Annotated in this window: 57 protein-coding genes, 3 tRNA genes and 3 pseudogenes (2 of these 63 only partly in view); 31 read left to right on the forward strand and 32 right to left on the reverse strand. The window is 37.3% G+C overall.

Annotated elements, in window-relative coordinates; translation table 11 throughout:
* The 3 genes in view from panC to tilS are tightly spaced (at most 2 nt apart) and all read left to right on the forward strand, a layout consistent with a single transcriptional unit that may run on beyond the window.
* Positions 1 to 463 carry the 3' portion of a pantoate--beta-alanine ligase gene (panC, locus tag CVT13_RS01165; protein ID WP_107811316.1) on the forward strand. The gene continues 359 nt to the left of window position 1, outside the view, so the window shows 463 of its 822 coding nt (coding positions 360–822); its start codon lies beyond the left edge, outside the window; the stop codon is at positions 461 to 463.
* 2 nt (positions 464 to 465) lie between these two features.
* Positions 466 to 1,776 carry a 30S ribosomal protein S12 methylthiotransferase RimO gene (rimO, locus tag CVT13_RS01170; protein WP_107811317.1) on the forward strand — a complete coding sequence of 437 codons (1,311 nt, stop codon included), beginning with the start codon at positions 466 to 468 and terminating at the stop codon, positions 1,774 to 1,776.
* The gene (tilS, locus tag CVT13_RS01175) at positions 1,773 to 2,753 is read left to right on the forward strand and encodes a tRNA lysidine(34) synthetase TilS (RefSeq protein ID WP_107811318.1); all 981 of its coding nucleotides are present in this window, start codon (positions 1,773 to 1,775) and stop codon (positions 2,751 to 2,753) included. The genes rimO and tilS overlap by 4 nt, the downstream gene beginning before the upstream one ends.
* A 76-nt stretch (positions 2,754 to 2,829) precedes the next feature.
* Here tilS and CVT13_RS01180 read toward each other — a convergent pair whose 3' ends face one another.
* Complete coding sequence (locus CVT13_RS01180; protein WP_021090753.1) at positions 2,830 to 3,756, reverse strand: ribose-phosphate pyrophosphokinase; 927 nt, start codon at positions 3,754 to 3,756, stop codon at positions 2,830 to 2,832.
* A 226-nt stretch (positions 3,757 to 3,982) separates the two neighbouring features.
* On the opposite strand from CVT13_RS01180, the gene CVT13_RS01185 reads away from it, so the two are divergent.
* Positions 3,983 to 4,342, forward strand: coding sequence for a DUF488 domain-containing protein (locus tag CVT13_RS01185; protein WP_107811319.1), 360 nt, complete (start codon positions 3,983 to 3,985; stop codon positions 4,340 to 4,342).
* 9 nt (positions 4,343 to 4,351) lie between these two features.
* Here the strand turns inward: CVT13_RS01185 and CVT13_RS01190 are convergent, their stop codons facing one another.
* The 16 genes from CVT13_RS01190 to gmhB all read right to left on the reverse strand — a co-directional run bounded on the left by CVT13_RS01190 (position 4,352) and on the right by gmhB (position 18,386).
* Positions 4,352 to 5,176 (reverse strand): pyridoxamine kinase, encoded by an 825-nt coding sequence (locus CVT13_RS01190; protein WP_107811320.1) that lies wholly within the window; start codon positions 5,174 to 5,176, stop codon positions 4,352 to 4,354.
* Positions 5,177 to 6,043 carry a radical SAM protein gene (locus CVT13_RS01195; protein ID WP_107811459.1) on the reverse strand — a complete coding sequence of 289 codons (867 nt, stop codon included), beginning with the start codon at positions 6,041 to 6,043 and terminating at the stop codon, positions 5,177 to 5,179. It abuts the gene before it with no gap.
* 46 nt (positions 6,044 to 6,089) lie between these two features.
* Positions 6,090 to 7,112: a uroporphyrinogen decarboxylase gene (hemE, locus tag CVT13_RS01200; RefSeq protein ID WP_107811321.1), complete on the reverse strand. Its 1,023-nt coding sequence runs from the start codon at positions 7,110 to 7,112 to the stop codon at positions 6,090 to 6,092.
* A gap of 92 nt (positions 7,113 to 7,204) precedes the next feature.
* Entirely contained in the window at positions 7,205 to 7,711 is a 507-nt protein-coding gene (locus tag CVT13_RS01205; RefSeq protein WP_107811322.1) for a YqhA family protein, read from the reverse strand.
* 16 nt (positions 7,712 to 7,727) lie between these two features.
* Positions 7,728 to 8,753 carry an aspartate-semialdehyde dehydrogenase gene (locus tag CVT13_RS01210; protein WP_107811323.1) on the reverse strand — a complete coding sequence of 342 codons (1,026 nt, stop codon included), beginning with the start codon at positions 8,751 to 8,753 and terminating at the stop codon, positions 7,728 to 7,730.
* A 12-nt stretch (positions 8,754 to 8,765) separates the two neighbouring features.
* The gene (locus tag CVT13_RS01215) at positions 8,766 to 9,257 is read right to left on the reverse strand and encodes a hypothetical protein (RefSeq protein ID WP_107811324.1); all 492 of its coding nucleotides are present in this window, start codon (positions 9,255 to 9,257) and stop codon (positions 8,766 to 8,768) included.
* On the reverse strand, positions 9,258 to 9,668 hold the full coding sequence (locus CVT13_RS01220; RefSeq protein WP_107811325.1) for a hypothetical protein: 411 nt from the start codon (positions 9,666 to 9,668) through the stop codon (positions 9,258 to 9,260).
* Positions 9,669 to 9,731: 63 nt separating this feature from the next.
* The gene (locus CVT13_RS01225; protein WP_107811326.1) at positions 9,732 to 10,886 is read right to left on the reverse strand and encodes a sigma-54-dependent transcriptional regulator; all 1,155 of its coding nucleotides are present in this window, start codon (positions 10,884 to 10,886) and stop codon (positions 9,732 to 9,734) included.
* Positions 10,887 to 10,898: 12 nt separating this feature from the next.
* Entirely contained in the window at positions 10,899 to 11,291 is a 393-nt protein-coding gene (locus CVT13_RS01230; RefSeq protein ID WP_107811327.1) for a hypothetical protein, read from the reverse strand.
* Positions 11,267 to 11,767, reverse strand: coding sequence for an LPP20 family lipoprotein (locus CVT13_RS01235; RefSeq protein ID WP_107811328.1), 501 nt, complete (start codon positions 11,765 to 11,767; stop codon positions 11,267 to 11,269). Before CVT13_RS01235 ends, CVT13_RS01230 begins: the two co-directional genes overlap by 25 nt.
* A 45-nt stretch (positions 11,768 to 11,812) precedes the next feature.
* Complete coding sequence (gyrA, locus tag CVT13_RS01240) at positions 11,813 to 14,434, reverse strand: DNA gyrase subunit A (RefSeq protein WP_107811329.1); 2,622 nt, start codon at positions 14,432 to 14,434, stop codon at positions 11,813 to 11,815.
* 98 nt (positions 14,435 to 14,532) lie between these two features.
* Positions 14,533 to 14,928 carry an SseB family protein gene (locus CVT13_RS01245; RefSeq protein ID WP_107811330.1) on the reverse strand — a complete coding sequence of 132 codons (396 nt, stop codon included), beginning with the start codon at positions 14,926 to 14,928 and terminating at the stop codon, positions 14,533 to 14,535.
* A gap of 1 nt (position 14,929) precedes the next feature.
* Positions 14,930 to 15,499, reverse strand: a complete 570-nt coding sequence (gene gmhA, locus CVT13_RS01250; RefSeq protein WP_107811331.1) for a D-sedoheptulose 7-phosphate isomerase — start codon at positions 15,497 to 15,499, stop codon at positions 14,930 to 14,932.
* A complete protein-coding gene (gene rfaE1, locus CVT13_RS01255) occupies positions 15,474 to 16,892 on the reverse strand; it encodes a D-glycero-beta-D-manno-heptose-7-phosphate kinase (protein ID WP_107811332.1) in 1,419 nt (472 codons plus the stop codon). Before rfaE1 ends, gmhA begins: the two co-directional genes overlap by 26 nt.
* Positions 16,885 to 17,874, reverse strand: coding sequence for an ADP-glyceromanno-heptose 6-epimerase (gene rfaD, locus CVT13_RS01260; RefSeq protein WP_107811333.1), 990 nt, complete (start codon positions 17,872 to 17,874; stop codon positions 16,885 to 16,887). The genes rfaE1 and rfaD overlap by 8 nt, the downstream gene beginning before the upstream one ends.
* On the reverse strand, positions 17,871 to 18,386 hold the full coding sequence (gene gmhB / locus CVT13_RS01265; RefSeq protein WP_107811334.1) for a D-glycero-beta-D-manno-heptose 1,7-bisphosphate 7-phosphatase: 516 nt from the start codon (positions 18,384 to 18,386) through the stop codon (positions 17,871 to 17,873). The genes rfaD and gmhB overlap by 4 nt, the downstream gene beginning before the upstream one ends.
* 91 nt (positions 18,387 to 18,477) lie before the next feature.
* On the opposite strand from gmhB, the gene CVT13_RS01270 reads away from it, so the two are divergent.
* The 4 genes from CVT13_RS01270 (at position 18,478) to CVT13_RS01285 (ending at position 20,056) form a co-directional block, all read left to right on the forward strand.
* Positions 18,478 to 18,780, forward strand: a complete 303-nt coding sequence (locus tag CVT13_RS01270; RefSeq protein WP_087578724.1) for a c-type cytochrome — start codon at positions 18,478 to 18,480, stop codon at positions 18,778 to 18,780.
* 255 nt (positions 18,781 to 19,035) lie between these two features.
* Positions 19,036 to 19,359 (forward strand): tyrosine-type recombinase/integrase, encoded by a 324-nt coding sequence (locus CVT13_RS01275; protein WP_141083431.1) that lies wholly within the window; start codon positions 19,036 to 19,038, stop codon positions 19,357 to 19,359.
* A gap of 128 nt (positions 19,360 to 19,487) precedes the next feature.
* The gene (locus CVT13_RS01280; RefSeq protein ID WP_107811335.1) at positions 19,488 to 19,781 is read left to right on the forward strand and encodes a type II toxin-antitoxin system RelE/ParE family toxin; all 294 of its coding nucleotides are present in this window, start codon (positions 19,488 to 19,490) and stop codon (positions 19,779 to 19,781) included.
* Positions 19,778 to 20,056 carry an addiction module antidote protein gene (locus CVT13_RS01285; protein ID WP_103583533.1) on the forward strand — a complete coding sequence of 93 codons (279 nt, stop codon included), beginning with the start codon at positions 19,778 to 19,780 and terminating at the stop codon, positions 20,054 to 20,056. The genes CVT13_RS01280 and CVT13_RS01285 overlap by 4 nt, the downstream gene beginning before the upstream one ends.
* A gap of 17 nt (positions 20,057 to 20,073) precedes the next feature.
* Here CVT13_RS01285 and CVT13_RS01290 read toward each other — a convergent pair whose 3' ends face one another.
* Both CVT13_RS01290 and CVT13_RS01295 read right to left on the reverse strand, forming a co-directional pair.
* Positions 20,074 to 20,541: a transcriptional regulator gene (locus CVT13_RS01290; RefSeq protein ID WP_107811336.1), complete on the reverse strand. Its 468-nt coding sequence runs from the start codon at positions 20,539 to 20,541 to the stop codon at positions 20,074 to 20,076.
* Positions 20,538 to 20,789, reverse strand: a complete 252-nt coding sequence (locus tag CVT13_RS01295) for a DUF1828 domain-containing protein (protein WP_085657447.1) — start codon at positions 20,787 to 20,789, stop codon at positions 20,538 to 20,540. Before CVT13_RS01295 ends, CVT13_RS01290 begins: the two co-directional genes overlap by 4 nt.
* A gap of 228 nt (positions 20,790 to 21,017) precedes the next feature.
* Between CVT13_RS01295 and CVT13_RS01300 the strand changes: the two genes are divergently transcribed.
* The 8 genes from CVT13_RS01300 (at position 21,018) to CVT13_RS01335 (ending at position 28,744) form a co-directional block, all read left to right on the forward strand.
* Positions 21,018 to 21,395, forward strand: a complete 378-nt coding sequence (locus CVT13_RS01300) for a hypothetical protein (RefSeq protein WP_103577280.1) — start codon at positions 21,018 to 21,020, stop codon at positions 21,393 to 21,395.
* A gap of 97 nt (positions 21,396 to 21,492) precedes the next feature.
* Positions 21,493 to 21,714, forward strand: coding sequence for a hypothetical protein (locus CVT13_RS01305; RefSeq protein ID WP_107811337.1), 222 nt, complete (start codon positions 21,493 to 21,495; stop codon positions 21,712 to 21,714).
* A gap of 522 nt (positions 21,715 to 22,236) precedes the next feature.
* Entirely contained in the window at positions 22,237 to 23,643 is a 1,407-nt protein-coding gene (locus tag CVT13_RS10160; RefSeq protein ID WP_159071093.1) for a hypothetical protein, read from the forward strand.
* A gap of 3 nt (positions 23,644 to 23,646) precedes the next feature.
* On the forward strand, positions 23,647 to 24,063 hold the full coding sequence (locus CVT13_RS01315; protein WP_180998551.1) for a hypothetical protein: 417 nt from the start codon (positions 23,647 to 23,649) through the stop codon (positions 24,061 to 24,063).
* A gap of 2 nt (positions 24,064 to 24,065) precedes the next feature.
* A complete protein-coding gene (locus CVT13_RS01320; RefSeq protein ID WP_107811338.1) occupies positions 24,066 to 25,205 on the forward strand; it encodes a zonular occludens toxin domain-containing protein in 1,140 nt (379 codons plus the stop codon).
* On the forward strand, positions 25,156 to 26,298 hold the full coding sequence (locus tag CVT13_RS01325) for a type II secretion system protein GspD (RefSeq protein ID WP_103583529.1): 1,143 nt from the start codon (positions 25,156 to 25,158) through the stop codon (positions 26,296 to 26,298). Before CVT13_RS01320 ends, CVT13_RS01325 begins: the two co-directional genes overlap by 50 nt.
* 230 nt (positions 26,299 to 26,528) lie before the next feature.
* Complete coding sequence (locus CVT13_RS01330) at positions 26,529 to 27,869, forward strand: replication protein (protein ID WP_107811339.1); 1,341 nt, start codon at positions 26,529 to 26,531, stop codon at positions 27,867 to 27,869.
* Positions 27,870 to 27,871: 2 nt separating this feature from the next.
* Positions 27,872 to 28,744 carry a tyrosine-type recombinase/integrase gene (locus CVT13_RS01335; RefSeq protein ID WP_084108119.1) on the forward strand — a complete coding sequence of 291 codons (873 nt, stop codon included), beginning with the start codon at positions 27,872 to 27,874 and terminating at the stop codon, positions 28,742 to 28,744.
* Between the two features lie 46 nt (positions 28,745 to 28,790).
* Here the strand turns inward: CVT13_RS01335 and CVT13_RS01340 are convergent.
* From CVT13_RS01340 to CVT13_RS01355, 5 genes and pseudogenes are all read right to left on the reverse strand, one after another.
* Positions 28,791 to 28,865, reverse strand: a tRNA-Met gene (locus tag CVT13_RS01340).
* 26 nt (positions 28,866 to 28,891) lie between these two features.
* Positions 28,892 to 28,966: transfer RNA gene (locus tag CVT13_RS01345), tRNA-Gln, on the reverse strand.
* Between the two features lie 107 nt (positions 28,967 to 29,073).
* Positions 29,074 to 30,534 (reverse strand): annotated as a pseudogene (locus tag CVT13_RS01350) (DNA translocase FtsK); the annotation flags it as partial.
* A 261-nt stretch (positions 30,535 to 30,795) separates the two neighbouring features.
* Positions 30,796 to 31,254: pseudogene (locus tag CVT13_RS10620) on the reverse strand (DNA translocase FtsK 4TM domain-containing protein); the annotation flags it as partial.
* Positions 31,255 to 31,295: 41 nt separating this feature from the next.
* The gene (locus tag CVT13_RS01355; protein WP_107811341.1) at positions 31,296 to 33,611 is read right to left on the reverse strand and encodes a flagellin; all 2,316 of its coding nucleotides are present in this window, start codon (positions 33,609 to 33,611) and stop codon (positions 31,296 to 31,298) included.
* A 139-nt stretch (positions 33,612 to 33,750) separates the two neighbouring features.
* Between CVT13_RS01355 and CVT13_RS01360 the strand changes: the two genes are divergently transcribed.
* The 11 genes from CVT13_RS01360 to CVT13_RS01410 all read left to right on the forward strand — a co-directional run bounded on the left by CVT13_RS01360 (position 33,751) and on the right by CVT13_RS01410 (position 43,584).
* On the forward strand, positions 33,751 to 34,497 hold the full coding sequence (locus CVT13_RS01360; RefSeq protein ID WP_107811342.1) for a YaaA family protein: 747 nt from the start codon (positions 33,751 to 33,753) through the stop codon (positions 34,495 to 34,497).
* A 124-nt stretch (positions 34,498 to 34,621) separates the two neighbouring features.
* The gene (locus tag CVT13_RS01365) at positions 34,622 to 34,924 is read left to right on the forward strand and encodes an HU family DNA-binding protein (RefSeq protein ID WP_012001719.1); all 303 of its coding nucleotides are present in this window, start codon (positions 34,622 to 34,624) and stop codon (positions 34,922 to 34,924) included.
* Between the two features lie 69 nt (positions 34,925 to 34,993).
* Positions 34,994 to 35,080, forward strand: a tRNA-Leu gene (locus CVT13_RS01370).
* A 67-nt stretch (positions 35,081 to 35,147) separates the two neighbouring features.
* Entirely contained in the window at positions 35,148 to 36,917 is a 1,770-nt protein-coding gene (locus CVT13_RS01375) for a response regulator (protein WP_107811343.1), read from the forward strand.
* A 98-nt stretch (positions 36,918 to 37,015) separates the two neighbouring features.
* Positions 37,016 to 37,921: an AEC family transporter gene (locus CVT13_RS01380; RefSeq protein WP_107811344.1), complete on the forward strand. Its 906-nt coding sequence runs from the start codon at positions 37,016 to 37,018 to the stop codon at positions 37,919 to 37,921.
* Between the two features lie 62 nt (positions 37,922 to 37,983).
* On the forward strand, positions 37,984 to 38,238 hold the full coding sequence (locus tag CVT13_RS01385; protein ID WP_054196512.1) for a pyruvate kinase: 255 nt from the start codon (positions 37,984 to 37,986) through the stop codon (positions 38,236 to 38,238).
* A gap of 9 nt (positions 38,239 to 38,247) precedes the next feature.
* Positions 38,248 to 38,910 carry a response regulator transcription factor gene (locus CVT13_RS01390; protein ID WP_084041439.1) on the forward strand — a complete coding sequence of 221 codons (663 nt, stop codon included), beginning with the start codon at positions 38,248 to 38,250 and terminating at the stop codon, positions 38,908 to 38,910.
* Positions 38,903 to 40,066, forward strand: coding sequence for a sensor histidine kinase (locus tag CVT13_RS01395; RefSeq protein WP_107811345.1), 1,164 nt, complete (start codon positions 38,903 to 38,905; stop codon positions 40,064 to 40,066). The genes CVT13_RS01390 and CVT13_RS01395 overlap by 8 nt, the downstream gene beginning before the upstream one ends.
* Positions 40,067 to 40,199: 133 nt before the next feature.
* Positions 40,200 to 41,675 carry an aldehyde dehydrogenase family protein gene (locus tag CVT13_RS01400; protein ID WP_107811346.1) on the forward strand — a complete coding sequence of 492 codons (1,476 nt, stop codon included), beginning with the start codon at positions 40,200 to 40,202 and terminating at the stop codon, positions 41,673 to 41,675.
* A gap of 178 nt (positions 41,676 to 41,853) precedes the next feature.
* Positions 41,854 to 42,555, forward strand: a complete 702-nt coding sequence (locus CVT13_RS01405) for a metallophosphoesterase (protein WP_107811347.1) — start codon at positions 41,854 to 41,856, stop codon at positions 42,553 to 42,555.
* Positions 42,556 to 42,558: 3 nt separating this feature from the next.
* Positions 42,559 to 43,584, forward strand: coding sequence for a hypothetical protein (locus tag CVT13_RS01410; protein ID WP_107811348.1), 1,026 nt, complete (start codon positions 42,559 to 42,561; stop codon positions 43,582 to 43,584).
* An 84-nt stretch (positions 43,585 to 43,668) separates the two neighbouring features.
* Here the strand turns inward: CVT13_RS01410 and CVT13_RS01415 are convergent, their stop codons facing one another.
* Together CVT13_RS01415 and CVT13_RS01420 are read right to left on the reverse strand one after the other, a co-directional pair.
* A complete protein-coding gene (locus CVT13_RS01415) occupies positions 43,669 to 44,496 on the reverse strand; it encodes a YihY family inner membrane protein (RefSeq protein WP_107811349.1) in 828 nt (275 codons plus the stop codon).
* A gap of 3 nt (positions 44,497 to 44,499) precedes the next feature.
* The gene (locus CVT13_RS01420; RefSeq protein WP_021090557.1) at positions 44,500 to 45,222 is read right to left on the reverse strand and encodes a plasminogen-binding N-terminal domain-containing protein; all 723 of its coding nucleotides are present in this window, start codon (positions 45,220 to 45,222) and stop codon (positions 44,500 to 44,502) included.
* A gap of 113 nt (positions 45,223 to 45,335) precedes the next feature.
* Between CVT13_RS01420 and CVT13_RS01425 the strand changes: the two genes are divergently transcribed.
* From CVT13_RS01425 to CVT13_RS01440, 4 genes and pseudogenes are all read left to right on the forward strand, one after another.
* On the forward strand, positions 45,336 to 46,505 hold the full coding sequence (locus tag CVT13_RS01425) for a peptidoglycan DD-metalloendopeptidase family protein (protein WP_054196505.1): 1,170 nt from the start codon (positions 45,336 to 45,338) through the stop codon (positions 46,503 to 46,505).
* A gap of 9 nt (positions 46,506 to 46,514) precedes the next feature.
* On the forward strand, positions 46,515 to 47,882 hold the full coding sequence (gene mgtE / locus CVT13_RS01430) for a magnesium transporter (RefSeq protein ID WP_107811350.1): 1,368 nt from the start codon (positions 46,515 to 46,517) through the stop codon (positions 47,880 to 47,882).
* On the forward strand, positions 47,867 to 48,451 hold the full coding sequence (locus CVT13_RS01435) for an NUDIX domain-containing protein (RefSeq protein ID WP_107811351.1): 585 nt from the start codon (positions 47,867 to 47,869) through the stop codon (positions 48,449 to 48,451). Before mgtE ends, CVT13_RS01435 begins: the two co-directional genes overlap by 16 nt.
* A 178-nt stretch (positions 48,452 to 48,629) precedes the next feature.
* Positions 48,630 to 50,735, forward strand: a pseudogene (locus CVT13_RS01440) (RNA degradosome polyphosphate kinase); the annotation flags it as partial.
* A gap of 144 nt (positions 50,736 to 50,879) precedes the next feature.
* Here CVT13_RS01440 and CVT13_RS01445 read toward each other — a convergent pair.
* The 6 genes from CVT13_RS01445 to hemA all read right to left on the reverse strand — a co-directional run.
* On the reverse strand, positions 50,880 to 52,688 hold the full coding sequence (locus tag CVT13_RS01445) for a menaquinone biosynthesis decarboxylase (RefSeq protein ID WP_107811353.1): 1,809 nt from the start codon (positions 52,686 to 52,688) through the stop codon (positions 50,880 to 50,882).
* A gap of 331 nt (positions 52,689 to 53,019) precedes the next feature.
* On the reverse strand, positions 53,020 to 53,385 hold the full coding sequence (locus tag CVT13_RS01450; protein ID WP_107811354.1) for an Imm10 family immunity protein: 366 nt from the start codon (positions 53,383 to 53,385) through the stop codon (positions 53,020 to 53,022).
* 3 nt (positions 53,386 to 53,388) lie between these two features.
* On the reverse strand, positions 53,389 to 54,318 hold the full coding sequence (gene hemC, locus CVT13_RS01455) for a hydroxymethylbilane synthase (RefSeq protein WP_107811355.1): 930 nt from the start codon (positions 54,316 to 54,318) through the stop codon (positions 53,389 to 53,391).
* Positions 54,319 to 54,326: 8 nt separating this feature from the next.
* On the reverse strand, positions 54,327 to 54,758 hold the full coding sequence (locus tag CVT13_RS01460) for an FxsA family protein (RefSeq protein ID WP_107811356.1): 432 nt from the start codon (positions 54,756 to 54,758) through the stop codon (positions 54,327 to 54,329).
* Entirely contained in the window at positions 54,755 to 56,455 is a 1,701-nt protein-coding gene (locus CVT13_RS01465; RefSeq protein ID WP_107811357.1) for a proline--tRNA ligase, read from the reverse strand. Before CVT13_RS01465 ends, CVT13_RS01460 begins: the two co-directional genes overlap by 4 nt.
* A protein-coding gene (hemA, locus tag CVT13_RS01470) for a glutamyl-tRNA reductase (protein WP_107811358.1) crosses the window boundary here: on the reverse strand, positions 56,445 to 57,671 show its 3' portion. It continues 57 nt past the right edge of the window; only the last 1,227 of its 1,284 coding nucleotides appear in the window; its start codon lies off the right edge, out of view — the gene reads right to left on this strand; the stop codon is at positions 56,445 to 56,447. Before hemA ends, CVT13_RS01465 begins: the two co-directional genes overlap by 11 nt.

Here is a 57,671-nt window from a genome sequence, read left to right on the forward strand (position 1 = left end):
ACACTTTGACGGCGTCTTAAGGGTGCTAAACAAGCTATTTCGCCTAACTCGTGCAAATAGCGTTTACATGGGCAAAAAAGATACACAACAATTAATCATCGTGCAAAACATGATAAAGACATTTTTTCTAAATGTCAGCCTAGTGGCTTGCGATATCGTTAGAGAGCCAGACGGCTTAGCGCTTTCAAGTAGAAACGTCTATATCTGCGACGAAGATAAATGTAATGCTCTAAGGCTTTCAAGATCACTAAATAAAGCACAAAATTTGATCCAAAACGGCGAGGAAGACACAAGTGAGATCAAAACAAAGATGCTTGAAGTGTTAGAGCCATTAAAGGTTGATTATGTCGCCATTACGGATAGAAATTTAAATGAAATTTCCAAAATAGAAAAAAATAATACCATCATTTTAGTAGCAGCTTATGTCGGCAAAACTAGACTAATAGATAACATCTGGATATAAAAATGCCAAAACTTCACTTAATTTCACTTGGCTGTAACAAAAATTTAGTTGATTCTGAGATCATGCTTGGTAGACTGCAAAACTACGATATCACAGACGATATCAGCGATGCCGACGTTATCATCGTAAATACCTGTGGCTTTATAAAATCTGCTAAAGAAGAGAGCATACAAACCATACTTGAGATGCACGAAGCTCGTAAAAATGGCTCTTTGCTGGTAGTAACTGGCTGTCTTATGCAGCGCTACAAAGACGAGCTTATGAAAGAGCTGCCTGAAGTTGATTTATTTACCGGTGTGGCTGACTATGACAAGATCGATGAGATCATCTTGAAAAAACAAAATTTATTTAGCCCGCAAACTTATCTGCAAGCAAATGAAGAGCGTGTGATAACTGGTTCAAACTACCACGCCTACATCAAAATTTCAGAGGGCTGTAACCAAAAATGCAGTTTTTGTGCCATTCCAACTTTTAAAGGCAAGCTAAAATCGCGCTCACTTGAAAACATCGTAAATGAGGTTAAAAATCTGGTCAAAAAAGGCTACTACGACTTTAGCTTTTTATCACAAGACTCAAGCTCATATATGCGCGATCACAGCGTTAGCGACGGGCTTATAAATTTAATAGACGAGATAGAAAAGATAAAGGGCGTAAGGAGTGCCAGGATACTTTATCTCTATCCAAGCACAACTAGCAAGGAGCTAATTGAGCGTATCATCGCCTCGCCTGTCTTTCACAACTACTTTGACATGCCGATCCAACACATCAGCGAAGACATACTAAAGATAATGAAGCGTGGAAGTGGCGCTAAAAAGATAAAAGAGCTTTTAAATTTAATGAGAAATGCCGAGAATTCATTCTTACGAACTGGTGTCATCGTGGGACACCCGGGCGAGAGCGAGGAGGATTTTGAGGAGCTTTGCGAATTTTTAGAAGAGTTTAAATTTGATAGAATTTCAGCCTTTGCCTACTCAAAAGAAGAAGATACGGCATCTTTTGAAATGGAGCAAATCCCAGCCAAGATCATCTCAAAAAGACTAAATAAGATAGAAAAAATCACTAAAAAATCGATAAATGAGAGCTTGCAAAAAGAGATTGGCAAGCAAATTTATGCTTCTCTTGAGGGCGAAAGTAGTGAGGGGGAGATGTTTTACGCAGCCAAAAAAGATATCTGGGATAAAGATATAGATGGCGAAATTTTAATAAACGAAAGCGATGTAAAAGAGCTTGAGATCGGCTCACTCTATCTTTGTGAGGTCTCTGACGTGGTCGATCAAAAACTAATCGCTAAAATCATCAAAAAAGCAAAATGATAAGCCAAAATGTGCGAGAAAAGCTAAACTCAGGTGCAAACCTACTAGCCTTCTCGCACGGTATAGACAGCACCGCACTTTTTTACATTTTAGAAGAGGCTGGGATCAAATTTGATCTAGCGATGGTTGATTACAATGTTCGAGAGCAAAGTAAAAGCGAGATAAAAAGTGCAAAAGAACTCGCAGATAAATTTGGTAAAAAAATTTATACCAAAAGCGTTTTTTTAGATAATTCAAATTTTGAAAAAAATGCGCGCGAGGTAAGATATGAGTTTTTTGGAGAAATTTGCCAAAAATTTGACTATGAAAATTTGGTCCTAGCGCATCAGTTTGACGATAAATTTGAGTGGTTTTTGATGCAGCTTAGTAAGGGTGCTGGGCTAAAAGAGCTCTTTGGCATGAGCGAGCTTGAAAAGAGAAAGCACTTTTGGCTAGTTAGGCCGCTTTTAAATTTACGCAAAAAAGAGCTTCAAAACTATCTTGATGAGAGAAATTTACGCTATTTTATCGATGAGACAAATTTAAAAGGTGAGTTTAAAAGAAGCTTCATGAGGCTAAATTTTAGTGAGCCATTTTTGGATAGATATTTTATTGGCGTACAAAAGAGCTTTGAGTTTTTAGAAGCCGATAGACAAATTTTAATGCCAAATATCACAAAAATAAGTGATGAAATTTTTATCATAAAAAATGATAGTAATGCGATACGAGGCGTTGATATGGCGGCAAAAGAGCTAAACGTGCTTCTAAGCAAAGCTCAAAAAGATGAGCTAAGCACAAATTTAGCAAAGCAAATAAGCGTGGTGCTAAGCGGCAAGATAGCTGTCGGATACGCAGACACTTACCTTTTAGTAACTCCATTTTGTAAAACCATAATGCCAAAAATTTTTAAAGAGAAGGCTAGAATTTTAAAAATTCCAGCTATAAATAGAGGCTATCTTTTTGCTATAAATTTTGATTTATCAGAGTTAAAATTTTAATCAAGTAGTTCTAAAAATAATAGATAAAGAAGATTTGGCTTTTGCCTGAAACGCTAAAAACAAAAGCCAAAATCAATTAAAATAAGCTATTTACGCTTTCATTGTGATATACACGGCGTATCACTTCGCCAAATAAAGAAGCAGCACTTAGCACTTTTATACAAGGAAGCTCCTCAGCTAGAGGTATCGTATCTGTTACCACCAACTCATCTAAAAAGCCCAGTTTTAACCTATCGTAAGCTGGTCCACTAAGGACTGGATGCGTACAAAATGCCATAACGCTAGTTGCGCCACGCTCTTTAAAAATTTCAGCTGCTTTTACGATCGTACCAGCTGTATCGATCATATCATCAACCAAAATCACATCTTTGCCATTTACGTCGCCAATTATATTCATCACTTCGCTCTCGTTTGCTTTTTCGCGGCGTTTATCAACAATAACCATGTCAAGATTTAGATTTTTAGCCAAGGCTCTAGCACGAGCCACACCGCCTACATCAGGGCTTGCAACGATTGGATTTGGTAAATTTTTAGCTCTTACGTAGTCATTAAAAATGATGCTTCCATAAAGGTTATCAACCGGAATATCAAAAAATCCTTGAATTTGTCCTGCATGAAGATCCATAGTGACGACTCTATCGATACCTGCTGTTTGCATCATGTTTGCCACTAGTTTTGCAGTGATCGGCACTCTAGGAGCTGCTTTTCTGTCTTGTCTAGCGTAGCCAAAATACGGCACAATCGCTGTTATAGAGCTTGCACTACTGCGTCTTAAAGCGTCAGTTAAAATAAGTAGCTCCATTAAATTTGTATTTGTCGGTGCACATGTTGGCTGAATGACAAAAACATCTTTTCCGCGAACGCTCTCGCCGATTTGCACGCTGATCTCTCCATCGCTAAATCTTTTTATACTTGCCTCGCTAAGAGGAAGTGAAAGATATTGCGAAATTTTCTTTGAAAGCTCAATATTAGCCGTTCCTGAGAAAATTTTATAGCCTCTCATAATGATAACCTTTTTAGTGATTTTTATATTGGGATTTTATCGAAACGAGCTTTAATTTAAATTTATTCTTTTTAGGACCATTTCTAGCCCTAGTTTAATTCTTATCGCCGCAATCAAAAATTTGAGCTTTAATTTTACAAACCTTAAAATTTAAACAAGTATAAAAAATATAAGATAACTAAGAATATTTTTTTATTTATAAACATTATAGGATTACAATCACAACATGTTTAAAGCTTATAGAATTTATGATTTTATCAAAGATGATAGTTTGGATATGAAGGCGGCTTTTGTTGATAGACTCTATCCAAGAGGCATAAGAAAAGAGATATTTTCAAATTTCCTTTGGCTAAAGGATATCACACCAAGCACTGCTTTAAGAGAGTGGTTTCATGAAGATAGAGAAGCTAGATTTGATGAGTTTTGTGAGAAATTTGAGCTCGAGCTTAATAATGAAAAAGCGCAATCTTGCTTTAAAATACTAAAAAAACTAGAAAAAGAGCATGGCGATATAGCACTTCTAACAGCTAGCAAAGATATAAATCTTTGCCATATCGTTGTGTTATTAAAAATTTTAAATAAGTAGTTTGCCCGCCTATTTTGCAAGAGTGCCAAGCATCTTTTCAAACTGCACACCATACCATGTGCGGCTCTTATCTTTTAGCGTGATTTTAATGCTACTAAGCACAAAATTTGCTGCCTTTTTGATAGAATTTTGCATGCTTTCGCCATTTATGAGTGAACCAAAAAGCACAGAAGCAAATATATCTCCAGTCCCACTCGTGTGAAATGGTAAAAATTCATGGAAATACTCTACCTTCTCTTTTGTCTTTGCGTCGTAAGCTATGATGCCGCATTCATTTTGCTTGTATCTAATGCCCTTTAACACAATCTTTCTAACTCCAAAGCTAGCCAAGCTTTCAAGCAACTCTAAAATATAATCTTGCGTATAGTCACTGCCTAAAAACGGCATCCCGCACATAAAGCTTGCTTCAGTTATATTTGGCGTGATGACGTGAGCCTTTGTACAAAGTTCACGCATTTTCATAACAAATTTTTCATCAAATCCGTGATAGAGCTTGCCATTGTCGCCCATGCAAGGATCTATAAGTATTAGTGGAGCAGAGTCATTAAACTCATTAAAAATTTTCTCTATCAGCTCAAGCTGGCTAAAACTACCCAAAAATCCAGTATAAATTCCATCAAATGCGATATTTTCTTTGTGCCATACTTGTGTTATCGCGTCAAATTCATCAGTCAGATCACAAAATGTGAAATTTTTAAAGCCAGTATGAGTCGAAAGTAGCGCAGTAGGCAATATACATGCTTCGATGCCTTGAGCGCTAATTATTGGAAGTGCAACGGTAAGGGAACATTTACCAACGCACGAGATATCTTGTATTGTAAGGATTCTTTTCATTTATGCTCTTAGTTTATAAAATTTTACTCCAGCAACATCGGCTAGATAAACCACATCTTGTTGCAAGAGTTTGTTTAAAATTTGCTTTGAGTATTCTGAGAAATTCTCTTCAACATTTGCAATAGTTTGCGGACGACGCCTTAGCATTTCTAAAATTTCATCTTCACTAAAGTTATACTTTTGCTCTATTTTGTGAGCCTTAGCTATATTAACCGGTACGCCACTTATCTGCTTGGCTAGCTCCTCTAGTTTTTTGGCATCTACACTCTTTACATTATAGGCTGGTGGACGATCTATCGTGCCAATATCCACTCGGTGCGGAGCTATCTCATTTATCGCCACATTAAGTGCTTCAAACTCACTTTTTTTGTCGTTAAATCCAGCCACGACTAAAATTTCAAGCACAAGCTCGCCAGTAAATTCCTTGCGAAATTTAGCCATTGCTTTTATAAGTTCATTTACTTCTATACCACTTTTATTGCGGTCTATCTTTTTAAAAGTGCTTTGCACCGCGCTATCAAGGCTAAATTTCACTATATCAAGCCCTTGCAAGGCTTCACAAATTTTTGGATCACACACGCCTGAGCCATTGCTTAGAATGAGTGTTTTTGCGCTACCTTTTAGCTCATTTACTTTTGCTATCAGCTCTTTTAAGTACGGGTAAAGAGTTGGTTCGCCATTTGCTGTAAGCGTGATGACGTCGATGTTTTGATAAGTTTTTAAAGCTTCTTTTAAATCGCTTATGATCTCATCAACGCTTGGCGGATTTTCTATTGTTTCAACAGTCTTTGCACCACTTAGCTCGCAATAAACACAGTCAAAATTACATGATTTTTGCTTTGGGCTTAGATCTATGCCAAGGCTCATGCCAAAACGGCGAGAATTTATCGGTCCAAAGACGATGCAAGGCTTGTTACCTTGCACTTTTTGTCTGTACCTGTTTTATAAAATATTTTGCATTCTCAACTGGCACATCAGGCAAAATTCCATGACCAAGATTGAAAATATGAGGCACGCCTTCCATCGTGCTTAAAATTTTATCTACGCCCTCATCTATCGCCTTTTTGCTATAAAGTCTAGTTGGCTCCATATTGCCCTGAAGGACATATCTTGGGCTAAGTTTTTCTTTTGCTAGTTCGATCGGTGTACTCCAATCAACGCCAAAAACATCAAATTTGCCTGAAATTTTATCCAGATAGCCACTTATGCCTTTTGGGAAAACTATGAGCGGGATCTCTGGAAATTCAGCCTTGACGCTATCAACTATTTTGTTTATGTAGTTAAACCCAAACTCAAAATACGCCTGCTCTTCAAGCGCAGCCGCCCAGCTGTCAAAAATTTGCACCGCATTTACGCCTGCTCTTATCTGCTCTTTGACGTAAAGGATGAGAGCTTGCGTCACTTTTTCTAAAATTTGATGTAAAAATTCTGGATCTTGATAGAGCATTTTTTTGCAGATCGCATAAGTTTTACTGCCACCACCCTCGATCATATATGTAGCTATCGTCCAAGGTGCGCCGCAAAAGCCAATGAGCGCCTTATCTTTGGCTAAATTTTCTCTTGTGAGCTTTATCGTGTCATAGACGTATGCTAAATTTTTAGTCGATTTTTCGATACTAAGTGCATCAAGTGCGGCCTTATCACGCAAAGGCTCACTAAAAACTGGCCCTTCGCCTTTTTCAAAACGTAGATCCATGCCCATTTCAAGAGGCACAACAAGGATGTCGCTAAATAAAATCGCCGCATCAACGCCAAGAATTTCAACTGGTTGAAGCGTAACTTCGCTAGCCTTTTTGTAGTCTTTGCAAAGAGATAAAAAATCCCCTGCTTGCGCGCGTACTCGCATATACTCTGGCAAATATCTACCGGCTTGGCGCATCATCCAAACAGGCGTATAAGGGGTAGGTTTTTTAAGACAAGCGTCTATAAAAATCATTAAATTTCCTTTAAATTTTTAAATGGATATTACCTAAAAATAGCTAAAGAAAAGATGTAGAAGAAATTTTAAGCGTAAAAACGCTTAAAATTTTAGTGATCTCCCTTGTGAAGGAAGTAAAGTCCAAGGCAAAGTGCTAGGATAGATGCCGCAAGGTATGCCATCTCAAGCGGAGTTGTGAAGTTTGCGTGAAGCACCCTTTGGAAGAAATTTACGATTAAGACCATGACGATCACTTTGCCAAGCTTATCTTTTAACTCATCAAGTGAATGCACTTCAAGCACCTTGCTCTGCTTTGACTGCTTTAGCTGAGTGATCTCCGAGATGAAAAGCTCGTAAATTCCGAAGCTAAATATATAAAGAACAAGTGCCATCAAGTATAGATCGATCGCTCCAACTATCTCGCCAACGACTTCTGAGTGAAAATTTTCAACGTGAAAATCTGCGGCGAAGAAATATCTATAAACCTCTAAAAGCACCTTGCCGACATCATAACTTGCGATAACAAAAAGCACGATCGCACCTAAAAGTCCAAAAACTACTGGAAAAAGTGTAAAGCTGTTGCTTGCAAGCAAAATTTTTTCAAATATCTTACGCAATAAAAATCCTTTTTATTTACTCTTGCATCGCGATCCACTTTTGCGCGATCCTCACGGCATTTGTCGCAGCCCCTACGCGGATCTGATCGGCACTACACCAAAGATGAAGCACATTAGGTCTGTAATTATCAACTCTGATCCTACCGACATAAGTCTCATTTGTATCACTTGAAATGATAGGCATCGGATACTCTTTATTTGCTGGATTATCGACTACAACGACGCTTGGAGCTTTGCTTAAAATTTCTCTTGCTGCATCCGCACTTACATCTTTATCAAAGTGGATAGTGATCGCCTCAGAGTGGCTTCTAAGCACTGGCACACGCACACAGGTAGCGCTAACTTCTATATCTTTGTGAAGAATTTTTTGCGTTTCATTGACCATTTTCATCTCTTCTTTTGTGTAGTCGTTATCCAAAAAAACATCGATGTGAGGGATCACATTTAGCGCTAGGCGGTGTGCAAATACCTTTGGCTCGCACTCATCAAGCTTAAACTCAAAGAATTTTTGCATCTGAACGACAAGCTCTTCCATGCCCTCTTTGCCAGCACCGCTTGCTGCTTGGTATGTAGAAACATCGACTCTATTGATACTAAAAGCGTCGTTTAGTGGTTTTAAAATTTGCACCATTTGGATAGTCGAGCAGTTTGGATTTGCGATAATGCCGCGGTTTTTCCACTGTGCTATATCACTTGGATTACACTCTGGCACAACAAGAGGGATGTCTTTATCCATCCTAAAATGGCTAGTGTTATCGATGACTACTGCGCCACTATCAGCTGCAAATTTGGCAAATTTTTCTGAAACTGAGCCACCAGCGCTAAAAAATGCGATATCTATCTCGTGCTCGCTAAAAACCTTTTCGGTTAGCTCTTTTACTTTGTAATATTTGCCATTAAATTCGATCTCACTACCAGCACTTTTTGCGCTAGCAAGCGGCAAAAGCTCTCCAACTGGAAACTCAACCTCTTCCATCACTCTAAAAAGCTCTTCGCCAACAGCTCCAGTAGCACCAACGACCGCTATGTTAAATTTTCTCATCTACTCTCCTTATCATAATTTTAATCTTGAAATATCCATCAAAGCTAGTCTAATGTTTTCTCTAATGGCTCCGTTTATAGCCGAGCGCAATCTATCAGCTGCCATAAGACCAGATCTTGTCTGCTGTGAGCTAGTAATTATAGAGTGTCTATAAACAACAGTGTCACCCTTTTTTACTATCCACGCTATCTCCATTTTAGCATCAAAGCTAAGCCCCATAAACGGATATGTGGCATTTACGATAAAAGCACTTATGTGGATATCTGCCATATCTTTTGTTACTGTTCTAAACATTCCGGTTTTTTGTATTGCATCAACAAGCGCTTTTTCAAACTCGTTATAAAAATTCTCTTCAACAACGGTTATACCAGTAGTATATAAGCTAACACTTTTATCGTATCTATTCACAGGAATAAAATTTGGAGAAAGCTCTGTATAGGTTGTATTTTTAAGCCCACAACCTGTCATAAAAAATAAAATAAAAACGACTAATAAGTTTCTCATCTAATATCCTTGTTTTTGCTTTATCATCATAGCATCGACCACCTCTTGCACCATCAGCTCAAGAAGCGGTAACGTCTGCGATCCATTCCTGATCTCGTTGCCTATTACCATAGGAAATCTATCTTTGGAATCTCTAAAAATAATATACAAGATACCATAGTCTAAATGTGCTATCTCGTATGTGACAATAACATCAGCAACTTTTTCGCTACTTTTTATTTCATAGCCCTGTCTTGAAATAGAACGCTCTATCATATTATTTATGCCGCGATTATCCGAAAGATTTTGACTGACAAAAAAGCTTTTAACGTTGCTCTTTTTGCTATCTGGTACGACAAGTATCTCTTGACGCATAGATCCAGCACATCCGCAAAAAAGTAAAGCCATCAAAATAAGTAAAATTTTTCTCAACACACCCTCCTTGTTTTTTTTAAATTTCTGATAATTTTACTAACCAAAAACTTAAATTTAAAATTATTTTTTACTTCTAGATTGCAAAAAAAGATCTTTTGGCAAAATTTCATCACCTTCGCTTAGTATTGCCGCTCTTTGCACAACCGAGATGAGTTCTCTAATGTTACCTGGATAGTCGTAGCTCAAAAGCTCTTCTTTTGCTGCTTTTGAGAAATTTTTAGCCTCAAAGCCATACTCTTTGCAACATTTTTCCAAAGTATCCTGCGCGATAGGTAAAATTTCGTCTTTTCGCTCACGAAGTGGGGGGATGAAAAGCGGGATCGTATTTAGGCGGTAGAAAAGATCCTCTCTAAACCTGCCCTCCCTCATCGCAAGCTCTAAATTTGCGTTTGTGGCGCAGATGATGCGAACGTCTATCTTTTCGCTCTTTGTAGCGCCAAGTCTTGTTATCTCGCGCTCCTGCAAGGTACGAAGCAGTTTTGGTTGTAAATTTATGGGCATCTCGCCGATCTCATCTAAAAATAGCGTTCCGCTATTTGCTAGCTCAAACTGCCCTTTTTTAGTAGTTGCAGCGTCAGTAAAAGCGCCTTTTTCAAAGCCAAAAAGCTCACTTTCTATCAAATTTTCAGGTATCGCAGCCATGTTTAAAGCGATAAATGCCGCATCTTTTCTTGGTGAGTTTGCGTGGATAAATTTAGCAAAGACCTCCTTGCCAACGCCGCTTTCGCCACTAAGCATTATTGAAGCGTCTGTTCTTGCAGCTTTTAGCGCGATATTTAGCGTCGCTTCAAGCGCTTTTGAAGTGGCTAAAAAGCCGTTATTTTCGCTTTTAGTTTCAACTTTTTTTATGCTTTTTGGGGTTTTTTGTTTTAGCGCCTCTACCCTTTTTATCGCTTCATATAGCGTCGAGACGTCAAATGGCTTGGTTAAAAAGTCCTTCACGCCGAGCCTAACGCTCTCGATCGCCTTGTTAAGTGTGGCGTTTCCAGTCATTATGATGACGTCAAATTTGCCGTTTAGCTCCTTAATGAACTCAAGTCCGTCCATCTTTGGCATGTTTATGTCGGTGATTATTAGATCAGTGTCGTCGCTTAGCTTTTTTAGAGCCTCAACTGCGCTCTTGTAGCTTTTGATGTGTAGCTCTTCATACTCGCCAAGTGCGATCTCAAGCGACTTTCGCATATTGATGTCATCTTCTACTATGACGATATTCATTTGATCTCTTTTTTATTGAAGTGTGCCGATGATAGCGGATTTTGGCTTAAATTCCACCATAAATCTAACTGGCAAAATTTTCAAATTTGAAGCGTTTGAGATCTGTGCATTTTTGACATTTAGCTCATTTTTTATCATCACTTTTTTTAAGGCAAAGCAGTCAAAAATTTCATCTTTGTGTAAATTTAAAAAGCCAAGAGTTGTGGTGTTTTCATCTTTAAAAGCATCTATCTGGCAAAGAAATTTTGGTTTTGGATTTAGTGTTAAAGTCATCGCTTTTGAAAATGAAATTTCTTCAAAGGCAACTATTTGATTTTTCGTATCGACCTTCGCCCAGAAGATAAACTCCTCCAGGCAAAAGGCGAAATTTAAAAGTATCGTTAGTAAGAAAAGACTTCTCGCCACTTATCTTCGTCTATCTTAAGCTCCATATTTACCTTATAAAGCCCGTCTTTGAAATTTTCGTTCACGATCCTTGCGTTTTTGACAAGACCTTGAACCTTTGAAGTGATAGATGAATCATTTAACATCGCGTCTCTTACGGTATCTTCAGCGTTAATCTTTACGCCATAAAGCTTACCAGCAAGCTGAGAATAAGCATCCGCCATCGCCGCTCTTTTTGCAAGAGTGACCGACTGAGCGTATGAGAGCGAATTTAGCGGAGCTATGCCCTCGCCTGTGGCTCTAAAAGTGGTCTCTTTTGGAGCGCTATCATATATCATCTTCTCTTTTTTCATCACCTCTCTAAGATCGTCTTTATCGACCTTTTGGATAACTACGTTGCGGTTTGATGTGTTAGTTGGCTCGCCCATAAAGCCGTTAAATGAGCAGCCGCCAAAAATAGCGATCATCAAAGCAAAAGATAAAATTTTAGCCTTCATAAACAACCTTTTTTTATGCTTTTATTTAAAATTTAATAGCAAAATTTATTCCAAAAGCCCCATATCTTCGCTTGGTGCTTCATCCTCATCTTCGCCATCATCTGCCTTAGGGCATCTTGCAATACTTACAACATCATCGCCATCGACATTTACGACGATCACGCCACTTGTGTTACGTCCTGCTTTGCGGATGCTTTGCATATCGACTCTTATCATCTTGCCGCTTGATGTTAGAGCCATTAGATCTTGTTCTTCATCAACCATCACAACGCCCACTAGATCGCCTGTTCTGCTTGTTAGTTTCATGCAGATGACGCCTTTACCGCCGCGGTTTGTCAAGCGGTACTCATCAGCGGTTGTGCGCTTGCCGATACCTTTTTGAGATATGCTTAAAATTTCTTGATCATTGCTTTCGATGACTGCTGCGCCCACGACCTCATCGCCTGGCTCTTTAAATTTAATGCCAGTTACGCCGCGTGCAGTTCTGCCCATTTGGCGAACCTTGCTGATCTTAAATTTAAGGCACATACCCTTTTTAGTAACGACAAACAGCATTGTCTCATCGCCTGAGTTTGCATCCTCTTCGGCATTTGCACTATCTTCATCGATCTCGTTTTGAAGCTCTTCAACTTCAAGCACCTCAGTCTCTACGCTTAGCTCATTTTCAGGGTCGGTGACCGGCATATCATCGTATGTTTGAGCGATGAGCGCAGTTACTAGCTCGTCGTTCTCATCGAGGCTTATCGCTCTTACGCCAACTGAGCGGATGTTTTTAAACTCACTTAAATTTGTGCGTTTTACGATGCCATTTTTAGTAAAGAATGCTAGCGATTTGCTCTCGTCAAAATCAGTCGTTGGGATGATCGCCTTGATCTTCTCATCAGGCTGCAACTGGATCAAATTTACAACTGCTTTGCCTTTTGCTGTGCGGCTTCCCTCTGGGATCTTATAGACTTTTAGCCAGTAGAGCTGTCCGCGGTCAGTCACAAACATAAGCGTATCGTGGGTATTTGAAGTAAAGAAGCTTTCTATAAAGTCATCATCGTATGTCGTGACCGCTACTTTGCCCTTGCCACCACGTTTTTGCTTCTCGTACTGCTTGCTTGGCACACGCTTGATGTAGCCGCGGTGAGTTATGGTTACGACCATATTTTCATTTGGTATGAGATCTTCGATGTCGATATCATCGTAGTCATCAACGATCTCAGTAACTCTTGGTACTTTAAATTTATTTTTGATCTCAAGAAGCTCTTCTTTGATCAAATTTTCAAGCAATGTCTCGCTCTTTAAAATTTCATCAAGTCTTGCGATCTCAGCCATAAGCTCAGCTAGCTCGGCCTCTAGTTTTTCTCTCTCTAGGCCTGTAAGCTTGCTTAGACGCATATCAAGGATAGCGTTTGCTTGAAGTTCTGAGAGATTAAATTTACTCATCAAGCCTTCTCTAGCAACCGCCGTATCGGCACTATTTCTAATAAGCTCGATCACCTCATCTATGTTATCAAGTGCGATCTTTAGACCCTCTAAGATGTGGGCTCTTGCACGCGCTTTTTCAAGCTCAAATATCGTTCTTCTAATGATGACCGTTTTTCTGTGATTTAAAAATAGCTTAAGTAGCTCGATAAGATTAAATACCTTTGGCTCTTTGTTATTAATGGCAAGCATAATAACGCCAAAAGTGCTCTCCATCGTGGTTGATTTAAAGAGGTTGTTTAGCACGATATCGCTCATCGCGTCGCGTTTTAGCTCGATGACTACACGGATGCCGTCCTTGTCAGACTCATCTCTAACCTCGCTGATGCCCTCTATCTGCTTATCTTTTACAAGCTCGGCGATCTGCTCGATGAGCCTTGCTTTGTTTGTTTGATAAGGCAGCTCGTCGATGACGATGACATCTTTGTTTGGCTTTTTTTCTATGTGAGTTTTGGCTCTTAGTTTGACCCTGCCACGACCTGTGCGGTAGGCCTCTATGATGCCTTTTTTACCAAAGATGATACCGCCAGTTGGGAAATCTGGACCTTTTATAAATTCCATCACCTCTTCAAGCGTCGCCTCTTTGTTTTCAAGAAGTAGCAAAAGACCGTCTATTAGCTCATCAAGGCTGTGTGGTGGGATATTTGTCGCCATACCGACCGCGATACCGCTTGAGCCGTTTAATAATAAATTTGGCACACGGCTAGGCAAAACATCTGGCTCAACCTCTCTATCGTCATAGTTTGGCACAAAATCAACCGTGTCTTTATCGATATCTTTTAAAAGCTCTTCAGTAAGCATTGTCATTCTAGCTTCTGTATAACGCATCGCAGCTGCGCTGTCGCCATCAATCGAGCCAAAGTTTCCTTGTCCATCAACGACTGGATAACGCATAGAAAATTTCTGAGCCATACGAACAAGCGCGTCATAAACTGCTGTGTCACCATGTGGGTGGTACTTACCGATGACTTCACCGACGATACGAGCTGACTTCATATAGGCACTTCTGCTGCCAACACCGAGGTTATCCATAGCGTATAAAATTCTTCTATGAACTGGCTTTAATCCGTCTCTAGCGTCAGGCAAAGCACGTCCGACGATGACGCTCATAGAGTAGTCAAGATAGCTAGTTTTTATAGACTCTTCGATATCAACAGATGCGATATCTTGGGTTAATTCAAGTAGATTGTCTTTCATTTTTTTCCTTAAATTTAGCTTGGCTGATTTTAGCTTAAAATTAATAAAAACTTGCTAAATAGCAAATCAGCGACTTTAGCAATAGAGCGATGAAAATTTTAGTCTAAAATTTTTGCTATCTGCTCTTTTTTAAGAATAAAATCATAGCTAAAAGCATCAACCACGACTCCAGCGTAGCTGCTCTCTTTTAGCATCGCAAGATACTCTTTTAGCCCTATCTCAATGCTTTCTTGCTCGCTGTCATTTCGCCAAAGCTTCATCGCTTCTTTGCTTGTAAATGCCGGAAAATAGCTAAGCTTTTCGCCCTCATCTTCAAGCAAAATAAATTTGATATTTGAGCCCTCTTCTTCGTAAACTACACCACCATCTGGCTTTGCAAGTGCTTGGTTTAAAAGCACCGGAGCGAAAAAGCTAGCCTTTTTTAAAGCCGCTATCAAATTTATCTCATTTTGCTGGCTAGGATTACTTAAAAATTTATCCATCGCTTCTTGCATATTAACCCCTAAAAACCTCGTCTACGGCCTGGCAGATCGTGTGAATAAAAAATATGTGCGACTCTTGTATCCTTGCAGTGTCGCTTGAGTTAACGACTAAATTTAGATCGCAGCCCTCATTCATCGCTCCGCCTCCTTTGCCACTAAGTCCAAGCACTGATACGCCCATTTTCTTTGCACTTTTTATAGCCTCAAGAACGTTTTTGCTGTTGCCGCTTGTTGAGATCGCTACGAGTAAGTCGCCAGGACGAGCCAAGGCCTCAAGCTGACGTGAAAAAACGTAATCAAAGCCGTAGTCGTTGCCGATAGCCGTAAGTGCCGAAGTATCAGTGGTTAGCGCGATGCCCGGGAGCGCTTGACGCTCGCTTTTATATCTGCCAGTTAGCTCAGCTGCAAAGTGCTGAGCGTCCGCCGCAGAGCCACCGTTGCCGCATATTAGCACCTTTTTGCCATTTTTTAGCGTATCAGCTACCATCTGGCAAGCACGCTCTAGGCTATCAAGCAAATTTACATGCTCGCTAAAGGTCTTTTGGTGAGCCTCGAGCTCATTTTTTATCATCGTTTTTAGCATCTTTTATCCTTTTTATTATCCCTGTCGTGCTTTTACCCTCGACAAAGTCGATGAGCCTGACCTCTTTTACGATCTCGCTGCCAACGACCTCTTTGTCTTTATAATCAGCCCCTTTTACAAGCACGTCAGGCTTTATCTTTGCTATTAAATTTAGAGGCGTATCCTCGTCAAAAATCACGACATAGTCAACAAATCCAAGTCCACTTAGCACGCAAGCTCTATCATCTTGTGAGTTTATAGGTCTTGCCTCGCCTTTTAGCCTCTTTACTGAAGCATCAGAATTTAGCCCGACGACCAAAAGATCGCCAAGCTCCCTTGCGCACGCTAGGTATTTTACGTGTCCAGCGTGCAAGATATCAAAGCAGCCATTTGTGAAAACGACCTTTTTCTTGCCCTTTTGGCTCAAAATTTCCTCTAGCTCCTCAACGCTTTTAAGCTTGTGCTCGAAATTTGCTCCAAATGAGCTATTTAGCAGCTGCTCGATCTCGCTAAAGCTAGCCGTTGCGCTACCTATCTTTGCTACAACTACGGCTGCTGCAAGGTTTGCTATCTTTATCGCCTCTTTTATATCAGCTCCGTTTGCTAGCATGTAGCCAAGTGTCGCCAGCACCGTATCTCCAGCGCCAGTGACGTCAAAGACCTCTTTTGCTTTTGCCGCAAAGATATGCAATTTGTCATCATATAGCGCGATGCCTTCTTCTGAGATCGTGATGATCGAATAGGTCAAATTTAGCTCGTCTTTTAGCTGTTTTATCGCCTTTTCAAGCTCAGCCTTGTCTTTTATCTTTAAATTTGTAGCCTCGCTCGCCTCTTTTTTATTTGGCGTTAGAAGGGTTGCGTTTTTATACTTTGAGTAGTCGCTGCCTTTTGGATCGATAAGCACTGGGATCTTTAGCTTCACGCACTCGTTTATGATCTCTTGGCAGACCTTTTCGCTAAGCACGCCCTTGCCGTAGTCACTTAGCAAGACGGCCTTGAAATTTGCAAGATTTTCTTTTACTTTTGAGACGAGCTCATCTTCTAAATTTATCTTGACAACGCTCTCTTTATCGATCCTGACAACTTGCTGGTGAGACGCCATAATGCGGCTTTTTATCGAGCTCTCGCGCCCTTTTTCAGTAAGGATGAGCTCATCTTTTACATTTAGCTCAGCAAGCTTCTCTTTTATCTTTTTGCCAGCCTCGTCATCTCCTAAGACGCTAGCCACGCTCACGTTTGCGCCAAGAGAGAGTAAATTTCTTACTACATTGCCAGCGCCGCCAAGCGTGTAGGTTTCGTTATTTATCTTTACCACCTGCACAGGCGCTTCAGGCGAGATGCGCTCGCAACTGCCCCAGATATAGTGATCTAGCATGAGATCGCCGACTACTAAAATTTTAACTCTCTTAGCCATTTAGCTCTTCCTTATAAATTCTCTTTATCTCTGGCAAGTAGTCTTTTATCGCCTCTTCTAAGCTCCAAGTCGCACTAAAGCCAAATGCCTCGCGAGCTGGGGCGACGTCGGCCTCTGTGTGAAACTGATAAGAGCCCACAAATGGGTTTTTGATATATTCGTTACCTAAATTTACGCCGATCTCGCGTTGCAAGATGTCAGCGATATCTTGAAAGCTTCTAGCCTTGCCAGTAGCTGCGTTATAGACGCCACTTGGCGCATCAAGCGCTTTTATGTTTGCGTCAATGATATCTTTTATATAGACAAAGTCGCGTTTGATCTGGTCGCTACCCTCAAAGAGCCTTGGGGTCTTGCCAGCTAAAATTTGCAGACCAAACTGAAGCACCATCGAGGCAGTTTTATTTTTGAAAAACTCGCCCTTGCCAAAGACGTTAAAATACCTCAGCCCAACCACGCTCACACCGCGTTTTGCGTAAATTTTATTGATATTATCCATGCTTAGCTTGCTAAAGCCATAGACGTTATTTGGCGCTTCGCACTCGCCAACTGTTTGTGGGCTCTTTGCGTTGCCATAAGTCGCCCCTGAGCTAGCGTAGATCATCTTTGTGCCTAAACTCTCGCAGATATCAAGCAAATTTACAAAGGCATTTACATTTGTTTTTATTAGCTCATCTTGCTCTTTTACAGTGGTGTCAGAGATCGCTGCTTCGTGATAGATGACGTCTGGGCGAAAGCTTTTTATCTTCTCAAGCGTGCTAGGGTCATTGATGTCGCCGGCGTAAATTTCACCTTTAAAACCAAGTAAATTTTTAAAATGGCCAAAGCTTTTTAGGTTGCCGTTGCTAAATGTCTCGTCATTTCTAAATTTATCCACAACAAGCACGTGAGCATCTTTAAAATTTTCGTCAAAATAATGCGCCAGCGCCGAGCCTATAAAGCCAGCGCCACCAGTTATAACTATCTTTTTTCCATTTAAATTCATAGTGATTTTTCCTTTTTTAGCTTATTTAAAACATCTCTGACATCTTTAAAATTTATGCCATCGAGCAAGAAATTTCTACCAACGCCTGCTCTTTTGCCAGCTTCGACATCGCTTGGTTTATCACCTATCATGAGCGAGTTTTCAAGGTCTATGTCAAACTCTTTGCAAGCATCAAGTATCATTTTTGTATTTGGTTTTCTGCAAGCGCAATCCGCCTCTGGGGCATGTGGGCAAAAATAGACTTTGGTGATAAAAATTTGCTCTTTTTTAAAGCTTTCAAGCATAAATTTATTTAGAGCGTCAAACTGCTCCTGCGTGTAGTAGCCTCTTCCGATACCTGATTGATTTGTCACGACAAAGAGCTTGTAGCCAGCCCCAGCAAATTCCCTTAACGCATCAAAAATGCCATCGATAAATTTAAAATCTTTTATCTCGTAAACATATCCAGCATCTTCGTTTATTACGCCGTCTCTATCTAGAAAAAGTGCTTTAATAGGCTCATTTTTATTCATTTGGTGATTATAGCCAAAATATTTTAACTAGCTTCTTGCGAATTTACCTTTTTGTACTATAATGCACAAACTTTTTTACAAAGGATGAAGAATGAAAAAATTACTAATTGTTTCTAGCGTTGCGGCTCTACTTTCAACTGCTGCCTTTGCTGCAGATGGTGCTGCTATCTACAAAAAATGCATCGCCTGTCATGGTGCAAAAGCTGAAAAAGTGTTTAATAATAAAGTTCCAGCTTTAACATCTCTTGATGCAGCAGCTATCGAAGAGGCACTAAAGGGCTATAAAACAGGAGCAAATAAATTTGGTCTTGGCGCTATGATGAAACCAATCGCTACGCCAATGAGCGACGAAGATGCAAAAGCAGTAGCTGAATACATCCAAACTTTAAAATAATAATTAGGGGCATTCGCCCCCTTCTATATTTTTAAATTTATACTAATAATCCATAAAACAATACTAGGTGGAAAATTCTCTTTTTATATTTAAAAGTTATGAAACCTATTTTTACTAATCTTTCTTTTTACATATTAAAACAAAACTATTCTAGTCTTCAAAGCCATAAAACAACGCTTAGAAATAGCTAAGAGCGTAAGTAAAATAGAGGCTCGTAAACTCTTTACTGAAACAAAAGACGACTAAGTGCTTCGTATGGCTTACTACTGGGTATCTCAAGGGGCTTATGACAACTGCAAAGACCTACCATTAAACAAGTGCCCCATAACTCATCTAAACCACGATACAGCAAATCGTATGTGGTGGGCTGTAAGAAACCATCTAGGATATAAGGGAGAAAACAACACTCACGGACTATACGTATTACGCCATACAGTGGCTTCTAGGTTAGTGAGTTTGAAGGGATTTAATGCTCATAAACTGATGGCTTTTATGGGTCATACAGATATCAAAAGTAGCTTACACTACGTTCATCTCAATGTTGATGATATACGCGATGGTGTGGGGGTTGGTGCTTAGTTAAAAGATGATAAAAAGTAATGGGCATTTGGTTGCGGAGGACGGATTTGAACCGCCGACCTTCGGGTTATGAGCGTTAAGGGCTTTTATAAGTAGCCATTAAGCTACATTTTTTTAAAATCCATTTTATGAAAATATTAAAAAGCACTACATTTGACAAATGGTTACATAAATTAAATAATCCGATCGTTAAAATTTCTATTTTAAGAAGATTAGATCAAATAGAAACTAGAGATCATTTAGGAGATTATAAATTTATTGATACAGATTTATATGAGCTTAGATTTTTTAATCGTGGTGGAATAAGAATATTTTTTACTTTTAATGGCGATGAAATAATTATATTATTAAATGCTGGCGATAAAGATAGTCAAAGCGATGATATTAAAAAAGCAAAAGAGATATTGAAGGATTATAAATGAAAGAAGAATTTACAAAATTTAATCTAGAAGACTATTTAACAACCGATGAACTTAGAAAAGAATATTTAAATCAAGTTTTGGCTGATGGCGATATCGAAGAATTTAAAAGGGCTTTATTTTATATAGCAAAATCAAAAGGTATTGAGAAAGTTGCAAAGAAAGCAAATTTGAATAGGGAAAGCTTTTATAAAATGTTTAAAGAAAATTCAAAACCTAGATTTGAAAGTATATTTAAGGTTGTAAATGCCCTTGATATTAAGCTTGTTTATGCTTAATATTATTTTAGTCAAATTTAATTCATTTCTATTTTTATATCTTTTTTAATTTTTGTGTTCTTTGTTTGTCTGCTATCTCCCAGTCTTTTCATTTTTATTTTATCGCTTGTTTCTATTATTTCAACTAGGTAATAGTTAAAATCTATTTTCTTTATTATTTTTATATTGCTGCTTGTTGCATTCTTAAAATATCCTTTAAATAATTTTTCTTTTTGGCTGTCTTGGTTATAAAATTCTATGCTTATTATTCCTTTTTCTCTTGTATAACTCCATTTTTCGTGTATAAAATTTTCATTTTTTAGATCATATATAAAACCATCATCTTTAATTTCAATTTCCCATTTATTGCCAGCACTTGTAAGAAAATTAATAAATTGATTGTCTTCTGTTGTAATCTCCCATTTGCCCATTATATTTACATCTTCGCCAAAATCATAACTTAGTGCATTTGTTAAAAATATAAGTATTAGTAGTAATTTTTTCATTTATCTATCTCTTTTTTTAAAATTCTTGTTTTTATGTCTGAAATGTAGTATTGAATTTCTTGCTGTGATAGTTTTTCTAATAGTTCGATTAGTTCTTTATATGTAACATTTACGTATAAGTTTTCTTTATCTTCCTTTAAATTTAATCCATTTTCTATAACTTCAAATAATTCTTTTCTATTTTTTCGCCAGTTGTATATTGTTTTTTCGGCTATTTTTAGTTTCTTCGCGATTTCTGCATTTGTCATTTTTTTACCTGTAAAATTTACATATTTAAGCATTATTTAATTTTATATTATGTAATATTTACCTGTTGAAAATATGTAAATCTTACATATGTTTCGATTTTATCGAAATAATGTAAATTTTGCCCTGAATATGGCATTAAACTATTTTAGCCCCGTTTGGACGAAACACCTTTTCGGGGCTATGTTAAATGGTGTTTCAAAAAAATAAATTAAAAAAAGGTGTTAAAAATGCAAATCGTTAAATCTGAATATGATTTAAAGTATGTTCTTAGGGGTGGTCTTGTTAGAAGTTCGGCTTCTGGTAAGTTTGAAGGTAATGATTACTCTTCTTCTGTTCGTATTTCTTCATCAAATATCTATGACGTTGTTAATGAAAAGACTGGCTTTACTGATGAAGTAGAGCAAAAAGTTGTTTTTAAAATAATCTGCCCTGATAATAATACCGCTGGACTTGTAGCGGCTGCAATAAAAGAAAAATTTAAAAAAGGCGAAGAAATACCGGTTGAAGGTGGCTTCCCTAACGATCAAAGAATAATTACGATCGCTAATCCAGTTGAATACTTCCTATTTGATACAAAGCCTGCAAAAAAACCTGAAAATAAATAAATAAAGGGGTTTATCCCCTTTAACTACTTATTTAAGTCCTTGTGTTTCCTTAAATAAGTAGTTAAAGACTACTAAATTTAAACAAAAAGGGTTAGAGATGAAAAGATTTCTTTCTTCTACTAAGGCTAAGGTTTTAGGTGGTGTTGCTGCTGTTGGTGCAATGTCAAGTAATGCTCTTGCAGCTGGTATAACAATGGGTGCAGATGGCACAGTAACTGGCGATCTTAATATTACTCCATTTATGGGCGTAGCTGGTGCGGTTATTGTTGTTTTGGCTGCAATTTTTGCTGTTAAAAAAGGTCTTTCTCTTTTAAAATAGCTTGTTCCCCCTTTATTGGGGGCTAATTTTTAAAAAGGTTAAAAGTGTATTTTGATTTTATAGACGTTACTAAATTAGGATTTTTTCTAAATTCTTTCTTTGCTATTGTAATTGTCTTTTTTGCTTGTGTTACTGCCATTACTTCTGCTTTTAGTCTTTTTAAAAATTAGCACATAAATTTTAAAGCTTAAAGCAGAGTGCAAAGCAAAGCTTTAAGCTGACAAACGAAGTGCGTCAGTAGTTTTTGGGGTTTAAATTTATGGATAAAGTCTTTCTTAACTTAACAATAGAGCAATATAACTTCTTGATGTCTACCACTGGGACTTTATGCGGTTTCTTGCTTTGTTTGTTTATTTTCATAATTCTTTCAAGAATTTAAAAAAGGTGTTTAAAATGTTTAACGTTATTGGTATTCCGGCTTTTGATTACTTCTTTTCTATCTTTATATGGTTTATGGTCTTATCTTTACCTATTTGTGCTGCTTTAACTCTTTTAACAAAAAGATTTTTTTAAGGCTTTGTGATGAAATTTCTAGTTAGATTTTTCATTTTCTTATCTCTTTTATGCTCTCTTGCTTTTTCTGGTGAATACTGGGTTATGCGTGATTATAACTTGCCTAGCACATTTGTTCCAGCTGATGCTAAATTTTTAAAAGGGGATAATCTTATTGGCTTTAGAATGCCAGTTTGGGATTTATACGAAATTATTTCTGTTACTATTAGACAAGATGCCTATTATTTTGCTGGCTCAAAAACTCCAGGATTTTATCGCGACTCTGGTTATTCTCTTTACTTTATAGGCGGCACTCCAAAAACTGGTCGTTTTGCTGGGCGTGGCAGTATTGGCGATTTTGAACGTTATGTTGATTCTGATAATCCAAAAGACCCTGTTTTTACTTATTATACTTATCTTGAATTTAATACTAAATCCGTTGCAAAATGTAAGCTAAATCAAGAATTTAACACTGATACAATGCAATGTGTCGATTCTTGTCCAGCTGGTCAATTATGGAATGTTAAAACTAATGCTTGTGTTGTTGATTGCACCGATGAAGATAATCATAAATTTTTTACTTCTGATTATACTTGTATAAATTGTTCTAGTGCTTTAACAATAGATGATATTGCAAGATGTTACTGCTCTGGTCTTGGCTCTTCTTATAATCCTGGTTATGCTTGGGATCCTAATAAACCTAATATTGTTCAGGCACATTGCAAAGATGAAAGATTGATTACTTTCAAATTTGACAAAAGTAAAGAAAATCCAAACAAAGATAAAGACAAAGACAAACAAGACCCAAACAAAGATAAAGATAAAGACAAAGAATATCCAAACAAGGATAAAGACAAAGACAATAACAATTCTACTCCAGGCAATGGCAATAATGGCGGTTCATCTGGCGGTGGTTCAAGCGGTGGTACTGGCGGCGGTTCATCTGGCGGCAATAATGGCGGTTCAGGTGGTGGCTCAGGTGGTGGTACTGGCGGCGGTTCAAGCGGTGGCAATAATCAAGGAAACGGCGGACAAGGTGGCGGACAAGGAAACAATGGCAATTCTGAAAACGCTACACCTGGCAATATAGATTATGGCGAGCTTGAAGAAAGAACCGCTAATCTTGCAAATACGTATAAGGAAAATATTAATTATCTTTTTGAGCCTGTTGATGGTATTAAAAAAAGTTTAAATGATACTATTTCAAAAATCAAAAACGGCAATTTAATGAGTCTAAAAAAAGGCGGTATTCCTAATACTTGCCCTTTAAATTTTGATATAGATATGTTTTTTTTCAGTAAAAAAGTTGTCTTTGATTTTTGTAGTATTCTTTCGCCGATTGCTTCTTCTCTTTATGTCTTTTTCTTTGTAGCTTTCTTTTTGTTGTTTTTATTTTTAATAGCCAAGCTATTTATTTTTACTTTTATGGGGTGGTAAGATATGCAAGCAATTATAGCTACTATTGTTTTATTCTTTCGCTTTTTTAAATGGGAAAATGCTATTAATTTTGTTTTTAAAGCAGTTACATTTTCTAAAATGGTTGTTATTAACGTAATTTTAGGTGCTCTTGTTTTATCTTATGCCGCTGCTGTTATTTATATTATTAATTTCATCTATTCTAAATTTAACTATATTATTGATTATGTTAATAATCTTTCAGTAGGCAATGAAAAGATCGTTACGACTGCTTTTTCTATTTTAAAATCTCTTGGTGCTTGGAATGCCTTTTGTGATGTTTTTTCTATATTTTCTCCTATTTTTCTTTCTTTCTTTGTAATTTATGCGACAAAAATTGGCATTACTGTTTTTAGATTTGTTCGTGAAACTCTTGTTACATTTATTTTGGCAAAGCTTTAAAAATGATTACTTATTTAGTTGGCAATCCTGGAAGTGGTAAAACATATTACGCAGTATATATGATTTACCAGATCTTTTTATTTGAGCCAAAGAAAACATTTTTATCTAAATTTGTTAAGCCTAAAGAAAAGCCTAATTATTCATTTTGTTACACAAATATAAACGAGTTCAAGTTTGAATTATTAGATAAATTTAAAAAGTTCGATTTTGATGAGTTCTATTTAGGTTTAAGAAATTTATACGCTTTATATAAGACTGGTGCGACCGATAACGAAGTTAATGATAAAGCCAAAGATTTAAATTTATATGGTTGTGTGTTTGTCCTTGATGAGTGTCATAACTTCTTTAAAGACAAAAAAGACGAAATTTTAGTTTGGTGGCTTACATATCATCGCCATTTATACCAGGATATCTATTTAATTACCCAAGATTTAACCCTAGTAAATAATGAATATAAACGTATAGCAGAAAAATTTTATAAAGCTGCCGATAGTGCAAAAAGATTATTTTCAAAGAAATTTCGTTATGAAGTCTTTGCTTCTTTTAGATTGTATAAAAAAGATAGGCTTGAAGTTATTAATATTCCATATCTTGATGAAGTATTTAATTTATATCACTCTGGACAAACGTCAAATAAGAAATCATTTGTAAGATTTTATTTTTTACTAGCTATTTTTGTTTTAATATTTCTTTTTATTTATTTTTATTTTGTTGTTATGTCTATTTTTAAGCCTGACACTTCAGCTGAAAACAATTTATCAAATCAAAATAAAACTTCTTTTTCAAATTCTCAAAAAAATAGTATTTCAGATTTTCCAGATATATTCAAAGACACTTCAAAACATAACATTAAAAATAGTTCCGATATACCAGAAATTTATATATATAACATTACTTGCGTTAATTCATCTTGCCATTTTGACGAGGATTACCATTTATATCCATTATCATTACTTAGCTACATATCTTCAATGTATACGCCATTATATTTCTATTATGAGCCAAAATCTCACGAGCTTGTCAAATATTACTATGTATTTGACAAGCCAGTTTTTCAAAATTTAATTTCAAAAAATAACAAAGGTGTTTCCGATGAAAAGTTTAATCAAGTTCCTAATTCTTCCGCTGCTGTTTTTAAATAGCTTGTTTGCTGCCGAAATTTATACTGATCTTTTAGATTTCGCACGTCTTACAAGTAAGGCTAATAATATAGCCATTGTAACCGATGAAAGCATACATCAGGGCGAATATTATTTCATTTATGAAGACGAAGTTAAGATCACGATTGCAATGTTTAGAAAAATGCTTGAAGCTAAGAATTTATATCTTTATAAAAAGGATAATTTCTATTACGTAAGCTCTCAAAAATTGCCTGATTATGATCTTAGGCGTATCGAGCTAAAGAATTATGTTTACGATGATGTAAATAAAATTCTTAGCCAGTTTGATTTAAATGCTACTTACTCGACGTCTTCTAATTCGGTTTTCTTTAGAGCTGATGACTATATATTTGATCAGATTAAAGAAGCCATTTCAAAGATTGATAAGAGCCTGGAGCAAGTAACTTTTAAGCTGACTATCACTGAAACAAATTTAAAAGACATTAAAGATTTAGGCACAAATTTAAAAGGCTTACTTAAGCCACTTAATCACGGCGATTTAGCTTATTATATTAATCTGATTACTTCCCCTTATATTTCTAATTCAAATATTATTAAAAACGATGATCGTGCTTTTTTTGGCATATTAAATTTTCTTGATACAAACGGCATTACAAAAATTATTTCATCGCCAGTATTGACGGCAAAAAATCACACCGAAGTTTATTTTAGTTCCGTTCAAAATATCCCTTACCTAGTTTCAAAAACTGATATATCAAACGTAAATTATCAAAAAACCGATAGTTACGAATATAAAGACATTGGTTTAAAGATAAATTTAAAGCCTATCATTTTATCTGATCATATTGATTTTGACTTACACTTAATACTTGAAGATATTCTTTCTCAAAGTACATCATTAACGCCCATTGTTTCAAAAAAGGAGCTTAAAAGCTCGTATTCTTTAAAGCGTGGCGACGTTCTAGTTCTTAGCGGTATTAACAAAACGACTACTTCTAAGCAACGTAATGGCGTGCCTATCCTTAAAGATATATGGTTTTTAAAGTATCTTTTTTCAGTCGAGCAAGACAGTGAGATAAACTCTGTTCTAACGCTCACAATTCAAATTATTTAATGTTTTAGGGGTGTAGGGGATTTTCCCCTACAAAAGGCGAGTATTAAAGCCTATTGGCACGTTTTGCTTAATCGAGCCGTGCAGCTAATATGCTTTTTGGGCTTAAAACACCCCTTTCGCCTATATGTGTTTTGGCGTAGCCAAAAAAGGCTGCCATGGGCGGACGAAGTCCGCCACAATGGTAGCCCTTGTCAAATTAATAAAAAACTCTTACGTTTAAGGAAGCGATTATGCGAGCGAGAAATTTATATGGTGTTTCTCCCCTTGACGTTGAGCTTTGCCAAGCAAAGCTTGATAGCCAAAGGGAATATATGCGCTCTTTCTCTTTTGTTAATGTTAATGGCCAGGTTAGAAATTTGCTAGATATTTCAATGTCGGCCAACTTTAGCGATAAATATTACGCCGAAGTGTCTAACCGCGTAAATGTGTTTAGCTCTTTTGCGATCGATTATTTTCAAGTTCCAGTATTTTTAACCATCACTCTTAACGGCTGCTTTAGGGGTGCCTTAAATGGCGATTATTCTAAATTTATGCCGATTGATTATAGATATTTGCCTGATGAAGTTAAATATAAGGCTAAAAATTCAGCGCCTTTAAGTATTTCTGATTTAGTAGCCGTTCTTAATCATCAATGGAATTTATTTATTATGCGATATTCAAGAAAATTTAAAAATATTGATAGAAGCTATATAAGGTGCTTTGAGCCACACAAAAAAGACGGTGTGCCACACATTCACGCTTTATTTTACGTCCCAGCTCACACAATAGACTTTATGAAAAGAATTTATACTGATATTTTTTATGCTCCGCAAAACCTAAAAACAAATGCTATCACAAGCGAGCAAGAGAAAAATGGCGAATTAAACGGCTTTCAAACTAGTATTAATAATCCTAGTGGCTATGTTATGAAGTATATCCAAAAGACTTTCATCAACCTAAAAGAAACTCAGGATTTTGACGAGCTTTCAGCCTGGTATGTAAAGCACAAAGTAAGAAGATTTATAAGCTCACGCACTAAAGTGCCATTATGGGTATATAGAAAGATTAATTTTATTAGCACGATGCAAGACTTTTATCACTTAAACGACTTAACAAACGATCACAGAGCAATACTTGAGTGGAATAAAAAAGATGATTACATATATATAAATTTGCCTTTCAATAAAGAAGAGATTATTTATTTAAATGGCAGATTGGAGCATTATATAAGTGGTAGGCTTATGAATTTTTACGATAGATTGAAAATTGATGGCCAAAAAGATGAAAACGCACAAGATGAAATAAAGAGCTTTGGCAATTCCTTAAAACAAAGACAAATTTTAAAGCTTTGCGATGAGCTTTTTAAAAGCGATGAAAAGCCTAAACCAGTAAGCAGAATGAAAGATTACGAATTAGTTAATTATTATCAAAGCTTGGGCGGTGATATAAATGCCCAGCATTTAGCTTATGTTGAAAATTTAATGCTTGATAGAGAGCTAGACAACTTCACACACTATCACAAAAAGCACGATTTAAATGCCCCTGATATTGATAGCTTTGTAGATAGATTTTTGATTTGTAATGAGTTTTAAAAATGTGTTTAAATGAGCTTTTTAATAATTACATTAGCTTTTACGAGCTTATTTTAAGTCCAACTACTCTAAGAAGTGATATAGCTACATATAATAAGCATTTTAAAAACTCACTTGGCTTAAAGGATATACAAGATATAAATTTTATCGATATACAAAAGTTTTGTAATGATCTTATCAAGCAAGATTACAAGATAAAGACTATTAAGAATATCGTTGCAAAGCTAAAGGTTATTTTCAAGCTAGGTATAAAGCTGGAGTTAATAAATAAAAATCCTTGCGATTTTATTGAGCTACCAAAGTTTGATAATAAAAGGTATTTTGATTACTCGATCGCTATTCAAAAACGCTTTATTAAGGCTATTAGTGAAAATACCGATGCAAGCTCTGATATATTCTTTTTTCTACTTCACGGCAGACGAAAGAATGAAGTATTAAGCCTAAAATTTAGCGATATAAATTTTAAGACCAGGACTTATATTATCCCCTTTAAAATCAATAAGGCTAAAAGAAATATGATTTATAAAATGAGTGATGAACTTTTTAATCGTCTTTATAAAAGATTTTTGATAGCTAAGAAAGAAAATAAGCTAAACGATTATGTCTTTATTAATCCTATGACTAACGATAAATTTAAAGATTTGCGTAAAAGCTGGGCTTCACTTCTTAAAAAGAATAACTTGCCTAAAATCAGGCTTCATGATATAAGGCATTTAATTGGCACATATTCAATTAATTATTTAAAAATTCCTATCGAGCAAGTATCATTTACATTGGGGCATACAAATATAACTACAACACAAAAATATATTACTGCAAACGTTAAAAAATCTAAAGAAACTATCGAAAATTTACTAAAATCAATTTCAGAATAATTTAAGCATTTTAAAAAGTGTTTCAAATATCGATAAAATGGGCATTTGGTTGCGGAGGACGGATTTGAACCGCCGACCTTCGGGTTATGAGCCCGACGAGCTACCACTGCTCTACTCCGCGATAAGTATTATTTTGGATTTAAAAAGTGGATGGGGTAAGAGGATTCGAACCTCTGAATGACTGGACCAAAACCAGTTGCCTTACCGCTTGGCGATACCCCAATGTTTTTAAGAGTTGTAATTATATAGATTTTAATGTGCTTTGTCAAGACTTTTTAGAATTTTAATAAAAATTAAAATTCTAAAATTAAAGCAATTTATGACTTTAGCTATAAAATTTCTCTTTGTCCTTTTGCATTCACTGGACTTAAAACACCCATTTTTTCCATTTGCTCTATTATGTTTGCAGCTTTGTTGTAACCTATTTTTAAACGCCTTTGCAGATAGCTTATTGACGTTTTTTGCTCACTTAAAATGATCTCTTTAGCCTCTTCATAAAGCTCATCAAGTTCATCTTCTCCTAGAGTACCAGCAGTCACACTTCCGCTTGTGCCTTCTTCTATTAAAAATTTTTCATCATAAACTACATCTTGTTGCTCTTTTAAGAAATTTACAATCGTTTCTATCTCTTTTTCACTAGCAAATGGTGCATGAAGTCTGATCACACCAGGGCTTCCTGGAGGTGTAAATAGCATATCTCCACGTCCAAGCAAGCTCTCAGCTCCCATTTGATCTAAGATGACCTTACTATCGATCCTCTGCCCTACTCTATAGCTTATCCTGCTTGGTAAATTTGCCTTTATAAGGCCAGTCACGACGTCGACACTTGGACGCTGGGTCGCTACTATCAAGTGTATGCCACTAGCCCTTGCCATCTGTGCTAGGCGGCCGATATAAAGCTCCACATCCTTGCCACTAGTCATCATCAGATCAGCTAGCTCATCGATGATCACAACGATATACGGGAACTGCTCGCCGCCCTCCTCTTTCATCTTTTCATTGTAGCTCTCTATATTTTTCGTACGAGTTTGGCTCATTATCTTATATCTTCGCTCCATTTCAGCGACCATATTGGCAAGTGCAGTGATCGCTTTTTTAGCCTCTGTGATAACTGGAGTTAGAAGATGTGGGATATCGTTATATATGCTAAATTCAAGCATTTTTGGATCGATCATCATTAGACGCAAAGTTTGTGGGCTATTTCTATAAAGCAAGCTTAAAAGCATCGCATTTATACCCACACTCTTGCCTGATCCAGTTGTACCTGCGATTAGTAAATGTGGGAGCTTTTTGAGGTCTGTCACAAAAGGGGCACCGACGATATCTTTACCAAGTGCCATAGTTAGTGGGCTACTTGCATTTTTAAAGACTTCGCTCTCTAAAATTTCTTTTAGATAGATTGTTTCCAAATTTTGATTTGGTACCTCGATACCTACCACATCTTTACCAGGAATTGGTGCTTGGATACGGATAGTTTGAGCCTTTAGTGCCATCGCTAGGTCATCTTGAAGTGTTAAAATTTTACTTACCTTGATATGTGGAGCTGGACGAAACTCAAATGTCGTGACGATAGGCCCAGTATAAGTTCTAACCACATCGCCGTCTATTTTAAACTTACGGAGTTTATCAAGCAAATTAGAAATTTGCTGATCGATTTCAGTTTCATTGACACTATGCGAGCGTTTTGGCGGATCGTTTAAAAATTTAAGCGGTGGCAAGACAAAATTCTTTGGCTTTTCCACATTTCCTCGCTCTATTTGATCAAGCAACTTCTTGTTTTCAGCCACTTCGTTTAAAATTTCAACTCCGTTTATAGTTGGGGCTCTGCTCTCTTTTTCTGGCTCAGGCTCTAACTCTTCATCTAAATTCTTTTCATCATCATTTAGCACCTGAGCTTCTATAAGCTCTTCTTCTTTTATATCATTATTCTTTTGTTTTTTGCGTTCGATTTTTGGAAGTTGTTTTTGTTTTATCTCTTTTAAATTTCTCTCTTCATGGACTTTTATCTCTTTATCTACAAAAGCCTTTCTTAAAACAATGATAAAATTTTCCCTAAAAGCAAGCCCAAGTGAGATAATAAACATCATAAGTATAGCAACCGCAGTGCCGATAGAACCGATCACCTCTTTTAAGGCACTAACTATAAAATTTCCAATTATACCGCCATTTATGCTCGAAGCACTCAAGGCTTGAAACATCAAAAAAGCTATAAAAAAGAGAAAAATTCCTACCAAAAACTGAGCAAAATCAAAGTCAAATTTCTTAAAATTTTTATAGACAAAATAGCCTAAAATGATCAATAAAAATGGATAAACATACGCGATAAGTCCAAAATATTTGATATTTAAAATACCAAGGCTTTGTCCAAGCGAGCCAACAAAATCAGCAGTTGGAGCAGCTGTTGCTATACCAAAATATATAAAAATGCAAACAAAAATTGTAAATAAAATATGTCGTAAAATTTTAGATCCTTTATAAAAAAGGCTTATTATAGCACGCTTGAGTTTAATTTTAAAAAATCAGCAAGCTAGGTGGCCTGCTGATTTAAATTTTAATTTAAATAATTTAGCAAGCTTAGTTGATTTATCTTTGCACTTGCTTGTAGGGTTGCTTGATAAGATAGTGAAAGCTGCGTAAATTTCAGATATGACTCCGCATAGTCTGCGTCAATTACATCATTTTTAACAGTTAGCACATTCACTTTCATTACTTCGGCTCGCTCTTTTGTAGCTGTTAAAAGTCTTGATTGAGAGCCGATCTTTGTAAGCTCTTTATTTGCATGATCTATTAAATGATCAAGCCTTTGTAATGCACCTTGCATGCCGGTATTTCGTGGGTCATTGCTATCTGCATCAGCTCTATAATATCCCTTTCTAACAGCTTCGATCATATTATCAAGGTCTTGAAAAACGCTCGTACTTGGCTCATCGATAGTTAAAGCATTATTTTCGTTAAAACTAAATACTGAGCCCTTGCCTTGAGGATGGCTTGCAGCGCCGGCTGTGTTCATACCAGTGCTATCTCCGTCAAATATATCTCCATTTTTCGCATCATACATAGTTAGCTCTATATTTGTGACAGATTTTGTCTTGTCAGTTAGCACCATCCTGCCTTTATCATCTAAATTTACCTCTACTGCGCCTTTAGTCTTTGACAAAGCCTCTTTATAGGCGTTGTAGTTTTGATCTCTTTTTACCTTTTCTATATCTGTATCAAAATTTGCATTTTCTACGTTTTGAGGATCAGGGATATTATCGCTTGCCGCCATAGCAACGATATCCATGAGCTGCCTATAAGTAAAATCACTAGCATAAGTTCTGTAACTTCCAAACTCATCTGAGTTATAAACAGTTAAAGTCCTAGGTCCAGAAGGCGTGCCACCTGGTGGTGTAGATGTTATTTCAAATTGCACTGGAGTATTTGTACCCCCTGCTGTGCCCATTTTTACCTTTATGTCATATTTTGTGCCGGTGATTGACTTTACTTGTAAATTTATCTCTTGGTTGTCGATATTAAAAAGCTCTCTCTTTCTAGCATCAACATCTTTTGGATATAAATTTCTATCGTAACTCTCTTTTGTACCAGAAACTTCGCTTAGCTTTGTCTGATCTGTTGCATATTCGCCCGTTCTTCTAGCTACTTGAGGTAAATTCGCGATTAGCTCATTATCCTTTCTCTCAAATCTAACCTTATCATAGTCAAATGCATTTGTCGCATTTCCATCTTTATCGGTATATTTGCTCTTTACAAATTCAGTGATATGAACCGTTTTTGGAACATTATTTGCCATTGTTTCAAGATCTTTAAGAGAATTTACCGTATCAAGCCTGTTATTTTGAGCGATTGCACCGCGGTTTGGTGCTACAGATGTGGCTGCAACCATATGAAAGTCAATAGTTTGATTACCTTTAGTAAGATCTTTTATATTAAATTGTCCATCGTTATTTATGCTTACATCAACAACTTTTGTTGTTTTTGTATTGCCAAATTCCATGCCGATTTTTTCCATAAGTCCAGCCATGGTTGTATTTGCACTCATCTTAAATTTGCTAGTAAATGTCGTGCCATCTGGCTTTTTGCCTTGCATGAAAAAATATGTATCCGGAAAATTTACATTTGAATTATCTAAAAAATCATAATCTGGATTTATTGTTCCATTGTAAGAGCCATCACTTCTAACCACTGAATCACTAGCGTAATTTAGTCCGATCATATTTTTTATCTTGCTGTTATCGTTTAGAAATTTTGGCGCATAGGCGATGTCGGTTCTAGTTTGATCAGCCAAACGAACATTTGTGGTCAAAATTTTACTGTAATCACCATCTTTTCCTAAAAATAGATCATATCCTGGGATATTGTAAGGAAGCTCAACCTGAGCACCGGCTGATGTTTTCATATAATCACGGTTGCCTTGATACTTTCCTGCACCATCTATTGGCTTTGTATCAACAGCGCTTCCAGAAAACAAAAACTGCCCATTAACCGAAGTGTTTGCAATATTCACAAGGTGATTTTTTATACCTTGAAGATCATTTGCTAAAGCCTCTAGCGATGTCTTGCTATGCACGCTGCTAGCTGCTTGGACTACTTTTGTCTTAAAATTTTCAAGCTGTTTTTCAAACTCTTGCAATGCATTATCTGTATTTTTTGAGAAATTTACAGATTTACCAGTGGCATCAACTACTTGAGTGAGAGTAGTCGCTTCATAATCAAGCCTCATTGCATCATTATAAGTCGCAGCACCATCGTATGGATCTTGAATTTTCAAACCATTTGAGAGCTGCTTGTAGCTTTTATTTACACCAGTCATATTTTTTTGGTAGTCATGCAAAGTCTGACTAAAACGTAGTTGGTTTGTTATTCTCATAATTTTTTCCTAAATTTTTATTCACTCTAAGCAAAAATGATTCCGCTTGTTTTTATATCGGTAAAAATTTGATTTTTTTTAGCACAAAAAGTTTATTGTATAATCCAACAAAAATTTATATATAAAATAGGTAAGAAAAATGGCATTAAAAATTCTCTTTTCTCCAAGCGAAAGTAAAATTTCTCTAAATACAAATAATAAATTTAATGGTAAGGATTTGATGTTTCCAGAACTTTTTGACAAAAGAGTTGAAATTTTAAACAAATACGATGAGTTTTTAAAAAACGCAAATTTAGACGAGATAAAAAAGCTTTTTGGACTAAAAGAGCTTGAAGAGAGCAAGCAGTTGCGAGAAAGTCTATCTCAAAAAGGCAGCATAAAAGCTATTTTAAGGTATGATGGTGTGGCTTATAAGCATCTAAACTATCGTGGTTTAGACAATGAGGTACAAAAATATATAGATAATAATGTTTTAATATTTTCAAATTTATTTGGGCCTATCTTAGCAAAAGATGAGATACCAGAATACAAACTAAAGCAAGGTGAAAAGCTAGGTGGCTTTGAAATTTCAAAATTTTATGAAAAAAATTTTAGTAAAGCGGTTAATGATTTTTTGCAAAATGATGAGATTTTAGACCTTAGAGCTAAGTTTTATGAAAAATTTTACACTATAAAAAAAGAATACATAACTTTTTGTTTTGTAAAAAATAAAAAAATAGTGAGTCATCACGCAAAAGCGTATAGAGGCGAAGTCTTGCGCCAGATAGCAAATAAACTTATAAAAAATAAAAATGAACTAATGAGCTTAAATTTTAAAAATTTAAGGCTTATTGATATGAAAAAGATTGGTCTAAAGACCGAGCTTATGTTTGAAATTTGCGAGTAAATTTTTAAAAAAATTGTATTTTTTGTTAAAAAAACGTAAAAAAGAGCTAAATTTAGGGAAAAAGTATTGTATTTTTTTTTAAAAGAGTGTAATATAGCCACATAACTTCTTAAAAGGATGGTTCATGAAAAAAGCTGAATTTATTCAAGCTGTTGCCGATAAGGCTGGTCTTTCAAAAAAAGATACTCTAAAAGTTGTTGATGCTACTTTGGAGACAATCCAAGCAGTTCTTGAAAAAGGCGATACAATTAGCTTTATAGGCTTTGGTACTTTCGGTACTGCTGACAGAGCTGCAAGAAAAGCTAGAGTTCCTGGAACTAAAAAAGTTATCGACGTTCCTGCTAGCAAAGCAGTTAAATTCAAAGTTGGCAAAAAACTTAAAGAAGCAGTTGCTGCTGGTGCTGCTAAAAAAGGTAAAAAGAAATAATTTTCTTTTTCGGGGAGCAACTCTCCCCTTTTTCCTCTCACACAAAATTTAAATTTCAATCTTACTTTAGCCCGAGTGGTGAAACTGGTAGACGCGCCAGACTCAAAATCTGGTAAGGGCAACCTTGTGTCGGTTCGAGTCCGACCTCGGGCACCATTTATAAACCTAAATACTTTCTAAATTTATCCGATATTATCTACAACATCTTTAAAAAGGATTTTAGATGAATATTGCATCATTGAAATATAACTTTATAAATTTAAAAGATTTAGAAAATCCTACAGATATGCTCCATGCCTTTAAGGATAAACAAGGTTTAGAGATAAATAACGAACAAATTTCAAGTCTAAAAGAAAGTATAAAGACGGGCAAAGTTATAAATATCACTGATGCCGAGATCAAAGAGCAAAATAGACACAAAATCCTACAAAAAGTAGAAGAAATTTTAAATAACTACTCAAAAAATCTCATCTACAGCAACAATAAAATTCACTCCGATGAGCTTTCTAGAGGCTATCATTTTAATGAAAATGCCTACTTTAAAAATATAAAAGCTTCAGATAGTAGCAGCATGCTATCTACACTAAAAAGTGGATACTTAGAAAATACAAAATTTAAAAATTTAAACGATTACGCTTACTCAAACACTCTAAAAACAAAATATGGCGAGGTAGAAGTATTTTTAGATATTTACGGCGACAACGATAAACTTGGCACCACAAAATTAGAAAATAATAGCTATCTTTTTAGCTTTGATAGCAACAATGACGGTGTACTAGATCAAAAAGACATGCTATTTGATAAGCTAAAAGTAAGGGGTTATGACAAAGACGGAAATGAAAAAATAGCAAATTTAAGCGATGTGATGCCAAGGGTTGATCTTAGGCAGTTTATCAGCACAAATGTCATAAATCACAACCAAATAGAAAGAGAAGAGCTAAATCGTAAAGCAACGATCACAAATAATCCCGATCTTTACGTGGATACAAAAGATATTGATTATAGACACTCTTACTACGCCTCAGATCCAAATACTTTGTTCGCTGCAGAAAACAGATATGAAAAGATAGAGAAAAATGATATAAATAATTTCTTTAAAAAATATGCCCAAAATGACGGCTGGGTCGATCTAAGACACAATAACATCTTTGGCAAAGATAGCTCTTTTAAAAATTTTGCCTATCTTAAAGTGGGTTTTGATGATACTGCAAGATTAAGTGAGTTTAATCCGATCATTGAACCAAGTAAAGATTACAAAAAAGATGAAAATTTCTCATATACAAAATTTCAAAAAGATAGTTTTATGAAATTTTACAAAGATTATAACGCTGAGTTTGACGCATACAACAAAATGATAGAAAATATTGGCGATAGTTTAAAGAAATTTGATGAAAATGCGGACGCTTATATATCAAAGCTTGAAAAGACAAAATCAGCCAAAATGATCGCGATGAAAAATGAATTTAAACAAGCAACTGGACTTGAGTTTAGTATCTCGAATTTAAAAAAAGTAAAAAAGGCTTTTATAACAAATGAAGCCACAGCTGCCACATCTTTACAAGATAGCGATAGCGTCATAGCTATGAAGCTAAACAAAGATGGCACCATAAGGCTAAAATTTGATAGTGGTAGAGAGATAGACGTAAAAGAGCTTTATAACGATACTGGCAAGCTAAATACATCAAGTGAGCTAAAAACTAGCATAAATTTAGAGGCAAAAGAGATGAATAATGTGCAGCTAAATAGCTTAGATTTTAAAGATATTGGCTTCATGCAAGGTGATAAAATCGTAAGCCTAAAAGATGCTGGAGCGATCGCTATTGTCAATCTATCTAATAAATTTGAGAGTAAATTTTTAATCAGTCTAAATAATGGCAAAAGCATATCTACAAGAGAAATTTATAATATCAGCTATCTTGAAAATGATTTAAAGAGTAAAGAAAAGATAGATGAGAGAGATAAATTTTATAAAAAGGTTGATATTAAGGCATAAATTTTGAGAGCAAATTTTAAAAAAGGTTTATTGTAATTTAATCTTATGGGTCCTATAATCAATTTTCCGTAAAAATTTAGATTTAAAAGAGAAATGCTATGAACTTCACTCCACTTTTTGCAATTTTTTTCATAATCGCAACTGGTTTTTTTGCTAAAAAAGTCGGCATTGTTGAGCAAAAGCACTCGATCCCATTCGTGGATTTTGTCCTTTGTTTTGCAATGCCTGCGCTAATCTTTGACAAAATTTATCACGTAAACGTCGATGTTTCGCTCATAAATACAATTTTAATTGGCTTTGGCTCAACAGCTATCAGTGCTGTCATGGCATTGGTGCTTGGTAAGATCTTTAAATTTACCAAAGTAACAACTGTTAGTATGGTCATGCTAAGCCTTTTTGGTAATACCCTATTTGTCGGTATGCCTGTCATTCAAGGCTTCTTTGGCGATGCAATGGTAAATGAGGTCATCTTTTACGATCAAATAGCCACTGGTATCCCACTTTCGATCCTTGGGCCGCTTATTCTCTCTTTTGCTGCACCAGAGAAGGTTTCATTATTTCAAAATACGATGAAAATTTTAAAATTTCCGCCATTTATCGCGCTTATTATGGCTCTTATCTTAAAAGAAGTCCCTTTGCCTGAGTTTATCTTTGCTCCACTTAGGATGTTTGAAGGTAGCGTTACTCCGGTAGCACTTTTTGCGATTGGTGTTGGACTTAACTTTAGCAGCATCACAAGCTCATATAAAGGCGTTAGCGTTGTGCTTTTGTGTAAGATGATCTTGCCAGCTATCATATTTTTCATCATATTAAAATTTTCAGGTATCCAGATGAACAAAACTTGGGTCGTTGGTCTCTTTCAGTGCGCTATGCCAACATCAGCCCTTGCAAGTGCGATGGTCATAAAAGCTGGCCTTGATAGCTCGCTAGCCATCTCATCAGTGGCCATAGGCGTGCTTTTTTCATTTATCACGCTTCCAGTTATATATTTTGTATTTGCGTAAATTCACACTCACTTAACACTAAAGAGATAGTATTTCATCATATTTCATTTAAAGGAGACGTTATGAAGAAATTACTACTAGTTGCACTTGGTGCTATGTTTATGCTTGGTGGTCTTGCAAATGCTACTGAAATGATGAAAAAAGATGACATGGGCAAAGACGAGATGATGAAGAAAGAGCAGATGATGAAAGATGACATGGGCAAAAAACCCATGATAAAAAAAGATGAGATGAAAAAAGATGACATGGGCATGAAAGACGAAATGAAAAAAGACGACATGGGTATGAAAAAAGACGAAATGAAAAAAGGCATGTAAAGGTGCTTAATGGTTAGAATTTTGCTCGTTGAAGATGATGAAATTTTACTTGATCTCATCAGTGAGTATCTAAGCGAAAATGGATATGAGGTCACTACTTCAGATAATGCCAAAGAAGCGCTTGATCTCGCCTACGAGCAAAATTTCGACCTGCTTATACTTGACGTCAAACTCCCACAAGGAGATGGCTTTTCACTTCTTTCTTCCTTAAGAGAGCTAGGTGTTAGCGCACCTAGCATCTTTACCACTTCACTAAACACCATTGATGATCTTGAAAAAGGCTACAAAAGTGGCTGCGACGACTATCTAAAAAAGCCATTTGAGCTAAAAGAGCTGCTTATCCGCATACAAGCACTTCTAAAGAGAAATTTCTCACATCACAGTGGAGATGCGATCAAAATTTCAAGCGAATTTAGCTTTCATCCACAGAGCAAGACACTAAGCAAAGATGGCAAAAATGTAAATATCTCTAGTAAAGAGAGTGACCTACTCGCCCTATTTTTGCAAAACAAAGGCAAAATTTTAACCAAAGATGAAATTTTTAATAAAATTTGGAAATTTGACGAGGAGCCAAGCGAGCTTAGCCTTCGTGTCTATATCAAAAATTTACGCCAAATTTTAGGCAAAGATGCTATTTTAAATAGGCGTGGGGACGGCTATATCTATGTCTGAAAAGACGCAAATTTTATTTAAAATTTTATCCCTCTATCTTGTTAGCTCTGTGCTATTTTTAGGATATTTTTTCATACATGACTATAAAAACAAAAAAGAAACGCTCATTTTAAACGAGGTGAAGTCTTTAAAAGAGATAAAAATGGGCATTTACATGAAAGCTAGAATGAATGGACTTGATTCAATTTCAAGTCTAACAAAAGAAAAAGGCGTGCATGCTTGCATCGTGCTAAAAAATGGTGAGAAAATTTATAAAGACTTTGACTGCCAAAAAATCGACAAAAGCAAAAATGTAAATTTGATCGGCGGCAAGGTCGCGATATTTGAAAAGATCCAGTACATGGACGACAACACTACAGACGAGCTCTCACACGCAGATATTTTTCTAGTTGGTAAAGATATCAAGGCTAAAATTTTATCTTTACAAATTTCAACCACGCTAAAGGCGCTCTTTTTCTTTTTTGCCCTGCTCTTTGTCGCCTTTTATCTCGCAAAACTAAGCCTAAGACCGCTTTATGAAAAGATAGATACGCTAAACCGCTTTATAAAAGACTCAACACACGAGATAAACACGCCTCTAAGCGTCATCTCGATGAGCATAGAAACGGCTGATCTTGACAACCTAAATGAGCGAAATTTAAAGCGTTTTAATAATATCAGTCTTGCCGCAAAGAGCCTAAATAACATTTATGACGCGCTCGTTCATCTAAGCTTTAACCTAGATAAGCCTAGCAAAAAAGAGATCATAGATCTAAATTTACTAACCACACAAAGACTGAACTATTTCTCGCCATTTTTTGCCAAACGCGGACTTGAGATAGATACTAGCCTAAAGCCAAGCTTTATAAATGCAAATCTTGGGGATGTGAGCAAAATTTTAGACAACCTTCTTAGCAACGCCTCCAAATATGCAGCACCAAATTCAAAAGTACACATCACTTTAGAGCCAAATTTCTTTAGCATAAGTAACACCGGTCGAGGCATCAGCAAAGAGGATCAGATGAAAATTTTTGATCGTTACACGAGATTTAACGACGATCAAGGCGGCTTTGGCATAGGGCTAAATTTAGTTAAAGAGTGTTGCAAGAAAAATGATATCGTCGTAAAATGCCAAAGCGAACTTGATGGCGAGACTACGTTTTTGCTCTCTTGGTAGAGCTAAATTTTAAAACAACCCTACTTTAAATAATAAAATTTATTAAAAAAGATAATTTATGTCCAAAATTTATTTTTGATAAATTTTATTAATATTATAATCCTTTTACAAAATCTTAATCAAGGAGAAAAGTATGAAACTACTAGAAAAATATGGGCTTTTCATAAATGGTGAGTGGCGTGACGCAAAAGACGGCGCTACACTTGATGCAAAAAATCCAGCAAACGGCGAGCACCTCGCAAAGATCGCAGATGCTACTGAAGAAGATGTAAATGACGCAGTTCGTGCTGCACGTGAGGCTTTTAAGAAATTTAAACACACCACAATTAGCGAGCGTGCAAAGCTTTTAAATAAGATCGCTGATATCATCGATGAAAACAAAGAGCACTTGGCAAAAGTCGAGAGCATGGATAACGGCAAGCCGATCCGCGAGACGCTAAATGTAGATATCCCTTTTGCGGCAGAGCATTTTAGATACTTTGCTGGCGTTATCATGGGCGAAGAAGGCAGCGCAAACGTACTTGACGAGAAGCAACTCTCTATCGTTTTACGCGAGCCAATAGGCGTCGTGGGTCAGATCGTACCTTGGAATTTTCCGTTTTTAATGGCAGCTTGGAAGCTAGCTCCAGTGATCGCAGCAGGCGATGCGAGTGTATTTAAGCCATCAAGCGAGACAAGCCTAAGCGTGCTTGAGCTATTTAGACTGATAGATAAAATTTTGCCAAAAGGTTTAATAAACATCATAACTGGCAAAGGTAGCAAGAGTGGCGAATGGATCAAAAATCATCCAGGCCTTGATAAGCTAGCATTTACTGGCTCAACCGAGATCGGCCGCGATATCGCCATAGCTGCTGCTCGCCGTATCATCCCAGCTACACTTGAGCTTGGCGGCAAGAGCGCAAATATCTTCTTTAGCGACGCAAATTTAGACAAGGCACTTGACGGCCTTCAGCTTGGCATTTTGTTTAACCAAGGTCAAGTTTGCTGCGCAGGATCGAGAATTTTTGTAGAAGAGAGCTTTTATGAGAAATTTATAGAGGCTGCGGTGAAGAAATTTAGCACTATAAAAGTTGGCGATCCGTTAGATCCTAGCACTCAAATGGGCTCACAAATCAATAAAAAACAAGCTGAGCAGATCTTAGAGTACGTCGAGATCGGCAAAAAAGAAGGTGCAAAAGTGGCAGTTGGTGGTAAAGCCTACACAGCAAATGGTTGCGACAAAGGCGCATTTGTAGAGCCAACGTTGTTAGTTGATGTGACAAACGACATGAGAGTGGCTCAAGAAGAAATTTTTGGCCCAGTTGGCGTTGTCATTAAATTTAAAGATGAAGCCGAGCTTATCAAAATGGTAAATGATAGCGAATACGGCCTAGGTGGCGGAATTTTCACACAAGACATCACAAAGGCACTTCGTGTTGCAAGGTCTATGGAGACTGGTAGAGTCTGGATCAACACCTACAACCAAATCCCAGCAGGAAGCCCATTTGGCGGCTATAAAAACTCAGGTATCGGCCGCGAAACACACAAGATAATACTTGAGCACTACACTCAGATGAAAAACATCATGATCGATCTTACTGGTAAGGTCAGCGGCTTTTACGCACAATGATTTTAGGGAGCTTAGGCTCCCTTCTACTTTAAATTCCTTAAATTTTAAATATCTTTTACTAGGTTTTAACTTTATATATCACTAGCATTACGCCAATATAGTACAGCTATACAAAAGTGTTTTCTTAACACTACATTTTTAAGCTTAATAGACTAAAATTTGGCACAAAGGAGAAAAATTGAGTGAGCAAATTTATATCATAGGCGATGTGCATGGCTGTTTTAACACACTTTTAGAGCTTATCAAGCAGTTTCCAGACAAAGAAAAATCACAAATTTGCTTTGTCGGAGATGTGATAGATCGGGGGCTTTTTAGTTGCGATGTAGTCGAGCTTATCATACAAAATAACTATAAAATGGTAATGGGAAATCATGAGCGCAGGCTGCTAAGTAATAAAGACTTCTTTTTAAAAAACAAAATACCATTTGATACAAGTTGGTTTTACAATAATGGTGGCGAAGAAACATACAGATCATACCTAGCTCAAAGCGTGGGGTTCAAGCAAAGGCACATAGAATTTTTAGAAAACATTCCAGTATATTTAGAGTTTAAAGACCACAAAAACCAAAATGGCGAGCATTTGGTCGTTTCGCACTCGGCTGTTGGCAAATTTTGGACTTTAAGAGATGATGATAGCTCAAGAGATGAGTTTAGAAGGCATGTACTATCAGGCAGAGGCGATATGATGCAAGTTGAAGGCATATTTAATGTCTATGGCCATACACCAGTGCGTGAGGCTAAGCTCTATACAAATAGCGCCAATATCGATACGGGATGTGTTTTTAATGAAGAAGGATATGACAAACTAAGCGCCTTAGAATTTCCATCGATGAAAATTTATACGCAAAAAAATGTTGAAAATTTTAATAAACAAGGATAAAAAATGTGGTTTTCTAAAAAGAGCTCTAGCTTTGCAAGCAGAGTTGATAAATTTTGGAGCGAGTTTGGCAAAAATTTAGACGCCATCAAACAAAATTTAGAAGATAAAAATTTTGAAGCTGCAAGCAAAATGACCGAAGAGGCGCTAAATTTATGTTTGGTTGATCCAACTTTTATGATAGGCCTTATTGATGGAAAGATCGATCTAGTACTCACTCCAGAAGGACTCAAACATAGGCTTTTGTGGCTTAAATTTATCAAATCGCGCATGCCAAAAGAGTATGAAGCAAAGCTTACTTGTACACTTGGCAAACCACGTGCGCCACGAAACGTCGCTACTATACAAATGTATGGCGTAAGCGTTGATGCAAATGAGGTCATGGTCTATGCAAATTTTAACGACAAAAGCGTGGATATGTGCCTATATAACGAAACTCTAAGCAAGCTTAAAAGCGAAGATGAAAATAAGGCTTATACATTATCGCTCATACTTTGTGACAACGTAGTTGGCGAGATGATCATGATAAATATGCTTGGAGAGTTTGAGATAATAGACGAGCCAAGAGAAAAAGGCGTGCCGCTGATCGACTTTGCCGATCTTATAGATGATAAATTTGGTAAAGAAGCCTCAAACGAGCCGCTTAAGAATTTTATGGTCTATGAGCTAGAGCCTCGTTCAAATGAGTTACGTGACGACGTTTTCACAGGATTTACATCTCTTAGCGAGCTACTAAACGAATACTACGACGGTGCAAGCGATACTTATAACGAAGCTTTTGAGCTTGGCATAAATTTTTGCTTTTTAGCCATATCTCACGGTGGCGACATACAGATTGGCGTTGATAGCAAAAACAAAATTTCAGATGCGCTAAAGGAGAGTGAAATTTGCGAGATCATAGGTGAAGCAAATGGCGAGATGCGATCTTACATAGATCTTATCTGCTTTGACAAAGATGAGCTAGAGAAAAAGGCTAAAGAATTTGGCAAAGAACTTGGCGTAAAGATAGAAATTTGCGAGTTTAAACGCTGATTTTGCATAATATTCTACATAAAATAATACAAATCATACTAGCTGGTAAATTTATAAAAATATATTGCCAGCTGGTACTAACTATTAAATTTGTCTTTTAAATTTTGAGCTATTTGAAAGATAAGCACAAAGCTTTAGCCCATATAAAAAGATGATCCACGATATATATATCCAAACAAAGAAGAAAAGCACGGCTGAAAACGAGCCATAGACGCTTAGATAGGTCTTGTTGTAAAGGACATAATAGACAAAGGCTGACTTGCCAATATACCAGACGAGCGAGGCAGCAAATGAGCTAAAAAGTGCGCTTTTAAACTTTATCTCGTCATTTACAGAGATGAGATATGTGATGCAAAATATCGCCCAGATGATGAGATATGGGAATATGCTTAAAAAATTTATCGAGTTTGTGATCACATTTGAGTTTAGCATCTCTTGAATGAGGCTTGAGAGATAAAAACTGCCAGCAAGACCAAGTGGCGCGAGCGTGATAAGCGTCCAATACGAGCTAAGTGCCGACCAAAATCCTCTAGCCTTACTTGCACGTGTCACTTTTAAAACTACATATTCATAGTCGCTAAAAAACATGGCTGATGTAAATATCATTGCTACAAAGCCAACTAAGCCTAAATTTCCGCTATTTTGTAAGAAATTTTGCAAATAGTTTGAGATGATCTCTTGGTTACTTGGCAAAAGAGCCGAAAATATAAAGTCCTGAATCTTGGCGTAATAGTCCTCAAAACTAGGCAGTTTTGTAAAGATAGAAAATGATATAAGAAGTATCGGAATGATCGATAAAATCGTATGAAAACTAAGGCTTGAGGCATAGTGAAAGAGCTCTTTGTCCTTAAGCGTTGGGAGCAAATTTAAAAGCTCCTTTAAATTTTGCTTACTTAAGGACAAACGGCTCATTTATCAGTTGTCTTCTTCAAAAAGTTTTTCGTAGTGAGCGTCGTAGTTGTTGATGTGCTCACTATTTAGTTTCCAAAACACAGTGTCTATGTCGCTAACTCTTGTATAAAATGGTAGCTGGTAGTACTCAACCTCACCACTTTTAAATTCTTTTAGCACTTTAAAGCTTTGGCAATCAGCAAAAACGCTTCTGCCATCCATCGCTACAAAAATTAGACCGGCTGCACTTTGAGCGCACATTTTTCTAAAGTCATCTCTGCTTGGATTTGGCTTGTATTCGTAGCTTAGATACGCTCCTATAATATCTGGGTGGATAAATATCATATTTGGAAACGCAGATGTGATCTCTTCGTAAATTTCTTTATTTGGCACGATGATTAATGAGCGGTTATAAAGATAGTTTAGCACGACCATATCACCATTTGCAGGTGCAATGCCTGGAAGTGGGAGCGCCTTTTGCTCAAGCAGATCAAACACCTCAAATCTAATCTTAGCAAAGCCAGAATTTTTTGAGATAACACTAACTCTTGCGATGATAGAGCTATCAGTATCAAATTTATGAAGCACGACACCACTTGAGCCGATTAAAATTTCTGGACTATCAACTATCGTCGCTGTGCCATCACTATCGACGCTAATTATAGGAGTTCTATACTCATTTAAAGAAAAATCAGCCCCAAAAGCAAAGCCAAAAACTAGCGATAAAATCACAAATATACGTTTCAAATATATCTCCTAAGTTTAAATTTTTAGAGCGATTATAGCCTAAAATGCTTTATCTTTTGCAAAATTAAAGCAAGTTTTAGTTAAAATCCCACCAGCTTTTTAAAAGGACATTAATGCCTCGTATTTTTATAATTTTTGCAATATTATCTATAAATTTATACGCTATAAAGCCAAGTGTCGACGAGCTTAGCTGGCCAAATGGAAGTAACTTCTTAAATTTCTTAGAGACAAACAAAATCCCACTTTCACTTTACTATAACTTAGCAACCGAAGATCAAGAGCTAACAGAAGAGATCATCGCTGGTACAAAGTATCAAATTTATAAAGACGACAACGGCAACACCAAACAAGTGCTAATCCCTGTTAGCGACGAGCTTCAAATGCATATTTTTAGAGATGACAATGATAAATTTAAGCTCGAATTTCTTCCTATCTCTTATCAAAGCGAGGATAAATTTTTAGCTTTAAAGGTGGACAAATCAGTCTCTGAAGACATTTTTGACTACACTGGCTCTGGCACACTAGCTCTTGGCTTTAAAGAAATTTTTAAAGGAAGTGGCATTGATTTTAAAAAGATAAATAAAGGCGATACGATTGCTATCGTTTATAATCAAAAAATACGCATGGGCCGCTCTTTTGGCACTCCAGAAATTTATGCTGCGATGATAGAAACAAAAAATAAACGATATGTTATGTATAAATTTGAAGATAAATTTTATGATAAAAACGGCAAGAAAAATGATAAATTTTTACTAGTCCGCCCTCTTGCAAACGCTAGAATCACATCAGCTTTTACTCTAAAAAGATGGCACCCTATTCTCCAAAGATATAGAGCGCATCTTGGCGTTGACTACGGTGCTCCAAAAGGTACACCAATCAAAGCTGCAGGCGATGGCACGGTTAAATTTGTCGGACAAAAAAGCGGATATGGCAGAACCGTCATCATCTCTCACGCTGGTGGTTATGAAACGCTTTATGCTCATCTAAATGGCTTTGCTAAAGGCATAAAAGGTGGTCTAAAAGTCAAACAAGGCACGCTTATAGCCTACGTTGGCACAAGCGGTATGAGCACAGGGCCACACCTTCATTTTGGTCTTTATAGAGACAATAAGCCTATCAATCCAGAAAGTGCAATAAAGGTCGTTAAAAGTCTAGAAGACAAGAAAGAATCAGCCAAATTTAAAGCAGTTGTTAGCAAAAATGACGAGCTAATAAAAAATGCTTTAAGCAATGAAAAAGAGTATCACAAAGTGGAATTTTTTCCTAATGTAATAGAATTTTAAGGGTAAAACTTGAGCCAAGAACTAGAAGAAGCAAAAGAGCTGATAGATCAGCATTTAGATGAAAATTTAGAAGACGGCGAGCTCTCTGCATACGAGCTAGCCCAGCACCTAAAAACACTTAAAAAGCACGACGAGGAGCTTTTTGCCAAGTATCTTGAAAAGCTAGATCCTGAAATTTTGGGTGACGTGGCGATAGAGTTACCTGATCACATGCTAAAAGACGTGATCGACACGCTCCCGGCTGAAAAGATCGTAGAAGCGCTCGAAGAGCTAGAGAGTGACGATGCTACTGACCTACTCCAATACATCGAAGATATCGATGAGGACAAGGCTAGAGAGCTTTTTAACGAGCTAGATAAAGAAAATCAAAACGAAATTTTAAGACTTAGAAGCTACGATGAGGATAGAGCTGGTGCGCACATGCAAACAGAGCTATTTTCAGCTCATCTTGAAGAGAAGCTTGGCAGCGCAGTTGCAAGACTAAGACAAGAGAAGCAAGAAGGAAAACTAGAAAACGTCTCACAGCTTTTCATCATCGATAAAAATAGCGTCTTGCAATACGCCATCCCGCTTGAAGATCTCATCCTTTTTGACTTCACAAAAACGCTAAAACAAAATATCGAATCAACCCAGATCGACCACTACAAGCCTCACATGGCAAATGATATGGATCTCATGCAAGATGTCGCTGATATGTTTCAAGAGTACGATCTAAACGTTATCGCAGTTACAAGCAGCACTGGAATTTTGCTAGGTCGTATCACGTATGATGATATCCACGACTACATTCAAGAGAGCGCAACAGAGCAAATTTATAACCTAGCTGGCGTTGATGACGAGTCAGAAGAAGATGATACGCTATTTAAAGCGGGTCGTGGCCGTGCGGTTTGGCTTGGCATAAATTTACTAACAGCCCTTTTTAGCTCATCTATCATCGGACTTTTTGACGAGACGATCGCAGCATACGTCGCACTTGCTGTACTTATGCCAATAGTTGCTTCAATGGGTGGCAACACTGGCACGCAAGCACTTGCTGTTACGGTTCGTCGTTTGGCACTTGGCGAGATAGAATTTAAAGATGCAAAGAGCGTTTTAAAGCGTGAGGTGACGATATCGCTTGTAAATGGCCTCATCTTTGGCGTCATCATGGGTATCATCGCCGCTGTTTGGTTTAACAAAGGCATGCTTGGCGTGGTTATCGGCCTTAGTATGGTTACAAATTTATTCTTCGCAGGCTTTTTTGGCACGATCATACCTTTGACGCTAAGGCGCTTTAACATCGATCCTGCTGTTGGCTCGGCGGTCATTCTTACAACTTTTACAGACGCGATAGGATTTTTTAGCTTTTTAGGACTTGCAAAATGGATACTACTATAACAAATTTAGAAATTTTACCTCTTGGTGAGTCAAAATACCTAAAGCCATTTAAGATGAAATTTAAACAAAATGGCTTGCAAAGAGACTGGGACTGCGTCAAGGTGATGAATAGCGTTAGTATATTTTTATATCACGAGCAAAAAGATGCATTTTTGTTTGTCAAGCAGTTTCGCCCAGCCGTTTGGTACTCGCAAGAAAAAGAAGGCATCAAAACAAAAGAGCAAGGCTTTACCTACGAGCTTTGCGCAGGGCTTATGGATAAGGGGCTAAGCGAGGAGCAAACCGCTAGAGAAGAGGCAGTCGAAGAGGTTGGATACGAGCTAAAAGAGATGGAGCGCATCACGATGACGTATGGCGCTTTTGGCTTTGGTGGCAACACTCAAACGATGTTTTACGCAAAGATCGATGAGAGCATGAAGGTAAATTCTGGCGGCGGCGTCGACGGAGAGGATATAGAGCTTGTTTTCATAAAGCGAGAAGATATGATGAAATTTGCCTTTGACGAGAGCAAAGTTAAGGGCTTTGGGCTCATATTTGCTTATTTGTGGTGGGAGAAATTTAAAAGCTAAAACGATATCTTTTTAATAAGCGCAAAAACAACGACTGCCACTAAAAAGATACCAACCAATATCACATAATCAGACATAACAAGCCTTTAAATTTAAGTTTTGGCTTATTGTAACCAAAATTTTAAATAAAGTAAGAACTTTATAACCGCATATATCATAAAATAACTCAAAAACACACAAGGAGAAGATGATGAGCGAAAATGAAACTCTTTTTATAAACCGAGAATTAAGCTGGCTACGTTTTAATTCAAGGGTGCTCGCTCAGTGTGAAAAGGAAATTCCTTTACTTGAAAAGCTAAAATTTATAGCTATTTATATGACAAATCTAGACGAGTTTTATATGATCAGAGTCGCTGGCTTAAAGCAGCTTTTCGCAGCTGGAGCTACTACAAGCAGTGGCGATGGCATGAGCCCACTTGATCAGCTAAGAGAGATTAGAAAATATCTACAAAATGAGCAAATTTTAGTAGAAGATCACTATAAAAAAACAGTAAATGCTCTTAGCAAAGAGGGACTTTTTATAAAAAATTATGACGAGCTTGATGATAGTTTGAAACAAAAATGCGACGAATACTTTTTCTCAAATATCTTGCCAGTCATCGTGCCTATCGCTGTCGATGCAACTCATCCATTTCCGCACCTAAACAACCTTAGCTTCTCGCTTGCAGTTAAGCTTGCCGATATTGAGCATCCAGAAATTTTAAAATACGGCATGATAAGAATTTCAAGAGTCTTGCCACGTTTTACACAGCCAAGTAGCAATGTTTTTGTACCGATTGAAACGATCGTACATCGCCACGCAGAAGAAATTTTCCCAGGGTATAAGCTGCTTAGCTCGGCTGCTTTTAGAGTGACAAGAAACGCTGATATCGTCATCGAAGAAGAAGAAGCGGATGATTTTATGATGATACTTGAGCAAGGGCTAAAGCTTCGTAGAAAAGGGGCTTTTGTTCGTATGCAAATCGATAAAAACGTAGACGCTGATATTTTGGAATTCTTAAATTTTCATATGAAAATTTTTCATAAAGATGTCTATTTTTCAAGCATTCCGCTCACTCTTAGCTCGCTTTGGGAGATAGCTGGAAGCAAAAATTTTACCCATCTGGCAAATGCGCCTTATGTTCCAAAAACACTACCACCATTTGGTAATGGCATCTCGGTGTTTGACGCCATAGATAAAGAAGACGTGCTCTTAGTGCATCCATTTGAGAGTTTTGATCCAGTTGTAAGCTTTATCAAAGAAGCTAGCAAAGATCCAAAAGTCATATCTATTCGAATGACACTTTATAGAGTCGATAAAAGTTCACCAATAATTCAAAGTCTAATAGACGCCGCAAGTGACGGCAAGCAAGTAACTGTAATGGTTGAGCTAAAAGCAAGGTTTGACGAGGAAAATAACTTGCACTGGGCAAAGGCGCTTGAAGACGCTGGAGCGCACGTGATATATGGCATCACAGGTTTTAAGGTGCATGCAAAAGTTAGCCAGGTCATCCGCCAAATCGGCGATAAGCTTAAATTTTATATGCACTTTGGCACCGGCAACTACAACGGCAGTTCGGCAAAAATTTACACCGATGTGAGCCTATTTACGAGTAAAGAGGAATTTAGCCAAGACACGACCTCGTTTTTTCACATCCTATCAGGATATAACAAAAACCGCCGTCTAAACGCCCTTAGCATGTCGCCCTTTCAGATAAAAGAGCGCATCATCGAAAAGATAAGAATGGAGGCTAGCAAAGGCAGCGAAGGTAGGATCATCGCTAAGATGAACGCGCTAATAGACGAAGACGTGATAAACGAGCTTAGCCGCGCATCAAACGCAGGTGTGAAGATCGATCTTATAGTTCGTGGTGTGTGCGGACTAAGGCCTGGCATAAAAGGCAAAAGCGAAAATATAAAAGTTCGCTCAATAATCGGCAAATACTTAGAGCACGCTAGAATTTTATACTTTAAACATGCTCAGCCAAAAATTTATATCTCAAGTGCTGACTGGATGCCAAGAAATCTAGAGCGTCGCTTGGAGCTTATGACACCTATTTTTGAGCCAAGACTTCAAGAGAGACTACTTGAAATTTTAGAGCTTCAGCTAAGCGATAATGACCTAGCTTTTGAGCTACAAAATAACGGTGAATACGTAAAAGTTGCAAGAAGTGAAAATGAAAAAGTAATATCTTGCCACGAAGTTTTGGAAAATTATATATCTAAAATTTATAAATCCGTAAAAAAAGATACAGATAAAGCAAAAGCCGATATGCTCGCAAGCAAACTCTTAAAAGAGAGCTAAAAACAAGTTAAGCTTTTAGACCTAGTCTAAAAGCTATTTTTTAATCAGCATAAAGACACTAGCATTTGATTAAGTAAATATTATTAAAAATTTAAAATCCACAATAAAAAGCAAGATTTATAAATTTACTTGAGCCCCTCAAAACTAGCCAAATATTTCAAATTTTTTAAATAACTCTGGCTCATCTTTTACTATACCGCGCTTAACTAGATCAGCAACTACTTCGTGGTCACAATCCGTTTGTAATGGCCAGCCACGCGTATATCCCTCTAGCTCGTCCTTGCTCGTCGCATCTACGCAGAAATTTTCACCATCTATGAAAATATCACGCAAAGCATCGATATTGTTTGTCACACGCCAAAGTAGCATATATGGGTTTTCAAGGTGATTTTGCATATCTACAACGATAAGGAGTTTGAAAAATTCTCTAAATGTCAAAAGCTTGTCAAAAAGCTCTTTTACCACACAATCTTTTTCAAATTTCACCACACAAATAGGCGTTTTGGTATCCGTTTTAAACTGCTTAAGCTCTTTTACATTTGGCGTAACGCTTTGAAATTTAGCCAAAAGCTCGCTGTCGCTTAAAACCATAGGTCTAAATTTACAAAAATCTTGCGTCGCATCTACGCCGAGTTTGCCACCAAAACACGAATTTGGACTAGCATGATCAAGTTGATCGCACACACCTTGGCTTATTAGCACACTCTGACTACCAAAATAATTTAAAACAAAGCTAGTAAATTCATCATAATTTTTAAGTTCAGGCGCATCGGCTCCAACAAAAATGGCATGTTTTACAAAACTCATCTGCCCAACGCCCCAAAATGCGTGCATAGCCTGCTTTGCATGAGCTGGATAGAGCGTATTTATCTTGGCTAAGATTAGGTTGTGAAAGACGCCATTTTCAGGCATATTGTAGTCCAGAAGCTCTGGCACCGTCGTTCGCAAAAGTGGCAAAAAAACCCGCTCAGTCGCCCAGCCCATGTACTTATCCTCGAGTGGCGGCTTTCCAACCACAGTCGCGTGAAATACCGGCTCACGCTTGCTAGTTATCGCCGTAACCTCCATCACCGGAAAAGGCTCGATAGGCGTATAAAAGCCGGTATGATCGCCAAATGGCCCCTCAAGCTCGCACTTAGCCGTATCCACAAAGCCCTCTATTACGTAGTCTACATCGTGCGGGACGTAAATTTCATTCGTTAAGGATTTTACAAGTTTGGCTGGCTCTTTGCGGATAAAACCATAAAGTAAAAGTTCAAAAACTCCCTTTGGAAGCGGCGCTTGCCCACACCAGATGTAGAGTGGATCACCGCCAATGGCTACAGAGACTGGCATTTTTTTGCCTGCACGCTTATACTCGTGAAAGAAATTTGCGCCGTCTTTGTGGATCTGCCAGTGCATGCCAAGGTGATTTTTGTCATAAATTTGCAAGCGATACATACCTAAATTTTGTAAATTTCCGTCCAAGCTTTGCGTATAGACCTGCCCCATCGTAATAAATGCGCCACCATCATATGGCCATGTCTTTAGTGCTGGAAGCGATAGCAAATCAGCATCTTCGCCTATAAATTTTACCTGCTGGCACTCGCCCTCACCTTTTAGCCTTTTAGTAAAAATTTTTCTCATATTAAAAAGATAGGCTAAAAAATCAAGCTTTTCTTTGAAATTCTCTGGTTTTCTGGGTTTTAAAAGCTTTTCTATCTCGGCTGCGATCTCATCAGGCTTTAGCCCAAAGATAAGCTCAAGCGCACGTTTTGAGCCATAGATATTTGTAAGCACTGGGGCAAATTTACGCCCAGTTTTTTTGCAAACTGGGTTTTTAAAAAGTAGCGCTTGCGAACCCTCGCGCTTGACCTCGATATAGCTTGCGTGCGCGATCTCTAGGTCGATATCCGCAGGCTCGTCGATGACGCGAAGTAGATTATTTTCTTTTAAAAGCTTGATGTAGTCCATATTTCGCCTTTTTGATTTTTGGGCGATTTTAGCCAAAAATAGCTGAAAAAGGCGAAGCAAAGCGGATACCTATTATTTATCACACGTATCAATAGCTATCAGAGTATTTGATCGTTATCTCGGAGCCACCTTTGCGATGTTGCCTCGCCGTTTAAATAGACGCAAGCATTAAATTTATACTCCATTGTCGAATGTGCGCAAACTAGTGTTCAACGCACAGCCACACATGGCTAGCATACTTACGTCTTTTCAAAGTAATTCATCACAATTTTTTTGTTAGATTAAACACTAGATAGCATCGCAGTTTTGAAAACGGCAGTAATTTTTTTAATTACTTCGATATGCTACATTTTAGCAGCTTGCCAAATATCTCTTTGCTATATTTCATAAAGCGCTCATTAAGCTTTACACCCTCAGTATCTACGCAAATGAGGCTATCTTGCACCTCAAAAATGATGCTCTTATCAGTGATCTTCACCCTTTTGCAAGCGTTGTAGCAAATGTCGCCATTGCACTCGGCATATAGGCCGTTTATGTCGGCGTTTTCGTCGTCGCCCTTTTTTAGTTTGATCGGTCTTTGAAAGATTATGTAGTTTTTGTAGTTATATTTGTCGTCTGCAAGACCGATCATATAGTAGTTGTCTTTGCTATTTTTGGTAGCGCTTATGGCTTTTGCTTTAAATTTTAGCTCAAACACGCTCTACGCCATCTCTTCAGCGCGTTTTAAAAGCTCTTTCGCCCCTTTTTCTATAAATTTATGCGCCAGCTCTTTGCCGATGCTTTGAAATTTATCTTTGCTAGTCTTTAAGCTATCTTTTATATACTCACTTCCATCAGGCAGGCCAACGATCGCATCGATATAAATTTCATCACCTTTTAGCCTTGCGCTTATGCCTATTGGCACTTGGCAGCCACCCTCTAAAACACTTACAAAGTCACGCTCTATGGTCGTTTCTATGACTGCATTTTCGTCATTTAAAAAAGAGATCTCATCTAAAATTTGCTTCTCATCTCTAGCCTCAACGCCAAGAGCACCCTGACCCATCGCAGGTATCATCTCGTCAAAGCCAAATGTGTAGATGTGCGCCACTTCAGCCTTGATATTTAGGCGGTTTATGCCAGCCATCGCCAAAATGATCGCGTCAAATTCGCCCTCTTTTAGCTTTCTAAGTCTAGTTTGCACATTACCTCGAAGTGAGATGATCTCAAGATCAGGCCTCATGATAAGTAGCTGCATCTTGCGGCGTAGGCTCGTTGTGCCAACCTTTGCACCATGTGGCAGGTCGCTAAATTTAGCAAATTTCTCACTTATCATCGCATCTCTAGTATCCTCGCGTGAGCAAATGGCCGCTAGTCTAAGCCCTTTTGGAAAGACTACTGGCACGTCTTTTAGGCTATGCACTGCGATGTCAGTCTCGCCTTTTAGCATGCTATCTTCAAGCTCTTTTGTAAAAAGCCCTTTGCCACCGATCTTTGCAAGTGGCGTGTCAAGGATCACGTCGCCCTTTGTCTTCATGCCCTCAAGCACGACCTTCACGCCCTTGTGCTGCGCCTCGATCCTAGCCTTGATATGCTCACTTTGCCAAAGTGCTAAGGTGCTCTTTCTAGTTGCTATTTTTATCTCTTTCATCATCTCTCCTATTTTACTCTTTTTGGCTCTTCGATGACCTCAACGTCGATGATCTCGCCATCATCTTTTTTAGCACTCTGCTCGCTAAAATTTTGAAATTTAAACTCCTGATAGCTCTCATTTTTCGCTGCATTTTTCTTAAATATCAAAGAAAAAATAACTACAGCTATGCCAAAAATATCTGTTAAAATTCCTGGCAAAAATAAAAGCATTCCACCAAAGCTAAGTCCTAACTGACTAAATAAATTTCCACCAAGAAAGCTTTTAAACGCCACTTGAGGCGAATTTAAGCTAGAAAATCCAGCATTTAAAAGAAATGCGATACCCACAAATCCAGAAACAAGCACCTCAAGAAAGTAGTTTAAAAAGCCAAATTTATCAACAAAAAGATAGATAAATATCGCTTCTATCAAAAAAAACAAAAATGCAAAAAATCTCATAAGCTTTCTTTTATCTTTTTAAAGGCTTCGTTTACACCGATCGTTTCTTTACTTAAACCATCTCTTGTTATAAACTCGACCTTGCCATTTGCAAATTCTTTACCCACAAGTAGCGCGTAAGGAAAGCCGATAAGCTCAAAATCATTCATCTTAACGCCAAATCTCTCGTTTCTATCATCGATGATGACACTAACGCCAGCTTTTTTAAGGCTCTCATAAAGCTCAAATGCAAATTTTACGCCCTCTTCATCTTTTAAATTTGAGATGATGATCTCGACATCAAACGGCGCACACTCTTTTTTCCAGATGCAGCCCTTCTCATCGTGGCTAGCCTCTATCATTACGGCAATCAGCCTACTGATGCCGATGCCGTAGCAGCCCATCAAAAATGGCTTTGCCTTGCCGTTTTCATCAAGATATGTCGCATTCATAGCAGCTGAATATTTATCGCCTAGTTGAAAGATATGACCAACTTCTATACCCTTGCTAAGCTTTAAATTTCCGCCGCAAACTGGGCATTTATCACCCTCTTTTACCTTTACAAGGTCTTTAAATCTCTCTTCGTTAAATCCGCTAACACTAACGCCAACAAAGTGGTAATCCTTTTCGTTAGCGCCACATATCATATTATTTGCGCCTTTTAGCTCGTTGTCTATATAAAATTTCACATCTTTTAGCCCAACTGGTCCGCAAAATCCAGCCACAAGCCCAGCTTTTATAATCTCTTCTTCGCTAGCATCGACAAGTTCAAGCGCATTACAAGCATTTTGTGCCTTTGTCTCTTGAAGCTCGTCGTCACCTCTTACAAAAAAGACCACGACCTCTTCCTTGTCCTCATAGATCGCCTTTTTCATAACAGCTTTTATGCAGTAAAACTCGCTAACTTTGAAAAATTCTGCCACACCTTTTATAGTCTTTGTATCTGGCGTTTTAAATTTAGCCGCGTCAGCCTCTGGTGCCTCAGCATCGGTTGTTCTAGCTTTTCTCCTAGCAGCCTCTATATTTGCAGCGTATTTGCAAGCCTCACAGCAAAGGATGTCATCTTCGCCATTACTTGCAAGCACCATAAATTCTTTACTGCCGCTACCACCGATAGCTCCACTATCAGCCTCAACGGCTCTAAAATTTAGCCCCAAACGGGTAAAAATCTTACTATAAGTTGCCTCCATAAGGTCAAACTCACGCTTTAGATCCTCTTTGCTTGAGTGAAAGCTATAAGCATCTTTCATCGTAAATTCTCGTCCTCTTAGCAAGCCAAAGCGTGGCCTTGCTTCGTCACGAAATTTAGTATTTATCTGGTATAGATTTAGTGGCAACTGCTTATAGCTAGTCACCTTGCCACGTACCAAAGCAACGGCTGCTTCTTCGTTTGTTGGGCTTAGTACAAAGTCATTTTCTTTTCTATCTTTAAAGCGCAAAAGCTCCTTGCCAAAGACGTTGTAACGTCCACTTTGTTTCCAAAGCTCACCTGAAGTGACCACACTAAAAATCACCTCTAGTGCTCCAGCTTCGTTCATCTCCTCTCGTGCGATACGAGAAATTTTCTCATGCATGATCTTTCCAAGCGGTAGATAGTTATAAAGCCCTGAGCCTATCTGCTCGACAAATCCACCTCTTATTAAAAATTTATGACTTGGCAAAGATGCGTCTTTTGGCGCTTCTTTGGTCGTTGGTGCATAAAATTTACTAAATCTCATCTATATCTCCCACTTGAAAATTTTGCTCTTCTTTTATATCAAATAAAAATCTAACTCCATTTGAAAGCTCGCTAGATCTCTCCTCGTCCGCAAGGCTTTTTAGCTTCATCGTTGGCTGATGCAAGAAGGCTTTAAAAACTTGATGAATGAGCTTTTGTGCCTCCTCATAATCACTATGCTTTAAATATCCTTTTTTTATCGCTTTTTCTAGCTCGTTTTTAGCGCAAATTTCAGCTTGTTTGCGGATAGATTTTATGAGTGGCACGCTCATATCTTCTTTTAAAATTTTTAAAAATTCACTTGTGCCTTGGCCTACGATCGAATAAGCTTTTTGTGCTTGCTCCTCTCTTAGGGCTAAATTTTTCCTTACTATCTCCTCTAAACTATCAACCGTATAGACACTAATAAATTCTGTATTTATAAGATCAATATCCCTTGGCACGGCAATATCAAAAAAGTATCTGTGAAATTCTCTTGGTTCGATTATGGCGTTTGTGATGATAGCGTGCGGGGCTGCGGTGCTTGAAAATATTAGATCATAATTATTTACATACTCTTTTAATTTTAAAATGCTATCCCAGCTAGCGTTGTCACCAAGGCTATCAACTAGCTGCTCAACACGCTCGGAGCTTCTGTTTATAATGATCACCTCTGCGCCACTTGAGATTAGGTGTTTTGCTGCTAGTTCGCCCATCTCGCCAGCTCCTACAACGATAGAAGTTTTTCCTTCAAGCGTGCCAAAAATTTCTTTTGCTTTTGCCACAGCAACGCTTGAAACGGAGATCGGATTTTTAGAAATTTGAGTTTCGTTTCTAACTTTAGCAGCGCATTTACATGCATAGTGGATGATTTTACTGATTTGTTCGCCGCAAGCTGAGCTATCGTAAGCAAATTTAAAAGCATTTTTTAGCTGGCCAACGATCTGTGTTTCGCCGACAACTAGGCTATCAAGTGAGCTTGCCACGGCAAAGAGGTGGTGCACGGCTCCGCTATCTTCATAAATATCAGCCCTTTCATAAAGCTCATCTTCAAAAACACCTGAAAATACAGACATGCACCTAAATGCATGCGTCGTTGCACTTTCTAGATCACTAACGCTTGCAATTATCTCGACACGGTTGCATGTGTTTAAAACCATGCATTCGTTTATACTTTTGTTTGATCTTAGTAGTTTTAAAATTTGCTCTTTTTTCTCATCGCTATCAAATGCAAGCTT

This window comes from Campylobacter concisus (genome assembly GCF_003049085.1).
GTDB lineage: Bacteria > Campylobacterota > Campylobacteria > Campylobacterales > Campylobacteraceae > Campylobacter_A > Campylobacter_A concisus_H.

Coding starts and splice junctions, on each gene's coding strand:
- CVT13_RS01180 (WP_021090753.1), bottom strand. CDS start 3,756: ATGAGAGGCTATAAAATTTTCTCAGGAACGGCTAATATTGAGCTTTCA.
- gmhB (WP_107811334.1), bottom strand. CDS start 18,386: ATGAATAAAAATGAGCCTATTAAAGCACTTTTTCTAGATAGAGACGGC.
- CVT13_RS01385 (WP_054196512.1), top strand. CDS start 37,984: ATGAAGAAATTACTACTAGTTGCACTTGGTGCTATGTTTATGCTTGGT.
- CVT13_RS01285 (WP_103583533.1), top strand. CDS start 19,778: ATGAAAGAAGAATTTACAAAATTTAATCTAGAAGACTATTTAACAACC.
- tilS (WP_107811318.1), top strand. CDS start 1,773: ATGATAAGCCAAAATGTGCGAGAAAAGCTAAACTCAGGTGCAAACCTA.
- CVT13_RS01375 (WP_107811343.1), top strand. CDS start 35,148: ATGAATATTGCATCATTGAAATATAACTTTATAAATTTAAAAGATTTA.
- CVT13_RS01305 (WP_107811337.1), top strand. CDS start 21,493: ATGAAAAGATTTCTTTCTTCTACTAAGGCTAAGGTTTTAGGTGGTGTT.
- CVT13_RS01335 (WP_084108119.1), top strand. CDS start 27,872: ATGTGTTTAAATGAGCTTTTTAATAATTACATTAGCTTTTACGAGCTT.
- CVT13_RS10160 (WP_159071093.1), top strand. CDS start 22,237: ATGAAATTTCTAGTTAGATTTTTCATTTTCTTATCTCTTTTATGCTCT.
- hemE (WP_107811321.1), bottom strand. CDS start 7,112: ATGATTTTTATAGACGCTTGTCTTAAAAAACCTACCCCTTATACGCCT.
- CVT13_RS01425 (WP_054196505.1), top strand. CDS start 45,336: ATGCCTCGTATTTTTATAATTTTTGCAATATTATCTATAAATTTATAC.
- CVT13_RS01225 (WP_107811326.1), bottom strand. CDS start 10,886: ATGAATATCGTCATAGTAGAAGATGACATCAATATGCGAAAGTCGCTT.
- CVT13_RS01295 (WP_085657447.1), bottom strand. CDS start 20,789: ATGACAAATGCAGAAATCGCGAAGAAACTAAAAATAGCCGAAAAAACA.
- hemC (WP_107811355.1), bottom strand. CDS start 54,318: ATGAAAGAGATAAAAATAGCAACTAGAAAGAGCACCTTAGCACTTTGG.
- CVT13_RS01290 (WP_107811336.1), bottom strand. CDS start 20,541: ATGAAAAAATTACTACTAATACTTATATTTTTAACAAATGCACTAAGT.
- CVT13_RS01315 (WP_180998551.1), top strand. CDS start 23,647: ATGCAAGCAATTATAGCTACTATTGTTTTATTCTTTCGCTTTTTTAAA.
- CVT13_RS01320 (WP_107811338.1), top strand. CDS start 24,066: ATGATTACTTATTTAGTTGGCAATCCTGGAAGTGGTAAAACATATTAC.
- CVT13_RS01330 (WP_107811339.1), top strand. CDS start 26,529: ATGCGAGCGAGAAATTTATATGGTGTTTCTCCCCTTGACGTTGAGCTT.
- CVT13_RS01445 (WP_107811353.1), bottom strand. CDS start 52,688: ATGGACTACATCAAGCTTTTAAAAGAAAATAATCTACTTCGCGTCATC.
- CVT13_RS01300 (WP_103577280.1), top strand. CDS start 21,018: ATGCAAATCGTTAAATCTGAATATGATTTAAAGTATGTTCTTAGGGGT.
- CVT13_RS01280 (WP_107811335.1), top strand. CDS start 19,488: ATGAAAATATTAAAAAGCACTACATTTGACAAATGGTTACATAAATTA.
- CVT13_RS01275 (WP_141083431.1), top strand. CDS start 19,036: ATGGCTTACTACTGGGTATCTCAAGGGGCTTATGACAACTGCAAAGAC.
- CVT13_RS01395 (WP_107811345.1), top strand. CDS start 38,903: ATGTCTGAAAAGACGCAAATTTTATTTAAAATTTTATCCCTCTATCTT.
- CVT13_RS01215 (WP_107811324.1), bottom strand. CDS start 9,257: ATGAGAAACTTATTAGTCGTTTTTATTTTATTTTTTATGACAGGTTGT.
- rfaE1 (WP_107811332.1), bottom strand. CDS start 16,892: ATGGCTAAGAGAGTTAAAATTTTAGTAGTCGGCGATCTCATGCTAGAT.
- CVT13_RS01365 (WP_012001719.1), top strand. CDS start 34,622: ATGAAAAAAGCTGAATTTATTCAAGCTGTTGCCGATAAGGCTGGTCTT.
- CVT13_RS01465 (WP_107811357.1), bottom strand. CDS start 56,455: ATGAGATTTAGTAAATTTTATGCACCAACGACCAAAGAAGCGCCAAAA.
- CVT13_RS01210 (WP_107811323.1), bottom strand. CDS start 8,753: ATGAGAAAATTTAACATAGCGGTCGTTGGTGCTACTGGAGCTGTTGGC.
- CVT13_RS01235 (WP_107811328.1), bottom strand. CDS start 11,767: ATGAAGGCTAAAATTTTATCTTTTGCTTTGATGATCGCTATTTTTGGC.
- CVT13_RS01400 (WP_107811346.1), top strand. CDS start 40,200: ATGAAACTACTAGAAAAATATGGGCTTTTCATAAATGGTGAGTGGCGT.
- CVT13_RS01195 (WP_107811459.1), bottom strand. CDS start 6,043: ATGAGCCTTGGCATAGATCTAAGCCCAAAGCAAAAATCATGTAATTTT.
- CVT13_RS01325 (WP_103583529.1), top strand. CDS start 25,156: ATGAAAAGTTTAATCAAGTTCCTAATTCTTCCGCTGCTGTTTTTAAAT.
- CVT13_RS01435 (WP_107811351.1), top strand. CDS start 47,867: ATGGATACTACTATAACAAATTTAGAAATTTTACCTCTTGGTGAGTCA.
- CVT13_RS01185 (WP_107811319.1), top strand. CDS start 3,983: ATGTTTAAAGCTTATAGAATTTATGATTTTATCAAAGATGATAGTTTG.
- CVT13_RS01245 (WP_107811330.1), bottom strand. CDS start 14,928: ATGCAAGAAGCGATGGATAAATTTTTAAGTAATCCTAGCCAGCAAAAT.
- CVT13_RS01270 (WP_087578724.1), top strand. CDS start 18,478: ATGAAAAAATTACTAATTGTTTCTAGCGTTGCGGCTCTACTTTCAACT.
- CVT13_RS01460 (WP_107811356.1), bottom strand. CDS start 54,758: ATGAGATTTTTTGCATTTTTGTTTTTTTTGATAGAAGCGATATTTATC.
- rfaD (WP_107811333.1), bottom strand. CDS start 17,874: ATGAATTTAAATGGAAAAAAGATAGTTATAACTGGTGGCGCTGGCTTT.
- CVT13_RS01380 (WP_107811344.1), top strand. CDS start 37,016: ATGAACTTCACTCCACTTTTTGCAATTTTTTTCATAATCGCAACTGGT.
- CVT13_RS01415 (WP_107811349.1), bottom strand. CDS start 44,496: ATGAGCCGTTTGTCCTTAAGTAAGCAAAATTTAAAGGAGCTTTTAAAT.
- gmhA (WP_107811331.1), bottom strand. CDS start 15,499: ATGCTAAAAACGATGATAAAAAATGAGCTCGAGGCTCACCAAAAGACC.
- CVT13_RS01410 (WP_107811348.1), top strand. CDS start 42,559: ATGTGGTTTTCTAAAAAGAGCTCTAGCTTTGCAAGCAGAGTTGATAAA.
- gyrA (WP_107811329.1), bottom strand. CDS start 14,434: ATGAAAGACAATCTACTTGAATTAACCCAAGATATCGCATCTGTTGAT.
- CVT13_RS01360 (WP_107811342.1), top strand. CDS start 33,751: ATGGCATTAAAAATTCTCTTTTCTCCAAGCGAAAGTAAAATTTCTCTA.
- CVT13_RS01355 (WP_107811341.1), bottom strand. CDS start 33,611: ATGAGAATAACAAACCAACTACGTTTTAGTCAGACTTTGCATGACTAC.
- CVT13_RS01390 (WP_084041439.1), top strand. CDS start 38,248: ATGGTTAGAATTTTGCTCGTTGAAGATGATGAAATTTTACTTGATCTC.
- CVT13_RS01190 (WP_107811320.1), bottom strand. CDS start 5,176: ATGAAAAGAATCCTTACAATACAAGATATCTCGTGCGTTGGTAAATGT.
- rimO (WP_107811317.1), top strand. CDS start 466: ATGCCAAAACTTCACTTAATTTCACTTGGCTGTAACAAAAATTTAGTT.